At 74.0% G+C, this 57,344-nt stretch carries 51 protein-coding genes, 1 tRNA gene, 1 other RNA gene, 1 pseudogene and 1 riboswitch (1 of these 55 running past the window's edge); of the genes and pseudogenes, 33 read left to right on the top strand and 21 right to left on the bottom strand.

Going from position 1 to position 57,344, the window contains the following annotated elements; all coding sequences use genetic code 11:
• A protein-coding gene (aceE, locus tag ACFO3M_RS00270; protein WP_387984825.1) for a pyruvate dehydrogenase (acetyl-transferring), homodimeric type crosses the window boundary here: on the bottom strand, positions 1-1,905 show its 5' portion. It extends 894 nt beyond the left edge of the window; only the first 1,905 of its 2,799 coding nucleotides appear in the window; the start codon lies at positions 1,903-1,905; the stop codon falls past the left edge of the window.
• Between the two features lie 316 nt (positions 1,906-2,221).
• Here aceE and ACFO3M_RS00265 point away from each other — a divergent pair, with 316 nt between their 5' ends.
• From ACFO3M_RS00265 to ACFO3M_RS00255, 3 genes are all read left to right on the top strand, one after another.
• A complete protein-coding gene (locus tag ACFO3M_RS00265) occupies positions 2,222-2,647 on the top strand; it encodes a DUF3052 domain-containing protein (RefSeq protein ID WP_387984824.1) in 426 nt (141 codons plus the stop codon).
• A gap of 49 nt (positions 2,648-2,696) precedes the next feature.
• Complete coding sequence (locus ACFO3M_RS00260) at positions 2,697-3,158, top strand: peroxiredoxin (RefSeq protein WP_387984822.1); 462 nt, start codon at positions 2,697-2,699, stop codon at positions 3,156-3,158.
• 49 nt (positions 3,159-3,207) lie between these two features.
• Positions 3,208-3,279, top strand: a tRNA-Val gene (locus ACFO3M_RS00255).
• Positions 3,280-3,472: 193 nt separating this feature from the next.
• On the opposite strand, the gene ACFO3M_RS00250 is transcribed toward ACFO3M_RS00255, so the two are convergent.
• Positions 3,473-4,273, bottom strand: a complete 801-nt coding sequence (locus tag ACFO3M_RS00250; RefSeq protein ID WP_387984819.1) for an esterase/lipase family protein — start codon at positions 4,271-4,273, stop codon at positions 3,473-3,475.
• 224 nt (positions 4,274-4,497) lie between these two features.
• On the opposite strand from ACFO3M_RS00250, the gene ACFO3M_RS00245 reads away from it, so the two are divergent.
• Entirely contained in the window at positions 4,498-5,406 is a 909-nt protein-coding gene (locus ACFO3M_RS00245; protein WP_387984817.1) for an alpha/beta fold hydrolase, read from the top strand.
• Here the strand turns inward: ACFO3M_RS00245 and ACFO3M_RS00240 are convergent.
• The 7 genes from ACFO3M_RS00240 to ACFO3M_RS00210 form a co-directional block, all read right to left on the bottom strand.
• Complete coding sequence (locus ACFO3M_RS00240; protein WP_387984814.1) at positions 5,381-6,913, bottom strand: long-chain-fatty-acid--CoA ligase; 1,533 nt, start codon at positions 6,911-6,913, stop codon at positions 5,381-5,383. The two genes, ACFO3M_RS00245 and ACFO3M_RS00240, sit on opposite strands and share 26 nt — an antisense overlap.
• A 60-nt stretch (positions 6,914-6,973) precedes the next feature.
• Positions 6,974-9,928, bottom strand: a complete 2,955-nt coding sequence (locus tag ACFO3M_RS00235; protein ID WP_387984812.1) for a wax ester/triacylglycerol synthase family O-acyltransferase — start codon at positions 9,926-9,928, stop codon at positions 6,974-6,976.
• Entirely contained in the window at positions 9,925-12,165 is a 2,241-nt protein-coding gene (locus tag ACFO3M_RS00230) for a glycerol-3-phosphate 1-O-acyltransferase (protein WP_387984810.1), read from the bottom strand. Before ACFO3M_RS00230 ends, ACFO3M_RS00235 begins: the two co-directional genes overlap by 4 nt.
• A 131-nt stretch (positions 12,166-12,296) precedes the next feature.
• Positions 12,297-13,304: an NAD-dependent epimerase/dehydratase family protein gene (locus ACFO3M_RS00225; protein ID WP_387984808.1), complete on the bottom strand. Its 1,008-nt coding sequence runs from the start codon at positions 13,302-13,304 to the stop codon at positions 12,297-12,299.
• Between the two features lie 59 nt (positions 13,305-13,363).
• Entirely contained in the window at positions 13,364-14,770 is a 1,407-nt protein-coding gene (locus ACFO3M_RS00220) for a WS/DGAT/MGAT family O-acyltransferase (RefSeq protein ID WP_387984806.1), read from the bottom strand.
• Between the two features lie 105 nt (positions 14,771-14,875).
• Positions 14,876-15,769 (bottom strand): alpha/beta fold hydrolase, encoded by an 894-nt coding sequence (locus ACFO3M_RS00215; RefSeq protein ID WP_387984804.1) that lies wholly within the window; start codon positions 15,767-15,769, stop codon positions 14,876-14,878.
• Between the two features lie 209 nt (positions 15,770-15,978).
• The gene (locus tag ACFO3M_RS00210; RefSeq protein ID WP_387984802.1) at positions 15,979-17,910 is read right to left on the bottom strand and encodes an FUSC family protein; all 1,932 of its coding nucleotides are present in this window, start codon (positions 17,908-17,910) and stop codon (positions 15,979-15,981) included.
• Positions 17,911-17,973: 63 nt separating this feature from the next.
• Between ACFO3M_RS00210 and ACFO3M_RS00205 the strand changes: the two genes are divergently transcribed.
• The 7 genes from ACFO3M_RS00205 (at position 17,974) to nadA (ending at position 24,454) form a co-directional block, all read left to right on the top strand.
• A complete protein-coding gene (locus ACFO3M_RS00205; RefSeq protein WP_387984800.1) occupies positions 17,974-18,822 on the top strand; it encodes a Nif3-like dinuclear metal center hexameric protein in 849 nt (282 codons plus the stop codon).
• A 15-nt stretch (positions 18,823-18,837) separates the two neighbouring features.
• Positions 18,838-19,122 (top strand): DUF3311 domain-containing protein, encoded by a 285-nt coding sequence (locus ACFO3M_RS00200; RefSeq protein ID WP_387984799.1) that lies wholly within the window; start codon positions 18,838-18,840, stop codon positions 19,120-19,122.
• Between the two features lie 3 nt (positions 19,123-19,125).
• Positions 19,126-20,781, top strand: a complete 1,656-nt coding sequence (gene mctP, locus ACFO3M_RS00195) for a monocarboxylate uptake permease MctP (protein WP_387984797.1) — start codon at positions 19,126-19,128, stop codon at positions 20,779-20,781.
• Between the two features lie 9 nt (positions 20,782-20,790).
• On the top strand, positions 20,791-21,531 hold the full coding sequence (locus tag ACFO3M_RS00190) for a zinc ribbon domain-containing protein (RefSeq protein WP_387984795.1): 741 nt from the start codon (positions 20,791-20,793) through the stop codon (positions 21,529-21,531).
• Complete coding sequence (locus tag ACFO3M_RS00185; protein ID WP_387984793.1) at positions 21,528-22,634, top strand: bifunctional RNase H/acid phosphatase; 1,107 nt, start codon at positions 21,528-21,530, stop codon at positions 22,632-22,634. The genes ACFO3M_RS00190 and ACFO3M_RS00185 overlap by 4 nt, the downstream gene beginning before the upstream one ends.
• A gap of 86 nt (positions 22,635-22,720) precedes the next feature.
• Positions 22,721-23,311 carry a dihydrofolate reductase family protein gene (locus ACFO3M_RS00180; RefSeq protein ID WP_387984791.1) on the top strand — a complete coding sequence of 197 codons (591 nt, stop codon included), beginning with the start codon at positions 22,721-22,723 and terminating at the stop codon, positions 23,309-23,311.
• Between the two features lie 111 nt (positions 23,312-23,422).
• Positions 23,423-24,454: a quinolinate synthase NadA gene (gene nadA / locus ACFO3M_RS00175; RefSeq protein WP_387984788.1), complete on the top strand. Its 1,032-nt coding sequence runs from the start codon at positions 23,423-23,425 to the stop codon at positions 24,452-24,454.
• A 69-nt stretch (positions 24,455-24,523) separates the two neighbouring features.
• Here nadA and ACFO3M_RS00170 read toward each other — a convergent pair whose 3' ends face one another.
• Complete coding sequence (locus ACFO3M_RS00170; RefSeq protein ID WP_387984785.1) at positions 24,524-25,273, bottom strand: sulfite exporter TauE/SafE family protein; 750 nt, start codon at positions 25,271-25,273, stop codon at positions 24,524-24,526.
• A 24-nt stretch (positions 25,274-25,297) separates the two neighbouring features.
• On the opposite strand from ACFO3M_RS00170, the gene ACFO3M_RS00165 reads away from it, so the two are divergent.
• On the top strand, positions 25,298-25,657 hold the full coding sequence (locus tag ACFO3M_RS00165) for a DoxX family protein (RefSeq protein ID WP_387984783.1): 360 nt from the start codon (positions 25,298-25,300) through the stop codon (positions 25,655-25,657).
• Positions 25,658-25,686: 29 nt separating this feature from the next.
• Positions 25,687-26,406, top strand: a complete 720-nt coding sequence (locus ACFO3M_RS00160; protein WP_387984781.1) for a PIG-L deacetylase family protein — start codon at positions 25,687-25,689, stop codon at positions 26,404-26,406.
• 46 nt (positions 26,407-26,452) lie between these two features.
• Here ACFO3M_RS00160 and ACFO3M_RS00155 read toward each other — a convergent pair whose 3' ends face one another.
• Entirely contained in the window at positions 26,453-27,043 is a 591-nt protein-coding gene (locus ACFO3M_RS00155) for a VldE C-terminal domain-containing protein (RefSeq protein ID WP_387984778.1), read from the bottom strand.
• 258 nt (positions 27,044-27,301) lie between these two features.
• Positions 27,302-27,459: riboswitch (cyclic di-AMP (ydaO/yuaA leader) on the bottom strand.
• A 125-nt stretch (positions 27,460-27,584) separates the two neighbouring features.
• On the opposite strand from ACFO3M_RS00155, the gene rnpB reads away from it, so the two are divergent.
• An RNA gene (gene rnpB / locus ACFO3M_RS00150) (RNase P RNA component class A) lies at positions 27,585-27,996 on the top strand.
• A gap of 24 nt (positions 27,997-28,020) precedes the next feature.
• On the opposite strand, the gene ACFO3M_RS00145 is transcribed toward rnpB, so the two are convergent.
• Entirely contained in the window at positions 28,021-29,130 is a 1,110-nt protein-coding gene (locus tag ACFO3M_RS00145) for a tyrosine-type recombinase/integrase (RefSeq protein WP_387984775.1), read from the bottom strand.
• A 357-nt stretch (positions 29,131-29,487) separates the two neighbouring features.
• Here ACFO3M_RS00145 and ACFO3M_RS00140 point away from each other — a divergent pair, with 357 nt between their 5' ends.
• Positions 29,488-30,171 carry a nuclease-related domain-containing protein gene (locus ACFO3M_RS00140; protein WP_387984773.1) on the top strand — a complete coding sequence of 228 codons (684 nt, stop codon included), beginning with the start codon at positions 29,488-29,490 and terminating at the stop codon, positions 30,169-30,171.
• A gap of 1,034 nt (positions 30,172-31,205) precedes the next feature.
• Here ACFO3M_RS00140 and ACFO3M_RS00135 read toward each other — a convergent pair.
• Positions 31,206-32,105 carry a hypothetical protein gene (locus tag ACFO3M_RS00135; RefSeq protein ID WP_387984770.1) on the bottom strand — a complete coding sequence of 300 codons (900 nt, stop codon included), beginning with the start codon at positions 32,103-32,105 and terminating at the stop codon, positions 31,206-31,208.
• 1,000 nt (positions 32,106-33,105) lie between these two features.
• Between ACFO3M_RS00135 and ACFO3M_RS00130 the strand changes: the two genes are divergently transcribed.
• The 7 genes from ACFO3M_RS00130 (at position 33,106) to ACFO3M_RS00100 (ending at position 40,779) form a co-directional block, all read left to right on the top strand.
• Entirely contained in the window at positions 33,106-33,702 is a 597-nt protein-coding gene (locus ACFO3M_RS00130) for a TIR domain-containing protein (RefSeq protein ID WP_387984768.1), read from the top strand.
• A 31-nt stretch (positions 33,703-33,733) separates the two neighbouring features.
• Positions 33,734-35,671 (top strand): TRAFs-binding domain-containing protein, encoded by a 1,938-nt coding sequence (locus ACFO3M_RS00125; protein WP_387984765.1) that lies wholly within the window; start codon positions 33,734-33,736, stop codon positions 35,669-35,671.
• A 313-nt stretch (positions 35,672-35,984) separates the two neighbouring features.
• Entirely contained in the window at positions 35,985-36,962 is a 978-nt protein-coding gene (locus ACFO3M_RS00120) for a TIR domain-containing protein (protein WP_387984763.1), read from the top strand.
• A gap of 1,356 nt (positions 36,963-38,318) precedes the next feature.
• Positions 38,319-38,882 (top strand): dihydrofolate reductase family protein, encoded by a 564-nt coding sequence (locus tag ACFO3M_RS00115; RefSeq protein WP_387984762.1) that lies wholly within the window; start codon positions 38,319-38,321, stop codon positions 38,880-38,882.
• A 227-nt stretch (positions 38,883-39,109) separates the two neighbouring features.
• Complete coding sequence (locus tag ACFO3M_RS00110) at positions 39,110-39,490, top strand: YciI family protein (protein WP_387984761.1); 381 nt, start codon at positions 39,110-39,112, stop codon at positions 39,488-39,490.
• A 108-nt stretch (positions 39,491-39,598) separates the two neighbouring features.
• Positions 39,599-40,198: a dihydrofolate reductase family protein gene (locus ACFO3M_RS00105; RefSeq protein WP_387984758.1), complete on the top strand. Its 600-nt coding sequence runs from the start codon at positions 39,599-39,601 to the stop codon at positions 40,196-40,198.
• Positions 40,195-40,779 (top strand): dihydrofolate reductase family protein, encoded by a 585-nt coding sequence (locus ACFO3M_RS00100; protein WP_387984756.1) that lies wholly within the window; start codon positions 40,195-40,197, stop codon positions 40,777-40,779. The genes ACFO3M_RS00105 and ACFO3M_RS00100 overlap by 4 nt, the downstream gene beginning before the upstream one ends.
• Here the strand turns inward: ACFO3M_RS00100 and ACFO3M_RS00095 are convergent.
• Positions 40,776-41,303: a dihydrofolate reductase family protein gene (locus tag ACFO3M_RS00095; protein WP_387984753.1), complete on the bottom strand. Its 528-nt coding sequence runs from the start codon at positions 41,301-41,303 to the stop codon at positions 40,776-40,778. The two genes, ACFO3M_RS00100 and ACFO3M_RS00095, sit on opposite strands and share 4 nt — an antisense overlap.
• A 61-nt stretch (positions 41,304-41,364) precedes the next feature.
• Positions 41,365-41,751 (bottom strand): YybH family protein, encoded by a 387-nt coding sequence (locus ACFO3M_RS00090; RefSeq protein ID WP_387984751.1) that lies wholly within the window; start codon positions 41,749-41,751, stop codon positions 41,365-41,367.
• A gap of 97 nt (positions 41,752-41,848) precedes the next feature.
• Between ACFO3M_RS00090 and ACFO3M_RS00085 the strand changes: the two genes are divergently transcribed.
• Positions 41,849-42,691 carry an alpha/beta fold hydrolase gene (locus ACFO3M_RS00085; RefSeq protein ID WP_387984748.1) on the top strand — a complete coding sequence of 281 codons (843 nt, stop codon included), beginning with the start codon at positions 41,849-41,851 and terminating at the stop codon, positions 42,689-42,691.
• 14 nt (positions 42,692-42,705) lie between these two features.
• Here ACFO3M_RS00085 and ACFO3M_RS00080 read toward each other — a convergent pair whose 3' ends face one another.
• Together ACFO3M_RS00080 and ACFO3M_RS00075 are read right to left on the bottom strand one after the other, a co-directional pair.
• Positions 42,706-43,662: an SMP-30/gluconolactonase/LRE family protein gene (locus ACFO3M_RS00080; RefSeq protein WP_387984746.1), complete on the bottom strand. Its 957-nt coding sequence runs from the start codon at positions 43,660-43,662 to the stop codon at positions 42,706-42,708.
• Between the two features lie 576 nt (positions 43,663-44,238).
• Positions 44,239-44,565 (bottom strand): hypothetical protein, encoded by a 327-nt coding sequence (locus ACFO3M_RS00075; protein WP_387984743.1) that lies wholly within the window; start codon positions 44,563-44,565, stop codon positions 44,239-44,241.
• Between the two features lie 85 nt (positions 44,566-44,650).
• On the opposite strand from ACFO3M_RS00075, the gene ACFO3M_RS00070 reads away from it, so the two are divergent.
• On the top strand, positions 44,651-45,277 hold the full coding sequence (locus ACFO3M_RS00070; RefSeq protein WP_387984741.1) for a hypothetical protein: 627 nt from the start codon (positions 44,651-44,653) through the stop codon (positions 45,275-45,277).
• A gap of 15 nt (positions 45,278-45,292) precedes the next feature.
• Here the strand turns inward: ACFO3M_RS00070 and ACFO3M_RS00065 are convergent, their stop codons facing one another.
• Positions 45,293-46,741: an amino acid permease gene (locus ACFO3M_RS00065; protein WP_387984739.1), complete on the bottom strand. Its 1,449-nt coding sequence runs from the start codon at positions 46,739-46,741 to the stop codon at positions 45,293-45,295.
• A 198-nt stretch (positions 46,742-46,939) separates the two neighbouring features.
• Here ACFO3M_RS00065 and ACFO3M_RS00060 point away from each other — a divergent pair, with 198 nt between their 5' ends.
• Positions 46,940-48,169 carry a DUF2235 domain-containing protein gene (locus ACFO3M_RS00060; RefSeq protein WP_387984736.1) on the top strand — a complete coding sequence of 410 codons (1,230 nt, stop codon included), beginning with the start codon at positions 46,940-46,942 and terminating at the stop codon, positions 48,167-48,169.
• Here ACFO3M_RS00060 and ACFO3M_RS00055 read toward each other — a convergent pair.
• Positions 48,098-48,919: pseudogene (locus tag ACFO3M_RS00055) on the bottom strand (AraC-like ligand-binding domain-containing protein); the annotation flags it as partial. The gene ACFO3M_RS00060 and the pseudogene ACFO3M_RS00055 sit on opposite strands and share 72 nt — an antisense overlap.
• 247 nt (positions 48,920-49,166) lie before the next feature.
• On the opposite strand from ACFO3M_RS00055, the gene ACFO3M_RS00050 reads away from it, so the two are divergent.
• Genes ACFO3M_RS00050 through ACFO3M_RS00040 form a run of 3 tightly spaced genes read left to right on the top strand, consistent with a single transcriptional unit; the run spans position 49,167 to position 51,199 of the window.
• Positions 49,167-50,018, top strand: a complete 852-nt coding sequence (locus ACFO3M_RS00050; protein WP_387984734.1) for an alpha/beta hydrolase — start codon at positions 49,167-49,169, stop codon at positions 50,016-50,018.
• 1 nt (position 50,019) lies between these two features.
• On the top strand, positions 50,020-50,796 hold the full coding sequence (locus tag ACFO3M_RS00045) for an MBL fold metallo-hydrolase (RefSeq protein ID WP_387984731.1): 777 nt from the start codon (positions 50,020-50,022) through the stop codon (positions 50,794-50,796).
• A gap of 46 nt (positions 50,797-50,842) precedes the next feature.
• Positions 50,843-51,199, top strand: a complete 357-nt coding sequence (locus ACFO3M_RS00040; protein WP_387984728.1) for a hypothetical protein — start codon at positions 50,843-50,845, stop codon at positions 51,197-51,199.
• Positions 51,200-51,204: 5 nt separating this feature from the next.
• Here the strand turns inward: ACFO3M_RS00040 and ACFO3M_RS00035 are convergent, their stop codons facing one another.
• Positions 51,205-51,729 carry a putative immunity protein gene (locus tag ACFO3M_RS00035; protein WP_387984727.1) on the bottom strand — a complete coding sequence of 175 codons (525 nt, stop codon included), beginning with the start codon at positions 51,727-51,729 and terminating at the stop codon, positions 51,205-51,207.
• 56 nt (positions 51,730-51,785) lie between these two features.
• Between ACFO3M_RS00035 and ACFO3M_RS00030 the strand changes: the two genes are divergently transcribed.
• A complete protein-coding gene (locus ACFO3M_RS00030) occupies positions 51,786-53,243 on the top strand; it encodes a protein adenylyltransferase SelO (RefSeq protein ID WP_387984725.1) in 1,458 nt (485 codons plus the stop codon).
• Between the two features lie 71 nt (positions 53,244-53,314).
• Entirely contained in the window at positions 53,315-54,151 is an 837-nt protein-coding gene (gene ppk2, locus ACFO3M_RS00025) for a polyphosphate kinase 2 (protein ID WP_387984722.1), read from the top strand.
• Between the two features lie 320 nt (positions 54,152-54,471).
• Here the strand turns inward: ppk2 and ACFO3M_RS00020 are convergent, their stop codons facing one another.
• The gene (locus ACFO3M_RS00020) at positions 54,472-54,906 is read right to left on the bottom strand and encodes an SRPBCC family protein (RefSeq protein ID WP_387984721.1); all 435 of its coding nucleotides are present in this window, start codon (positions 54,904-54,906) and stop codon (positions 54,472-54,474) included.
• 198 nt (positions 54,907-55,104) lie between these two features.
• On the opposite strand from ACFO3M_RS00020, the gene ACFO3M_RS00015 reads away from it, so the two are divergent.
• From ACFO3M_RS00015 to ACFO3M_RS00005, 3 genes are all read left to right on the top strand, one after another.
• Positions 55,105-55,605, top strand: coding sequence for a hypothetical protein (locus ACFO3M_RS00015; protein ID WP_387984719.1), 501 nt, complete (start codon positions 55,105-55,107; stop codon positions 55,603-55,605).
• 8 nt (positions 55,606-55,613) lie between these two features.
• Positions 55,614-56,246 carry an SIMPL domain-containing protein gene (locus tag ACFO3M_RS00010; protein WP_387984716.1) on the top strand — a complete coding sequence of 211 codons (633 nt, stop codon included), beginning with the start codon at positions 55,614-55,616 and terminating at the stop codon, positions 56,244-56,246.
• Between the two features lie 153 nt (positions 56,247-56,399).
• The gene (locus ACFO3M_RS00005; protein ID WP_387984714.1) at positions 56,400-57,152 is read left to right on the top strand and encodes a hypothetical protein; all 753 of its coding nucleotides are present in this window, start codon (positions 56,400-56,402) and stop codon (positions 57,150-57,152) included.
• Positions 57,153-57,344: the final 192 nt, after the last annotated feature.

The raw sequence follows: 57,344 nt of genomic DNA, 5'->3' as shown, positions 1-57,344 counted from the left end.
GCCGGTCCGCTGGAACCCGAACATCGAGTAGAAGATGTAGATCGGGATCATCGGCTCGCCGTGGGTGGCGTACGAGGTGCCGACGGCGGTGAACGACGCCGTGGAGCCGGCCTCGTTGATGCCCTCGTGCAGGATCTGGCCCTGCTCGGACTCCTTGTAGGCCAGCATCAGCTCGCGGTCGACCGAGGTGTAGCGCTGCCCGCCCGGGTTGTAGATCTTCTGCGACGGGAAGAGGCTGTCCATCCCGAAGGTGCGGGCCTCGTCCGGGATGATCGGCACGAACCGCGGGCCGAGCTCCTTGTCCTTGAGCAGCTCCTTGAGCAGGCGGACGAACGCCATCGTCGTCGCCACCTCCTGCTTGCCCGAGCCGCGGCGCAGGACGTCGAGCGCCTTGTCGTCGGGCGCCTTGAGCGGCTTGAACTCCGAGCGCCGCCGCGGGACCGCCCCGCCCAGGGCCCGGCGCCGCTCGAGCATGTACTGCATCTCGTCGGAGTCCGGGTCGGGCTTGTAGTAGGGCGGCAGCGTCTTGTCGAGCGCCTCGTCGGGGATGGGCAGGTAGAGCCGGTCGCGGAAGGCGGCGAGGTCCTCGGCGGTCAGCTTCTTCATCTGGTGCGTGGAGTTGCGGCCCTCGAAGTGGCTGCCCAGCGTCCAGCCCTTGATGGTCTTGGCGAGGATGACCGTCGGCTGGCCCTTGTGCTCCACCGCCGCCTTGAACGCCGCGTAGACCTTGCGGTAGTCGTGCCCGCCCCGGGAGAGGTCCCAGACCTCCTTGTCGCTCATGTGCTCGACGAGCTTGCGGGTGCGCGGGTCGCGGCCGAAGAAGTGCTCGCGCACGAAGGCGCCGTCCTCGGCCTTGTAGGTCTGGTAGTCGCCGTCGGGCGTCTGGTTCATGAGGTTGACCAGCGCGCCGTCGCGGTCGGCGGCCAGCAGCGGGTCCCACTCGCGGCCCCAGATCACCTTGATGACGTTCCAGCCGGCGCCGCGGAAGAAGGACTCCAGCTCCTGGATGACCTTGCCGTTGCCGCGCACCGGGCCGTCGAGCCGCTGGAGGTTGCAGTTGACGACGAAGGTGAGGTTGTCCAGCTCCTCGCGGGCGGCCAGGCCGATCAGGCCCAGCGACTCCGGCTCGTCCATCTCGCCGTCGCCGAGGAACGCCCACACGTGCTGGTCGGAGGTGTCCTTGACGCCGCGGGCGTGCAGGTACCGGTTGAACCGGGCCTGGTAGATCGCGTTCATGGGGCCCAGGCCCATGGAGACGCTGGGGAACTCCCAGAAGTCCGGCATCAGCCGCGGGTGCGGGTAGCTGGACAGGCCGCCGCCGGGGTGGCTGACCTCCTGCCGGAACCCGTCGAGCTGCTGCTCGGTGAGCCGGCCCTCGAGGAACGCGCGAGCGTAGATGCCGGGGGAGGCGTGGCCCTGGAACCAGATCTGGTCGCCGCCGCCGGGGTGGTCCTTGCCGCGGAAGAAGTGGTTGAAGCCCACCTCGTACAGCGACGCGGAGGAGGCGTAGGAGGAGATGTGCCCGCCGACGCCGATGCCCGGCCGCTGCGCGCGGTGCACCATGATCGCGGCGTTCCACCGGATGTAGGCGCGGATGCGCCGCTCGACGTGCTCGTCGCCGGGGAAGTAGGGCTCCCGCTCGGGCGGGATCGTGTTGATGTAGTCGGTGCTGCGGAGGGACGGGACGCCCACCTGCTGCTCACGGCTGCGCTGCAACAACTTGAGCATGAGGTAGCGGGCTCGCCCGCGGCCTGCGTGCTCGACGACGCTGTCGAGCGACTCCACCCACTCCTGGGTCTCGTCGGGGTCGGTGTCGACCAGCTGGCTCGGGAGCCCGTCGGTGATGACCGCGCGGGGCTGTCCGGCGTCGCGGGTGGGGTCTCCACCCTGCTGCGGTGCGCTCATGCCCCCATCGTCGCGCGCCGGGATGGTCCGCGTCACGCAGGACCTCCCGCCCAGCGGTGTGCGCGGCGCCCCGGGCGCGTCGTCGACGACGGCTTGCGCGTGACCAGGCATGCCCTACGCTCCTGCCCACGCGGACCGACGCCGTCGGCACCCGCGCGTCCGGGCACGAGAGGGGTGACATGACCAGGCAGCGGGTGTCCTCCCCGCCGGTCGTGTCCGCCGTCGGCCCCCGTCCACCCCACGCGCCCGTCAGCCGGCGCTCCGTGCCCGCCGGTGCCCCACCGGCGGTTCGTGATCTCTCGGAGGAACAGCAGGGATGAGCGTCGACTCGGGCAGCGCCGGCATGGCGGCCCGGCTGGGCATCAAGCCGGGCATGGTCGTGCAGGAGCTCGGCTGGGACGAGGACGCCGACGAGGACCTGCGCGACTCCATCGTCGAGGTCTCCGGCAGCGAGATGGTCGACGAGGACACCGACGAGGTCGCCGACGTCGTCGTCCTGTGGTGGCGCGAGGACGACGGCGACCTGTTCGACGCCCTCACCGACGCGCTCACCTCGCTTGCCGACGAGGGCGTCGTGTGGCTGCTGGTGCCCAAGTCCGGGCGGCCGGGCCACGTCGAGCCGGGCGACGTCACCGAGGTGGCGCCCACCGCCGGGCTCGCGCAGACCAGCAGCATCTCGGCCGCCAAGGACTGGTCGGGCATCCGCCTGGTCACCCCGAAGGCCGCCCGCAGCAGACGGTGACGCCGTCCCGCCGCGGGGGCGCCCGCGCCCGTGCGGCACGATCGGGCGCATGAGCCTCTCCGTCGGTGACGTCGCGCCCGAGTTCAGCCTCCCCGACCAGGACCGCCAGGTCGTCTCGCTGCCCGAGCTGCGCGGGACGCCGGTCCTCGTCGTCTTCTACCCGTTCGCCTTCTCCGGCATCTGCACCGGCGAGCTGTGCCAGCTCCGTGACGAGCTGACCACCTACACCGACGCCGGCGTGAAGGTCCTGGCGATCAGCACCGACCCGGTGTTCAGCCTCAAGGCGTTCAAGGCGCAGGAGGGCCTGGACTTCCCGCTGCTGTCGGACTTCTGGCCGCACGGCGCCACCGCGAAGGCCTACGGCGTGTTCAACGAGAAGGCGGGCATGGCCCTGCGCGGCACCTTCCTCGTCGACGCCGAGGGGAAGATCGCCTTCGCCGAGGTCAACCAGCCCGGCGACGCGCGCGAGCAGTCCGGCTGGAAGGACGCCGTCGCGGACATCGCGGCCTGAGGCCCGGGTCCGGGACCCACCGCCCGGGGGCACCTACCCTGGGCGGGCGGGGCGCGTAGCTCAGCGGGAGAGCTCTCGCCTTACAAGCGAGCGGTCGCCGGTTCGATCCCGGCCGCGCCCACCTCCGCGCCGTCCGCCGTCCGGCGCATCCCGTCGCCGAGTGGTCGGCTGCCGGGGTCACGGGGGCCGGGAGACCCCGGCACCTGACCGGTCGCGATCGGCGAAGACGCCCGTCGTCGACCTGCGGCCGTCCCAGCCGTGTGGGGACAGCCGCAGGCCGACGAGCGGCGGTGTCGGGGTGCGGCGCAGCCGGGTCAGGCCGCGGCGGCCGGGCGCAGCGGGACCTCGGGGACGTCGGGGCGCGGGAAGGCCGGGCGCAGGGCCAGCGGCGGGCGGAACGGCCGCCAGGTGCCCTCCCGCTGCGCGAGCCGGTCGGCGACGGCGTAGAGGACCGCCGGGTTGTGGCCCATGCCGAGGTGGCTCGCGTACACGGCGACGTTCTCGGCGTGCGGCGAGAGCCGGTCCAGGCACGCCTTCCAGGCGACGATGCCGTCCTGGTGCGAGTAGATCGACGTCGACGGCACCGCCAGCGGCGTCGCCTCGCTCTCCAGCGGCAGCGTCCGCTTCTCCACGTGCAGGTGCGAGTAGCGCTCGAACACCTTGTGCGCGCGGGTCTGGCTGTCGCGCTGCAGACCGAACGGGCTGCCCAGGGTGATCACCTGGCGTACCGCGTCCGGGGTCTTGCGGGCGAGGTCGCGGGCGAAGATGCCGCCCAGGCTCTGGCCGATGAGGCTGACCGGCCGGCCGTAGCGGTCGCTGAGGTCCTCGATGCGGCGGCTCATGCCCTCCACGCACTCCTGCGTCGGGCCGATGTTGCGCCCGAGCCGCCAGCCGTGGACGCGGTAGCCCAGCCGCCGCAGGGTGCGGCGCAGCGTCGCCGTCGACATGTCGTCGGCCATGAGGCCGGGCAGCACCAGGACGGGGTGGCCGTCGCCGGTCGGTAGGCGCGGCATCAGCGGACGGGCCGCCAGGTAGAGGCCGTAGTCGGCCATCGCGCGGCTCACCTCGGTCAGGTACAGCGGCAGACCGGGCCCGTCGTTGGGCTGTCGCGACACGTCGTCCTCCTCGCCGGCGGTCCACACCGCCTCGCCCGGTCCGGTACCCACCATGGAGGACCGGTCACACCTGACTGCGACGACTCGCTGTGTCCAGTGTGGCCCTGATCACATGCGTCGCAGGGGTCCCAGGCGTCCGGCGAGGGCACTTTCCCGTGTCGGAATCACTGGCGGAGGGTGCCCCGGGGCGCCGTCGGCTCGCGCACCAGAGGGGGACCGTCGGGGTGGACGAGGCACCGGGGACGAGCAGGACCGTCGACCTGGGCGGCCCGGTGCACGTCGTGGACTACGGCGGTACCGACGACGGCCCGGCGGTCGTGCTGGTGCACGGGCTGGGCGGGTCGCACGGCAACTGGGACCTGCTCGCGCCGCTGCTGACGCCGTCGGCCCGGGTGTGGGCGCTGGACCTGCCCGGCTTCGGCCGCAGCGAGCCGGGGGAGCGCCGCGCCACCGTGCCGGCCAACGTCGCGGTCCTGCAGCGCTTCCTGCGCGAGGTCGTGGGCGAGCCGGCGGTGCTGGTCGGCAACTCGATGGGCGGGATGGTCTCGCTGTTCACCGCCGCGGCCGCTCCGGACGCGGTGCGGGGCCTGGTGCTGCTCGACCCCGCGCTGCCCGGCGGCCGGCGGCGGCTGGACCCGCTCGTGGCGGGCACCTTCGCCCTGTACGCCCTGCCCGGCCTGGGGGAGCGGTTCCTCGCGCTGCGGCGGGCCCGCTCGACGCCGCTGACCCGGGTGCGGTCGATGCTGCAGCTGGTCGGCGTCGACCCCGACGAGCTGCCCGCCCCCGTCATCGACCGCGCCGTCACGCTGCTCGAGCAGCGCGAGGACGCCGCCGGGATGGACCGCGCCTTCCTCACCGCGGCCCGCTCGCTGCTGGGGATCCTGGCCGACCCGCGCCGCTACCGGTCGGCCATGGCCCGGGTGGCCGCTCCGGTGCTGCTGGTGCACGGCGACCGCGACCGGCTGGTGCCCGTCGACGCCGCGCGCGAGGTGGCGCGGGCGCACCCCGGCTGGCGGTACGAGGAGCTGGCCGGGGTCGGGCACGTGCCGCAGCTGCAGGTGCCCGACCGCCTGGCCGGCCTGGTGCTCTCCTGGATCGGCGAGACCGTCAGCGGCCCCGCAGTTCGGTCTTGAGGACCTTGCCGCTCGGTCCCTTGGGCAGCTCGTCGATGACGACCACCTCCCGCGGGTACTTGTAGGCGGCCAGCCGCTCCTTGCAGAACGCGATCACCTCGTCCGGCTCGGCCGAGGCGCCTGGGCGCAGGCTCACGAAGGCCACGACCTCCTCGCCGAGCCGCTCGTCGGGCCGGCCGACGACGGCGGCCTCCATGACCGCCGGGTGGGCGTGCAGGACCTCCTCGATCTCGCGTGGGTAGACGTTGAACCCGCCGCGGATGACCAGGTCCTTCTTGCGGTCGACGATGAAGAAGAACCCGTCCTCGTCCGCGTAGCCGAGGTCGCCGGTGTGGAACCAGCCACCACGCATGGCCTCGGCGGTGGCCTCCGGGCGCCCGAGGTAGCCCTTCATGACGTTGTGCCCGCGCAGCACGATCTCGCCGACGTTGTCCGGCCCGGGCGGCAGCGGCCGGTCCTCGCCGTCGACGACGCGGACCTCGCAGCCCCACAGGCGCTTGCCGATCGAGGTGACCCGCCGCTCCTCGGCGCTGCGGTTGAACGTCGCCAGCGCGCAGGTCTCCGACAGCCCGTAGCCCTCGAGGATGGTCGCCCCGCCGTAGGCCGCCTCGAAGCCCTTGATGACCTCGCCGGGGATCGACGCGCCACCGGAGACGCACACCCGCAGCCGGGACACGTCGCGGCCGGTGAGGTCGGCGTGCATGAGCGCCACGAACATCGTGGGGACGCCGCAGAACACCGTGACCCGGTGCTCCTCCATCGCGTCGAGCACGGCGCCGACGTCGAAGCGGGGGACCAGGGACAGCGTCGCGCCGGCGCGGATCGCGCAGTTCATGACGCTGGACAGGCCGAAGACGTGGAACAGCGGCAGCACCGCCATGCCGACGTCGTCGTCCCGGTACTGGAAGGTCTCCGCGGCCACCGACGCCGCCATGTACATCTGGAAGTGGGTGAGCTCGGCGCCCTTGGGGCGGCCGGTGGTCCCGCTGGTGTAGATGATCGTGGCGGTGTCGTCCGGGGACATCTGCTCGACGTCGGCCGGGTCGGCGCCGGCACCGGCGGCGACCACCGCGTCGAACGGGGTGGTGTCCGGCGGCGCCTCCGGGCCGCCCGGCGCGGAGACCACGTACACCCGGACGCCGCCGGCCTCGGCCGCGCCCTTGACCGCCTCCTCGGCGAACGCGTCGAAGGTGACGAGCACCTTCGCGCCGCTGTCGGAGAGGTGGTAGCTCACCTCGGGTGCCTTGAGCAGCGGGTTGAGCGGCACGACCGTCATCCCGGCCCGCAGCGCGCCGAAGTAGGCGATCACGAACTGCGGCACGTTGGGCAGCTGCAGCGCGACGCTGTCGCCGCGCTGCAGCCCGGCCTCCCGGAGCCCTGCCGCCACCTGGGCCGACAGCTGGTCGACCTGGCCGTACGTGAGCGTGAGCGGGCCCAGCTGCAGCATCGGCTTGTCGGGGTGGGCGGAGGTGGACTCCCGCAGGATCGTCGCGAGGTTGAAGGTCATGGCCGCTCCCTGGGCTGTGACGCGGGTTACAACCCGGTGCAGTACCGCGGGAGCCCCCGCTCACACCTGCCCGAGCGCCACCACCTCGTCCAGCCCGGCCTGGAGGTCGGCCACCAGGCCCGCCGGGTCGGTGACCGCGGCGCTGTCCAGGTTGACGCCGATGCAGCAGGTGTCCTCGTGCGAGAGCAGCGTGACCATCGCCGCGGTCCCCGGCAGCGGCCCGAACGGGTACATCCGCAGGATCCGCGAGCCGGCGATGTACACCGGGTGCGCCACGCCGGGCATGTTGCTCACCTGGACGTCGTTGGCGCTGGTCAGCCGCCCGGAGACCGCGCCCACGACCGGCGCGGGGAGCCAGTGCAGCGCCGGGCCGAGCAGGTCGTCGGTGACGCCGCCGGCGCTGGTCTCCCGCGCCGAGAGGACGAACTGGCGGATGGTGGCGATCCGCGCGGCCGGGTCGGCCTCGGCCAGCGACGCGGTGAACCGGGCGCCGGTGAACCGGTTGCCGCCCTGGGCGTCGTCGCGGGCGCGCAGGCTGATCGGGATCCCGACGGTCATCGTGGCCAGCGGGGCGCCGGTGCGCTGGTGGTAGCGGCGGAAGCCGCCGACCACCGCGGCGAGGAAGCCGTCGTTGAGGCTCCCGCCGGCCGCCTTCGCGCCCCGCTTGAGGTCGGCGAGCGGCACCTCGAGCACCTCGAACCGCCAGTCGCCGCCGCGGGCGGCGAGCGCGGGGGAGCTGCCGCGCGGCGGCGCGAGGGTCTTCGTCGCCGCGCGGGCGGCGTCGAGCGCCTGCGCCGCCACCTCCCGCGGGTGGCGCAGGGTGCCCAGCGCCTCCACGCCGCGGCGCAGCGCGGCCAGCGGCACCGACCGCGCCGTCCCGACCAGCTGCTCGGTCAGCGCACCGACGCGGGAGACCTCGCCGGGCACCGGGGCCGGCGGCTCGGGGCGGGCGGGGTCGCGGTCGGGGCTGCGGCGGTGCAGCAGGCCCATGAGCTGGACGGCGCCCAGCCCGTCGGTGGTGCTGTGGTGGGTCTTCACGACGTAGGCGGCGCGGCCCTCGGCCAGGCCCTCGACCAGCAGCACCTCCCACAGCGGCCGGTCGCGGTCCAGCGGCGCGGAGGCGAACTCCCCGACGACGTCGAGCAGCTGCCGCGTCGAGCCCGGCTCCTCCAGCCGCACCCGGCGCACGTGCCGGCCGAGGTCGAGGTCGTCCACGGTCGCCCAGCGGGGCGCGCCGACGCCCAGCGCGGGCTCGACCACCTTCTGGCGCATCCGCGGCACCATGCGCGAGGCCCACTCGTGCGCGCCGAGGAAGCGGTCCCAGTCCGGCGCGGTCTCGAGCACCTCGAGCAGCGTGACGTTGGCGCGCAGCCGCGGGTCGGCCGCCTCGGCGCGCCACATCGCCGTCTCGATGGGGTTCATCTCCGGCGAGGTGCCCCAGTCCAGCGGCGCGGCCGGGACCGCGGGAGCGGGCGCGCCGTCCTCGGCGGTGGGCGACTCGGCCACCACCGGCCGCCGGGTGCGCCCGGACCAGTTGGCCAGCGTGGCCAGGAAGGAGTCGCGCACCTCGGTCACGTGCCGGTCGAGGTCCTCGACCGTCCAGTCGCTCGTGTCGACCGGGGGCAGCACCCGCACCTGCACGGTGCCGGGGGAGACCGTCGTCGCGCCGCGCCACATGAGCTCGCCGGCGTTGCGGATGACCACCGGGACGATCGGCACGCCGGCCTGCATCGCGACGTGGAAGGCGCCCTTCTTGAACGGGCCCAGCGTCGGGGTGGCCGAGCGGGTGCCCTCGGGGGCGACGACCAGCGAGATGCCCTCCTTGAGCCGCTGCACGGCCGGCTCCAGCGCGCGGCGTGCCTGGGCGGGGTCGCCGCGGTCGACGAAGGCGACGTCGGCCAGCCGGAACGCCAGCCCGAAGCCCGGCGTCCGCGCCAGCTCCTTCTTGGCCACGCCGGTGAACCCGCCGCGCAGCAGCTTGGCGAGGATGAGGACGTCGAGCTGGCTCTGGTGGTTGAACAGGAAGACCGCGGGCCGGGTGGCCAGGTGCTCGGCGCCCTGGACGTCGAGCCGGACGCCGGCCAGCGCGCTGCCGAGTTCACCCGCGAGGGTGAGGCCGAGGTCGACCGCCTCCCGCCGCGAGCCGCCCAGCGCGCCGACCGCCAGGCCCGTGGCGAAGCCGCCGAACATGCCGCCGACGCCGGCCAGCGTCCGGGCGACGTCGGCCGGGGAGGTGCTCCCGCGGCGCTTGAAGCGGGCGACCGGCCACGAGTAGTGCCGGGCCGCGGCGGTCAGCCCCTTGCCCGGGTTGAGCGCGCGGGCGCGGCCGACGGTGCGCAGGAAGGGGACGTCCTCGTCGCCGTTGGAGTAGGCGTAGCTCTGCAGCAGGTCGATGCCGTGCTCCTCGGCGAACGCGCGCACGGCCGCGGCCTTGCCCGCCCGCCACAGCAGCGGGCCGCCCGGGCGGCCGGTGCAGACGCCGTCGACGATCTCGACGGGGGAGACCAGCACGTGCTCCACGCCCATCGCGCGGGCGGCCGGCTCCACCTGGAACCGGGTCGCCGACGAGGCCAGGACCACCGTGTGCCCGGCCTGCAGGTGGGCGGTGACCAGGCGCCAGGCCTCGGGGTACAGCGAGCCCGCGATGCCCTGGACGAACAGCCGCTCGCCGAGCTCGGCCAGCTCGTCCTCGCTGCGGCCGGCCCAGGCGCGCATGCCGGCGACGGTGAACCGCTCGAAGTCCTCCTCGGTGGTGACCCCGCGCAGACCGGTGAGCAGCAGCTGGCCGAGGTCGGTCGGGGTGACGTGCAGCGAGCGCAGGTGGTGGCGGGCGAAGGCGGCCAGCGAGTAGCCGTCGATCACCGTCCCGTCGAAGTCGAAGAACGCCCCGACCCGCGGACCGGGCGGCGCCGCCTCGACGTCGGCGATCAGCTGGTCCTCGGTCCAGACGTTGCTCCGGGCCATGGCGGCCGCCTGCTCGCGCAGCCCGCCCCCCGTCGACGTCTCGGCCGTCACGGTTCCACCCCCACGCTCTCCCGCCGCGCCGCGGCGTCCAACTCGTCGATCACCACTACTCGGCCGACGACGTCCCGGACTTGAGCGGCCCACTCCTGCCGCCGGCGGGCCAGGTCGTCCCGGCCGGGGTCGACCAGGTCCAGGTTGGCGGCCAGCCGCAGCGCCCCGGCGAACAGCTCGCGGGACAGCGACTCGGGCCCGTGCAGCCGGCCCTGCAGCAGCATCTGCTGGCCCACGCCGGAGCACTCGGCGAGGAACTCCGGCTCGGTGACCGGCGTCCGCGGGTCGCGGGCGGCCAGCCGCTCGGCGACGACGAGCTGCGCGTCGACGAAGGACCGCAGCACCCGGTGGGCCACCAGCAGGTCGGCGCGGCAGAGGACGTCGCGGCCGTCGGCGGTCTCCCACCCCGGGTCCAGCCGCTCGAGTTCGCCGGCCAGCCGGTCGCGGTAGGCGTCGCGCTCGGGGAAGAAGAACTCGAACTTGAGCTGGTCGCGCAGCCGGTAGGCCTCGTCCCAGCGGTCGGCCGGGTCGCGCAGCATCACCAGCTCGGCGATCGCCCGGTCCACGAAGTGGTGGATCGCGTTGTTGCGGTAGAAGGCGGCGACCAGGTGCTGCCCGCGTCCGATCGCGTAGACCGGCTCCTCGCCGCCCTCGTAGGCGGTCACCACGCCCTGCCCGGCCAGCGCGCCGAGCACCCGCCGCACGCCGCGCGGCGTCTGCAGGGCGGCGCCGGAGTGCGGCAGGTCCCGCTCGGTGAGGTAGCGCAGCAGCGGCTCGAGCACCCGCTGCACCTGCGCCAGCGTCAGCGCCCGGTCCCGCACGCCGAGCAGGGCGAGGGTGACCAGCGCCGTCGCCGTCGCCGGGGTGACGTCGTTGATGCCGACGGCGACCTGGAAGGCCACCTTCTGCAGGCTCAGCCGGCGGGAGCCGGGGTCGGCCGGGTCGGCGCCGCGCAGCGCCGCGGCCAGCGACAGCGGCTCGGCGAAGCCGACGTGCACCGTGCCCAGCGGCGTGCGCACCTGCTCGCGGATGTAGGACGCCATCCACGACAGGCCCTCGCCGCGCTTGGCGGCGCCGCCCTGCTCGGCGGCCATCCCCGACACCTCGCGGAGCTGGTCGTAGGTGATGGACACCGGGACGAGGTAGACGTCCTCCACCCGCTTGCGCTCCACGGCGTCGGCGACGAAGCCGAGCAGCCCGTGCCGCGGGGGACGCAGCTTGCCGGTGCGGGAGCGGCCGCCCTCCATGTACCACTCGAGGTTGAACCGCTTGGCCAGCAGGAACGCCAGGTACTCGCGGACGGCGGTCTTGTAGACCTGGTCGTCGCCGAAGCTGCGCCGGATGAAGATCAGCCCGGCCCGCTTGGCGATCGACCCGACCGGCCAGAACCGCAGGTTCTCCCCGCCGAGCACGTGGTTGCGCGGGAAGTCGTGCTGCGCCAGCACGTCGGCGAGGACCAGCGGGTCGACGTAGGAGCGGTGGCTGGGCAGGAACACCAGCGGGTGCGTCCGGTTGAGCTCGCGCAGGTCGGTGAGCCGCGCGGTGTCGGCCTGCACGTCCCAGGCGCGGGCGTGCACCGGCCGCAGCAGCCCGGTGAACACCTCGACGGCGGCCGGGTCCATCGCCGCGACGAGCTCGTCGAGGTCGGCGGCGGCCTCGGCGGCCACCTCCTCCTCGGGCCGCTCCAGCCGCTCGGCCAGCGCGGCGACCTCCGCGCGCCACTCGGGGCTGTGCCGGATCGCCTCGGCGACGTGCCGGGGCACCTTGGCCCGGTCGCCGACCACCTGCCGCTCGGCCCGGTCCAGCGCCAGCGCCGCCTGGTGCGCGACGAACGCGGCGAGGCTGCCGGTGCCGTCCCACCGGCCGGTCAGCTCGCCCACGGTGGCGGGCTCGGCGACGACGACCCGCGCCCGGTCCGGGTCGCGGCGCACCGCGGCCGCCTGCAGCGGGGCCGGCGGGCGGCGCAGCAGCGAGGGGCGGGCCGCCGACCACCGCCCGCGCCGGCCGGGCCCGCGGCGGGTCACCTCGGCGCCGCGGAGCGGCGTCCACGCCACCCGGGTCGCGGTCACCACGGTGGCGGGGTCGGCGTCGGCCAGCGGTCCGGCCAGCGCCGCGCCGCTCAGCGGCAGGACCGTCCCGCCCGGGGGCAGCGCCTCGGTCACCATCCGCCGCTCGACCTCGCTCGCGGCGTCGACCAGCACGATGCGGGGGACGTCGTCGTCCGCTCCGGGGGTCATGCGCACTCCTTCCTCGGGGCTCGTCGCGGCGCGCCGGCGCCGGGTCCAACGGGCGGGCGCCCCGCCGGTGACGGGGCCGGCGCCGGCGGAGGCGCCGATCCTGCTCCCGCGCGGCGCGACGCGGGCCGGTCTCAGCCCCGGTCGAGGGTGGCGCGCAACGCCTCCAGGCCCGTGTACCGCGGCTGCCAGCCCAGCTCCCGCTTCGCCTTGGTGGTGTCCATGATCGCCGGGTGGCTGGCCGCCTCCACCCACTCGGCGGCCGGCGGCAGGAACGGCAGCCGGGACACCGCGCGGGCCGCGAACTGCGCCGGCGCGGCCGGCAGCGGCAGCGGCAGGGCGCCGTACTCGCGGGCGACGTCGGCGGCGGTCACGACACCGTCGCCGGCGATGTTGTAGGCCCCGGGCGGGCCGGCGGCGACGACGCACTGCAGCAGCGCGGAGCCGACGTCGTCCTCGTGGACGAACTGCAGCGGCAGCGCCGGCACCGCGACCGGGACCGGGACCGGCAGCCGCCGGGTGCTCTGCTCGGCCAGCCACCGTCCCAGCGGGGCGAGCGGGCCGGGCAGCAGGTCCTTGGCGCCGACGGTGTGCGGACCGAGCACCACCGGCGGGCGCAGCAGGTACAGGCCGAGCTCCGGGTGGTCCTGCGCCTCCTGCTGCAGCAGCTGCTCGAGCTCGGCCTTCTCCTGCGCGTAGAACAGCCGGGACGCCGGGCGCACCGGCCAGTCCTCGGTCATGCCCACCGGGTTGTCCCGGTGGAAGCCGTACGCGGCGAGCGAGGAGGCGTAGACGAACCGGCGCGCACCGGCGGCGGCCGCGGCCCGGAACGCGTTGAGCGTGCCGTCGACGTTGATCGCCCGCGTGGTCTGCCGCGAGGCGTTGCCGGTGATGAGGAACGCCAGGTGCACGACGACGTCGGCGCCGGCGAACGCCTCCTTCAGGGCGTCGGCGTCACGCACGTCGCCCCGGCGGTACTCCATCTTCGTCCAGCCGCGGGCCGCCGGGTCGAAGGGGCGGCGGGCGATGCCGACCACCCGGCGGACCCGGTCGTCGGCCTGCAGCAGCGGGACCAGGCCCTCCCCGAAGGTGCCGGTGGGGCCCGTGACGGCGACGGTCAGATCGGTCTCGGAAACGGTCACGACGGCGCGCTACCCGGCGTCGCCGGGCGTGAACCGGGTCACGCCCGGCGACCGCCGGGTCACGGCGTGGCCGCGGCCGGCTGCCGCTCCGCGGCGAGCCCGACCAGCTCGGCGATGCCGCGGCAGATGCCCTCGGAGAGCACGTCGACGTCGGGGAAGGCGTCGAAGTCGGCGTTGATGCCGAAGGTCATCGAGTTGAGGTAGCTGAAGATCCCGATGGAGATCCGGGTGCCGCCGGCGATCGGCACGTAGGGGTGCGCGGACACCATGCGCTTGCCGAGCACGTACAGCGGCACCCGCGGGCCGGGCACGTTCGTCGTCACCGCCTGGCACCACACCTGGCCGGTCTGCATGGCCGCCCGGACCCCGAGGGCCAGCAGCGTCGGCGCGACGTAGTCGCCCATCCCGATGATCGAGCGGGCGTCGACGGCCTGCATCGTCCGCTTGTACTCGTCCATCTGCTGCTTGATCGCGGCCAGCCGGGCCCGCGGGTCGGCCTCACCGACCGGCAGGTCGACGAAGACGGCGGTCACCCGGTTGTCCAGCGAGCCGCGCTCGCCCTCCTTGCGCACCGAGATCGGCACCATCGTGCGGACGACCGTGTCGCCGCCGAGCGCCCCGCGGCCCTTGAGCAGGTCGCGGAAGCCGCGGGTGATGGCGGTGAGGACGACGTCGTTGACCGTGCCGCCCAGCGCGCTGCGGGCGGTGCGCAGGTCCTCGAACTCGGCGTCGGCCCACGCCCAGCGCCGGTGCGGGCCGATCGGGCCGGTGAGCGTGCGGGCCATGGGGGTCAGCGCCTGGCGGGCCAGCTGCGGGACCGACGACACCGCCACCTTCGCGCTGTTGAACAGCCCCCTCGCGCCGTTGCTGACGGCCTCGGGGCCGTGGACGAGCTGGCGCAGGGGAGCGGTGACGGTCTCGGTCAGCGCGCCGGCGACCATCTCGACGCCCGAGGGGCTGCGCTGCGGCGACCAGTCGCGCGGCGCCTTGTGCTCCGCGTTCGGGTCGAGGTCGAACATCACCTGCATCAGGTCGGTGCCGGCGATGCCGTCGACCATGCAGTGGTGGACCTTGGAGATGATCGCCCAGCGGTCGTCCTCCAGCCCCTCGACCAGCCACACCTCCCACAGCGGCTTGGCCATGTCCAGGCGCTGGCCGAGCACCCGGCCGGCGAGGTTGCGCAGCTGCTCCTCACCGCCGGGCTTGGGCACCGCGGTGTGCCGCACGTGGTAGAGGATCTGGAAGTGCGGGTCGTCGACCCACAGCGGGCGGCCCAGGTTGAAGGGCACCTCCCGCACCCGCTGCCGGTAGCGCGGCACCAGCGGCAGCTTGCTCAGCAGCAGGCGCACCAGGTCGCCGTAGGACGGCGCCGGTCCCTCGAAGACCGCCACCGAGCCCACGTGCAGCGGTGCGTTCTCGGTCTCCGCGTAGTAGAAGCCGGCATCGGTCGCGCTCAGGCGGTCCACGGTCGCTCCCCAACTCGTCGAGACGGTGTCGGCCGGTCCCGTATCCAGCGACCCGGCCGTCGGAACACGGTCGTGTGGTGCCGGACACGGTAGGCAGGTCCGCGGTCAGCCTGCCTGCCGGACGGCGCCGGGACCAGCCGCCCCCACCCGGTCGAGCAGGTCGGTGAGCGCCCGGTCGACGACGGCGGTGCGGGTGAGGTTGACGCTGTGCCCGGCGCCCGGGACGACGACCAGCTCGGCCCGCTCGCCGATCCCCGCGGCCAGCTGCCGGCCGTGGTCGGCGGGGGTCAGCCGGTCGTACTCGGCCGCGACGACGGTGCACGGGACCCGCCCGAGCACCGGCAGCGACGCCGTCTCGTCGTGGTCGAGGAAGGTGCCGTAGAAGGCCATGGTCACCGTCAGCGGCGTCTCCTCGAGCATCGCCTGCACGACGCGGACCGCCTCGCGGGTGGCGTCGTCGCGGCCGAACAGGTAGCGGCGGGTGAACCGGTGGCCCAGCCACGTGCCGCGCCGCCGCAGCCGCTCCAGCCCGGGGGCCAGCAGCCGCAGCCACCACAGGTAGAGGCCCAGCAGGTGCAGCGTGCGCATCGCCTTCACCGCGAACCCCAGGGGCCCACGGGCGACCAGGCCGCCGGCCGAGGTGGCCAGCAGGAACGCGCCGACGACGCGGGTGCCGAACAGCTCGGGCCGCTGCCGGGCGAACGCCATGATCGTCATGCCGCCCATCGAGTGCCCGGCGAGCACCACCGGCCGGCCCGCGGGGACGACGGCGTCGAGCACCTGGCCGAGGTCGCGGGCGGTGCGGTCGATGGTCGCCGTCCGCGGGTCGACCCAGCGGGACCGGCCGTGGCCGCGCTGGTCCCACAGCACGACGCGGGCGCGGTCGCGGATCGCCTCGACCTGCAGCTGGAACTCGCCGAGGCGGGCGGTGAAGCCGTGGCAGAAGACCACGGTGACCGGGGCGTCCTCGGGTCCGTCGAACTCCACGTGCAGGTCCACGCCGTCGTCGGTGCGGACGGTGCGCGAGCCCGGCGGGGGCGGTCCGTCGATCCCCGGGACGACCGGGATGCGGGGCGGGACGGGCGCGGGGCGATGACGGCGGAGCGGCACCCGTCCATGACAGCGCAGCTCCCGGGCAGCGGCGACTCAGCCGCCGGGCGCCGCGGTCCCGTGGGGGCGACCGGGGCTCAGCTCCCGGGCGCCGCGGTCTAGGGGCGACGGCCGGGGGCGGCGTCGCGGACCAGTCGGCGGGCGGCGTCGACCTCGCGGGCGACCGGGGCCAGGACGCCGTCGGCGTGGATCTCGGCGTCGTCGGGCACCCGGTGCGCGCGGACGTCGTCCTCCAGCTCGCGCAGCGCCCGCCGCAGCACCGCCACCTGGGACGGGTCGGGCCCGGGCTCCCCGCCGTTGACGGCGATGACCGCCTCGGTGACGGCGTCGGCGGTCCGCTCCAGCTGCACGATGACCGGCCACCAGGCACCGGCGCGGGTGCTGATCGGCGGCGGCTCGGCCAGCCGGCGCTGCAGCTGGGTGTGCAGCTCGGTGAGCGCCCGGTAGGTCGCGCGGCGGGCGCGCCGGCGCGCGACCGGGTCCGCGCCGAACGCGGCGCCGACGAAGGCGTCCAGCGCCAGCGCGGCCGCGCGCAGGGCGTCCTCCAGCGGCGCCCGCCAGGTCTGCGGCCACAACAGGTAGCCCGCGACCAGCACGATCGCGCAGCCGATGAGGGTGTCCACCAGCCGGGCGCCGACCAGCTCCGGCCCGCCGGGGACGGCGAGGTCGAGCAGCAGGATGATCACCGGCGTCTGGAAGACCGAGAACAGGCCGAAGTTGGCGCCGCGCGCCCACGGCAGCAGCCCGGCCGCGACGGCCATGGCGACCACCACCCACCCGTCGCGGGGCAGCACCGACAGCAGCAGCGAGCCGATGAGGACGCCGAGCAGGGTGCCCGCGCCGCGCTGCACCGCCCGGGTGAACACCGATCCGTAGTCGGGCTTGAGCACGATCGCGACGGTGAGCAGCACCCAGTAGGGCCGCTCGATGGGCAGCAGCTGGCGGGCGACCTCCGCGATGGTCATGCACAGCGTCAGCCGGAGGGCGAACTCGCGGGTGTCGGTGCTGCCGAGCGTGCGGTCGGCGAGGTCGCGCAGCCGGTCCCGCCAGGGCGGCCGGGGCGGGGTGACGGCGGCTCCCGCGCGCTCCTCGGGGTCGCCGACGACGGCCCAGGCCAGCCGCACCCCGTGGCGCACCGCGCGGCGGACGGCCGGCCCGTCGTCGAGGGCGGGCGGGCGCTCGTCGGGCAGCTCGCGGCTGCCGGAGACGGCGGCGGCGAGGGCGTGCACCGCCGTCACGTCGTGCGGGTCGGCGTGCACCCCGGTGCGGGCGGCGGCGACAGCGGCCTCCACCAGCGGGGCGGCGGCGTTGAGGACGCCGGCCAGCTCCGACAGCTGCCGGTTGCGCCCGGCGGCGAGGCTGCGGGTGCGGATGACCCGGTCGTAGGCGGCGTTGAGCGCGGTGGTGAGCTCGCGGCGGGCGTCGTCGGTGCCCTCGGTGCCCACGGCGGTGAGCAGCCCGGCGATCCGGGTGAACACCGCGGCGACGGCGCTGCGGTCGGGGTCGCTGGGCTCGGTCGCGGCCTGCACCAGGGTGGCCAGCGTCGCCCAGGCCGCCCCGGCGGCGAAGAACGCCACCTCGGCCGCCGCGGGCAGCGGCGTCACCAGCCCCGACGCCAGCGCGGTGTAGACCAGCAGCTGCAGCGCGCCCAGCGACATCGCCGAGTTGACCGCGCTGATCACCGCCGCGGCCGCCGACAGCACCGCCACGACCACCACCGGCAGCACGCCGCCGCCGCTCGCGAACTGCCCGGCGACCAGGCCGACCGCGCCGAGGCCGACCGCGGCGGCGGTGCGGCGCAGCCGGTCGCGCAGCGGGCCGCCCTGCGGGGCGAGGGTGGCCGCGAGCGCCCCGGTGGTGGCGAAGACGCCGGCGCCGAGCGCCGTCCGCCCGCCGACGGCCAGCGCCACGGCCAGCGGCGCGGGCACGACGACGGCGAACCGGACGACGTCGCGCCACGGCACGGGTGGGGGAGTGGTGCGGAGCAGCTCCTCGAGCCACGCGGGTGCGCGCAGCGACCTGTCCGCCACGGTCTGGAGCCTGCCACCCGCGGCCGCCGGAGGCGGGACGGCGCTCGGCTAGCGTCGGCGCCCGTGACCGCCACCCTGGGCGAGGTCGTCGCCACGCTGGAGGCCCGCTACGACCCGGCGCTCGCGGAGGGCTGGGACGCCGTCGGCCTGGTCTGCGGGGACCCCGCCGAGCCGGTGGAGCGCGTGCTGGTCGCCGTCGACCCGGTGGCCGCCGTCGTCGACGAGGCGCTCGAGCTCGGCGCCGGGCTGCTGGTCACCCACCACCCGCTGTTCCTGACCCCGGTGCACGGCGTCCCCGCCGACGACCCCAAGGGGCGGCTGGTGCACCGGCTGGTCCGCGCCGGCTGCGGGCTGTTCGTCGCGCACACCAACGCCGACCGCGCCCCCGACGCCGGCGTCAACGACGCGCTGGCCGCCGTCCTCGGGCTGACCGGCACCCGCCCGCTGCAGCCGGTGGCGCCCGGCTCCCGCGCCGGGCTCGGCCGGGTGGGGGAGCTGCCGCGGCCGACCACGCTGGCCGGCTTCGCCGCGCTCGCCGCGGAGGTCCTGCCGGAGACCGCCGGCGGGGTCCGCGCGGCCGGGGACCCGGACCGGCCGGTGCGCACCGTCGCCGTCTGCGGGGGCAGCGGCGGCTCGCTGCTGCCCGAGGCGACGGCGGCCGGCGCCGACGTCCTCCTCACCAGCGACCTGCGACACCACCCCGTGTCCGAGGCGCGGGAGGACGGGGGTCCCGCCTTGTGTGACGTGGCACACTTCGCCTCCGAGTGGCCCTGGGTCCCCGTGGTCGCCGACGTGCTGGCCACGGACCTGTCCGGCAGGGTCGAGGCGGTCGCCTCCCGGCGCCGCACCGACCCGTGGACGGTGCACCGGGGCCGGTCGGCAGGAGGGGACCCGGCCCGCACGGCCGGCTGAGACGGGGAGGGCGCCGTGGCCACCGCCGAACGACCGCCGACGGGAGGCGCGGTCCCCCGGAGGAGCGACCGCAGCCCCTGGAACTGGCTGCTGCTGGTGCCGATCGTGGTGCCGCTGGTCGTGCCGTTCTACAACCGCGTCGAGCCGACCCTCTTCGGCTGGCCGTTCTTCTACTGGGTGCAGCTGCTGTTCGTCGGGCTGGGCGTGCTGACCACCGTGGTCGTCTACCGGGCCACCCGGCGCAGCCCGGAGGAGCGGGCCGCCGCCCGCGCCGCCATCGAGCGGGACAGGGAGCGCTGAGCCGTGGACGGGGTCAACGTCGTCGAGCTCACGATCGTCATCGTCCTGTTCCTGGTCGTCACGGTCATGGGGTTCGTCGCCTCGCGCTGGCGGCGGGCCGAGACCCTCATGCACCTGGACGAGTGGGGGCTGGGCGGGCGCAGCTTCGGCACCTGGATCACCTGGTTCCTGCTGGGCGGCGACCTCTACACCGCCTACACGTTCGTCGCCGTCCCCGCGCTGATGTTCGGCGCCGGCGCGGCCGGGTTCTTCGCCGTCCCGTACACGGTCGTCATCTACCCGCTGGTGTTCCTGGTCGTCATCCGGCTGTGGTCGGTCAGCCACGTGCGCGGGTTCGTGACGCCGGCGGACTTCGTGCGCGCCCGGTTCGACTCCCCGACGATGGCGCTGCTCGTGGCCCTCACCGGGATCGTCGCGACGATGCCCTACATCGCCCTCCAGCTCGTCGGCATCGAGGCGATCCTCAAGGCGATGGGCGTGGAGGGCGAGCTCCCGCTGATCGTCGCGTTCGTGATCCTGGCGCTCTACACCTACAACTCGGGGCTGCGGGCGCCGGCGCTCATCGCGTTCGTCAAGGACACCCTCATCTACCTGACGATCATCGTCGCGGTGATCGTCATCCCGGTGAAGCTCGGCGGCTGGGACGTGATCTTCGGCGCGGCCGAGGAGAAGTTCTCCGCCGGCACCGGCGCGGGCGTGCTGCTGCCGGGCACCGGGCAGTGGCAGTACGCGACGCTGGCCCTGGGGTCGGCGCTCGCCCTGTTCCTCTACCCGCACTCGATCACCGGCGTCCTCGCGGCCAGCAACCGCGACGTGCTCAAGCGCAACATGAGCGCGCTGCCGGTCTACAGCCTGGCGCTGGGCTTCATCGCGCTGCTGGGCTTCATGGCGATCGCGGCCGGGGTGACGCCGATCGGCGAGGACGGCAACACCGTCGTCCCGGTGCTGTTCCAGGAGATGTTCCCGAGCTGGTTCGCCGGCATCGCCTTCGCCGCCATCGGCATCGGTGCGCTGGTGCCGGCGGCGATCATGTCGATCGCCGCGGCGAACCTGTTCACCCGCAACATCTACAAGGAGTTCCTCAGGAAGGACGCCACGCCGAGGCAGGAGGCGCAGGTCGCCAAGGTGACCTCGCTGGTGGTGAAGGTCGGCGCGGTCGCGGCGATCCTGTTCATCGACCCGCAGTTCTCCATCGACCTGCAGCTCATCGGCGGCGTGATCATCCTGCAGACGCTGCCCGCGGTCGCCCTCGGCCTCTACACCCGCTGGCTGCACCGCGGCGCGCTCATCGCCGGGTGGGTCGCGGGCATGGCCGCGGGCCTGCTGATGCTCTACAACATCCCGCGGCTGGCGCCGGACGGCACGGTCCTCCGCGAGCACTTCGGCGGGTCGGCGTTCGCCCTGTCCAAGCTGGGCCTGGACGCGCAGTCCAGCGTCTACGCGGGCTTCCTCGCGCTGCTGGTCAACCTCGTCGTCACGGTGCTGGCGACGATGGCGCTGCGCGCGGCCAAGGTGGACGACGGCGTCGACGCGACGGCGGAGAGCGACTACACCGCCGAGCGGGAGGACCCGACCTTCCGCGACCTGCCCGACCCGCTGGAGTCCGCGCCGCCCGGCACGGCCCGCGGCACGACGGGGGAGGCGACCGGCCGCAGGTAGGTTGAGCGGGTGAAGGCCGACCACTTCGAGCAGCAGAAGCTGCTGGCCCTGGCCGACGAGGACGTCGCGCTCACCCAGCTCGCCCACCGGAAGCGCACGCTGCCGGAGGTCGCCGCGGTCGAGGCCGCCGCGGAGTCCGAACGCACCTTCGCCGAGGCCGAGGTCCGCGCGGAGACCGAGGTGCGCGACCTCGACCGCGAGCAGCGGCGGCTCGAGGCCGACGTCGACACCGTCCGGCAGCGGGCCGACCGCGACCGGTCGCGGATCGACTCCGGGGCGGCGACGCCGAAGGAGATCACCTCGCTGCAGTCGGAGCTGCAGTCGCTCGCCCGGCGGCAGTCCGACCTCGAGGACCAGGTGCTCGAGCTCATGGAGCGCCGGGAGACCGCCGACGCCGCGCTGGCCGACGCCCAGACCGGGCGTGCCGCCGCCGTCGCCGACCGGGAGCGGGCCGAGCAGCTGCGCGACGACGCCCTCGCCGACATCGCCGACTCCACCGCCCGGCACGAGGCGAAGCGCGCGGAGGTCGCCGGCGGCATCTCAGCCCCGCTGCTGGCGCTCTACGACCGCATCCGCACCCAGACCGGCACCACCGGCGCGGCGGTGCTCAAGGCCCGGCAGTGCCAGGGCTGCCGGATCGAGCTGAACGGCCGGGAACTCGCCGCCGTCCGCAACGCCGACCCGCACGAGGTGGTCCGCTGCGAGAACTGCGGCCGGATCCTCGTGCGCACCGCCGAGTCGGGCCTGTGACCCGCCGTCTCGTCGTCGAGGCCGACGGCGGCTCGCGGGGCAACCCGGGCCCGGCCGGCTACGGCGCGCTGGTGCGCGACGCCGCCACCGGGCGGGTGCTCGCCGAGCGCGCGGCGTCGGTCGGCCGGGCGACGAACAACGTCGCCGAGTACGGCGGGCTGGTGGCCGGGCTGCAGGCGGCGCTGGACCTCTGTGGCGGCGGAGGCGCGAGCGCCGACGTCGAGGTGCGGATGGACTCCAAGCTCGTCGTCGAGCAGATGTCGGGGCGCTGGAAGATCAAGCACCCGGACATGCAGAAGCTCGCCGTCCAGGCCCGCGATCTCGCCCGGCAGCTGGGCAGCGTCCGCTACACCTGGGTGCCGCGCGCGCAGAACGGCGCCGCCGACGCGCTCGCCAACAGCGCGATGGACGGCCGGCCGGTGCACCGCGACCTCGCCGCCGAGCCGACCGTGGTGGAGGACGACGTCCAGCCGGCCGCCGAACCCGCGCCGCCGGTGACCACGGTGACGCACCTGCTGCGCCACGGGCGCACCGAGCACACCCCCGAGCGGCGGTACAGCGGCCGCAACGACCTGCCGCTGTCGGTCACCGGGCGCGCGGAGGCCGAGGCGGCCGCGGTGCGGGCGAAGGAGCTGGGCATCGAGGTCGTCGTCGCCTCGCCGCTGCGCCGCACGCGGGAGACCGCGGAGGTCGTGGCCGGCGCGCTGGGCCTGCCGGTGGAGCTCGACGACGACCTGGTCGAGCTCGACTTCGGCGACCTCGAGGGGCTCACCGCCACCGAGGCGCAGCAGCGGCACCCGCTGGCCGCCCGCCGCTTCGCGAGCGACGTGACGGTGGCCGCGCCGGGCGGCGAGTCGGTGGCCGACGTGTCGCGCCGCGTCGCCCGCGCCCGGGAGCGGCTGCTCGAGCGGCACGCCGGGAGGACGGTGCTCGTGGTCAGCCACGTGACCCCGATCAAGCTGCTGCTCGCCGCGGGCCTCGGCGCCGGCGACGAGGTGGTGCACCGGGTGTTCCTCGAGGCGGCGTCGCTGTCGACGGTGGCGTGGAGCTCCGACGGCCGCACCTCGGTCCGGCTGGTGAACGACACCGCCCACCTGCGCTGAGGACACTCAACCGATGAGTTGAGGAACGCCCGCCGGTCTCCCCTGCAGGCGGCTCCGCCCCGGAGCCGGGAGCGAGGAGGTGCGCCATGGGCCGGGTGGTGCTGTTCGCGGCGGGGTCGCTGGACGGGTACGTCGGGCGGGACGACGACATGCCCGGGCCGCTGTTCGACTGGTACGCCAACGGCGACGTCGAGATGACCTTCAGCGACCCGGACCGGCCCTTCCGCGTGACTGCGGAGACGGCGGAGTTCCTCACCGACATGGCGACGCGGGTGGGCGTCATGGTCTGCGGGCGCCGGCTGTTCGACATCACCGACGGCTGGGGCGGCGTGCCCCCCAACGGCGAGCACGTCGTCGTGGTCACCCACCGGCCGGCCGACGACTGGCCGCACCGCGCCACCGCGCCGTTCACCTTCGCGCCCGACGTGCCGGCCGCGATCGGGCGGGCGAGGGAGCTCGCCGGCGACCGGGACGTCACGGTGAGCGCCGGGGACGTCGGCGGGCAGGCGCTGCGCGCGGGCCTGGTCGACCGGGTGGTGCTGGCGCTGGTCCCGGTGGTCCTGGGCTCGGGGCGGCCGTACTTCGGCGCCGGCGGCCCGCCGGAGATCCAGTTCGAGGACCCGGTGGTGGTGCAGGGCAGGCGGGTGACCCACCTGGTCTACGACGTGCGTCGCTGACGCCCCGGAGCGGGAAGCGGGCCGGGCGGCCCGGTGTTGCACCGGACACCCCCGCCGCCGCCCGCCGCGGCGCTCCGGGGACGATGAGCCCCCCGCACTCCGAGGAGCCCCGTGACCGCGACCATCGCGCCCGCCACCCCCACCGTCGCCGGCGACGAGCGCACCCTGTCGGCCGCCGAGTACGAGAACTGGGCGGCGGAGGTCCGCCGGCTCGCCGACGAGCGCGGTGCGGTGGTGCTCGCGCACAACTACCAGGTGCCCGAGATCCAGGACGTCGCCCACTTCACCGGCGACTCCCTCCACCTGTCGCGGGTCGCGGCGCAGACCGACGCCCGCGAGATCGTGTTCTGCGGCGTCCACTTCATGGCCGAGACGGCGAAGATCCTCTCGCCGGACAAGACGGTGCTGCTGCCCGACCACGCCGCCGGCTGCTCCCTGGCCGACTCGATCACCGCCGAGCAGCTGCGCGAGTGGAAGGCCCAGCACCCGGGCGCCGTCGTCGTCAGCTACGTCAACACCACCGCGGCGGTGAAGGCGGAGACCGACGTCTGCTGCACCTCGTCGAACGCCGCCGACGTCATCCGGTCCATCCCCGAGGACCGCGAGGTCCTGTTCTGCCCCGACCAGTTCCTCGGCGCGCACGTCAAGCGCGTGACCGGGCGGTCGAACATCCACGTGTGGGCGGGCGAGTGCCACGTGCACGCGGGCATCAGCCCGGCCGACGTCCGCGCGCAGGTGGCCGCGCACCCGGACGCCGAGATCCTCGTGCACCCCGAGTGCGGCTGCACCACCTCGGTGCTCGACCTGGTCAGCCACGGCGACCTGCCCGCCGACCGCACCCGCGTGCTGTCCACCGGCGGCATGGTCGAGGCCGCGGCGCGGACCTCGTCGGGCCAGGTGCTCGTCGCCACCGAGGTCGGCATCCTGCACCAGCTGCGGGCGCTCAACAGCGGGACGTCGTTCATCCCGATGAACAGCCGCGCGGCCTGCCGCTACATGAAGATGATCACCCCGGCCAAGCTGCTGCACACGCTGCGCACCGGCGAGGGCGCCGTCGACGTCGACCCGGAGACCGCCGCCCGCGCCCGCCGCGCCGTCGAGGCGATGATCGCCATCGGAGAGCCCGGCCGCGGCGGTGAGTAGAAGGACCCCGCTGCCCCCCGCCGCTCGCGAGCTCGCGGCGGGACCCTGCAGCGGGGCCGTTCCAGCACGTCACCGCGTGAAGAGGTAGACGGACACCGCGACGCCGAAGACCACGATCAGCACCCGCAGCGGCGTCGCGGGGATGCGGCCGGCCACCCGCGCGCCGAGGAACCCGCCGACCAGGCTGGCCGGCGCCGCGACGGCGACCACCTGCCAGGCCACCGGCCCGAAGACGCCGAACACGACCAGCGTGACCGTCGCCGTCACCGCGGAGAACGCCGACTTCAGCGCGTTGGCCAGCGGCAGCCGGTGCAGTGCCGTCCCGAGCACCCCGACGAGGATGACGCCGAGCGCGCCGCCGAAGTAGCCGCCGTAGACGGTGGCGAGGAACAGCGCGAGGAACAGCCACCACGGGTCGCGGACGGCGCCGTCGTCGCGGTCGCGCAGCCGGCGGGTGAGCAGCGGCTGCACCGCGAGCAGCAGGCTGGCCAGCAGCACGAGCACGGGCACGACGACGTCGAAGGCCTGGCTCGGCGTGGTCAGCAGCAGCACGCTGCCGGCGACGCCGCCCAGCGCCGAGACCGCACCGAGCCGCACCAGCCGGTCGCGCTGACCGGCGTACTCGCGGCGGAACCCGGCCATCCCGCCGAGGTAGCCCGGCCACTGCGCCACCGAGTTGGTGACGTTGGCCGCCACGGTGCCCAGGCCCAGCCCGACCAGGGTGGGGAAGAGGATCAGCGACCCGCCGCCGGCGATCGAGTTGACCGCCCCCGCGCCCAGGGCCACCGCGGCCGCGATCAGGAGGTCGGCGGCCGTCACGGGGCGCCAGCCTACGGTCGGTGCGTGCGACTCCCCGCCCCGGCGACCTGGCTGGCCGCCGCCCTCGGCGGCTCCGGCGTGCTGCACCTGGTGCGGCCGCGGACGTTCGAGTGGCTGGTGCCGCCCGAGCTCGGCGACGCCCGCGCCTGGGTGCTCGTCAGCGGGGTCGCCGAGGTCGGCACCGCCGCGCTGCTGGCCGCGCCGGCGAGCCGCCGGGCCGGGGGACGGGCCGCGGCCGCGCTCCTGGCGTCGTTCGTGCCGGCCCACCTGCACCACCTCCGCGTGGCGCGCGGGCGGCCGGCGATGCTGGCCGCGGCGGTGGTCCGGCTGCCGCTGCAGGCGCCGATGATCGCCGCGGCGCTGCGGGTGGCCCGAGGGCGCTGAGCGTCAGCGGCCGCGGGCAGACTGCCCGCATGACGGAGGCGTTCCCCGAGGACTGGCAGCGCGCCCTGGTCGTCGTCGCCCACCCCGACGACGTGGAGTACGGCTGCGCGGCCGCCGTCGCGGCGTGGACGGCGGCCGGGCGCGACGTCCGGTACGTGATGGCCACCAGCGGCGAGGCCGGCATCGCCGGGCTGCCGCCGGAGGCCGCCGGGCCGCTGCGCGAGCGCGAGCAGCGGGCCGCGGCCGCGGTGGTCGGCGTGTCGGTGGTCGAGTTCCTCGGCCACCCCGACGGGCGGCTGACCGAGGGGCTGGACCTGCGGCGGGCGGTCGCGGCGGCGATCCGGCGGCACCGCCCCGACCTCGTGGTCACGCTGCACTTCGGCGACACGTGGACGCCGCCGGGCGCCCCGCTCGGCTACTGGAACAGCGCCGACCACCGGGTGCTGGGCCGGGCGGTGGTCGACGCCGTCGGCGACGCGGCCAACGAGTGGATCTTCGCCGAGCTCGCCGACCCGGAGCCCTGGCGCGGGGTGCGCTGGACCGCCGTCTCCACGCCGGTGGGGGTCACGCACACCGTCGACGTGACCGACGTCGTCGACCGGGCGGTGGCCTCGCTGGCCGAGCACCGCCGCTACCTGCAGGCGCTGTCGGCCGACCCGGTCGAGGAGCAGGCCCGGCGACAGGTCGACACGGCGACCCCGGTCGTCGACGGCCGGCGGGTGGCCGGCTTCGCGCTGTACGCCGGCTGAGGCCGGACGCGGCCCCGGGGTGCGCCCGGGGCCGCGTCCGGGCCGGTCAGGGGTTGAAGCTCACGTGGACGTGGTCCATGTGGTTGGCGGTGGGGGACCCGCGGTCCTCCATCGCCCGCCAGCCGGAGCTCCCGATCACGAAGATCCGCTGCTTCCAGATGACGTAGTCGACGCCCATGCGCGCGGCGTTGTCGATGACGTACTGGGCCACGGCGTTCCCCTTGGCGGAGTCGGCGTAGACCATGAAGTCCGCGGCGAGCTGCTGGGTGGGGGAGTGCCCGGGGCGGGTGAGCACGGTGGACACCCCGCACTGCTGCGCGACCTCGGCGACGACGGGGCGGACGTGCGCCGCCCAGGCGCTGTAGGAGGTCGAGGAGGCGGTCGGCGCGCCGGTGAGGTTCGTGGACACCGCCGCGGGGGCGGCGGGGGCGGCTGCCGGTGCGGCCGCGGGGGCGGCGGGGGCCGCGGGCGCGGGCGCCGCGGCTCCTCCCCGGTCCTGGGACCAGCCGTTCGACCCGTCCCGGCGGGGGCCGTCCCAGTCGGCCTGGGCCACCGACTGACCGCTGAGGCCGAAGGCGACGGCGAGGGCGCCGGCCGTGAGGGTCCGGCGGATCGTGCGCTTGCTGTTCGAGGGCATGACGAGGAGAGCTCCTGACGTCGGTTCCGCGTGGCGCCGTCCGTGGCTCGGCGGTCACCCGTCGCGTGGGGGGACCTGCGGGACGGGCCGGGACGCGGCCGGGCGGCGGGCGGCTGCTGGAGGGCAGGCCGACGCGAGGCCGGTCGTTTCCGGTCCGTGGAGGCGCGGCGACCGGCGGAGGTGGGCGGGTCGCGGCGCTCGTCGCAGAGTGCGGGGCACGCCGGGGCAGGCGCCGTCGGCGCACCCCGTGGTGGTTCTCCGTTCTCCCGTGGCCGCCTACCGGGTCAGCTGACGGGTTCGGGCGGGGAACTGCGCCCTACCCCCTCCCGGGTCCGGGAGGTGGGACTCACCCCGGTGGTGCGGTGGGTCCCCGGCTCACGGCCACCGCGGTGGCCGCGACTCGGCGGCACCCGGCTCGGTTCCCCCGGTGGAGGACGTGACGACCGGCCGGACGGAGCCACCGTAGGAGCGTCCGCGGGAGCCCGCAGCGCGGACTGAGCAGTTCCGCTGAGGGGGTCCGTAGACTGGTCGGCACGACGGACGAGTCGGCCGGGCGGTCGCGTCGGCGGGGGAGACCCCGTCGCCGAGGAACGTCCGGGCTCCACAGGGCAGGGTGGTCGCTAACGGCGACCCGGGGTGACCCGCGGGACAGTGCCACAGAGAACAGACCGCCAGCAGTCCGCTGCTGGTGAGGGTGAAACGGTGGTGTAAGAGACCACCAGCGCACCGGGTGACCGGTGCGGCTCGGTAAACCCCACCCGGAGCAAGGTCGAGAAGGGACGGTGGCCGGGCAACCGGACACCGTCCTGCGCAGGCGTTCGAGGGCTGCCCGCCCGAGCCTGCGGGTGGACCGCTCGAGCCCGCCGGCAACGGCGGGCCTAGATGGATGACCGCCCATCGGGAGGCCGCGAGGCGCCCGAGGACAGAACCCGGCGTACAGGCCGACTCGTCCGTCGTCCCCCGCTTGACCTGCGCGTTCAGGTCCGGCGGGGGTCCTCGTTCCTCAGATGTTCCTCAGCCGCGGGAGCCAGTACGGCGTCCACCGCGGCCCGGGTCCGGTCGTCGGAGTCCGGCCACAGGTGGCTGTAGGTGTCGAGGGTCTCGGAGGCGCTCGCGTGACCGAGCCGGGCCTGGACGGTCTTGATCGACTCGCCGTGCCGGATGAGCAGGCTGGCGTAGAAGTGCCGGAGACCGTGGAAGGTCACGCTGTCGTCCAGGCCGGCCGCCCGGACGGCGGGGCGCCACACGGTGGCGGAGAAGGCGGTCCGGCGGATCGGGTTGCCGAGGTCGGTCGTGAAGACGAAGCCGTCGCTCGGCCACTCCGCGAGGTGGGCGGCGAGGGCGTCGACGACGACCTGGGGGAGGGGCACCACTCGGACCGACGCCTGGGTCTTGGGCGGCGCGAGGTAGGGCGCGCGGTCGGGCATGGTGACCAGCTGCCGGTCGACCGTCAGCTGCCGGCGGAGGAAGTCGATCCGGTCGACGGTCAGCCCGAGCGCTTCGCCCTGCCGCAGGCCCGTGCCGGCGGCGAGGGTGACCAGCGCCCGGTACCGCTCGGGGACGGCGTCGGTGAGCGCCCGGACGGCCTCGATCGACAGCGGCTCGATGCGCTGCTTGTGGACCTTGGGCAGCCGCGTTCCCGTGCACGGCGACGCGATGATGCGGCGGTCCCGGACGGCGGCCTTGAAAACCGCGGACAGGATGCGGTGGACCACGCCGACCGTGCCCGGCGCGAGCGTCTTGGAGAGTCGCTGGACGAGGGCCTGGACGTCGCTCGGCAGGACGGCGGACAGCTGCCTGTCGCCGAGGCTCGGGTAGACGTGCCGGCGCAGCATCGTTTCGACGTGGGCGGCGGTGGTGGGCCGGTGCACCTGGGCGGCGCGCCACTGCTCGGCGTACTCGCGGACGGTCTGGCGGCCGGCCGCGGGGTCGACGTACTGGCCGGTGACGATGCTGGCGCGGACCTCGTCCAGCCAGCGCTGGGCGTCGACCTTCCGCGTGAAGACGCGGGACCGCTGAGGGCCGCCGGGGGCGGCGCGGTAGCGGGCCTGCCAGGTGCCGTTGGGCCGCCTCGAGATGCTCGCCATGCCGTCTCCTCGCGCGGGACCGAGCGGACGGGATCTCCGGCCGCTGCACTCGGGCTAGCGCGTGGCCACACGCCTCGGGTGGATGTCGAGGGATCTGTGGACCGTGCTGCACCTGTGGACAGGCAGCGGTTCGTTCGCCGCAGCTGGACCGGAGGTTTGGAACCGTCCGCCCACCCTGCCGACGGCCCTGGTGCAGATCTCCAGTTCCCCTGCAGTGGTGAGGTGCGGGGTCGGTCGGTTCCCGTCGGGCGTCGGGTGACCGATGGTGGTGTCGTGGGCTCGTGGAAGCGCTCGTCCCGAGCGGGTCGGTACGCCGAGCAGCACTACAGGCGACTGCGCCGGCGGTGGCGTCGGCGTGTGCTAGGGCCGCTGCTCCTGATCGTGTCGCCCTTCCTCGGCACGGGTCTCGCGCTGACCATCTGGACAGAGGGGCAGCCCTACTGGTTCGGCGGCGTGGTGCTGGGTATGGGCCTCGCGCTGTTCGTCATCGCCTTGAAGTCGCCGCCGCAGCACATCGAGCGATGGGGCGTCGGTGCGGACGGGGAGCGACGCACAGCCCGGGCGCTGCGACTCCTCCTGCGGTCGGGCTGGCACGTCGTGCACGACCTCGACTGGCCCGGCGCCGGCAACGTCGACCACCTGGTGGTCGGGCCCGGTGGGGTCTTCGTTCTCGACAGCAAGGCGTGGAGCGGCGTGGTGAGCGTCGACGACGCCGGAGCGACCATCACCCCGAGGGACAACCCGGACGCCGCCTGGACCGAGCATGGCCAACGGGGGAGGCAAGCGCGCGCCGGCACGGCAGTAGCCCGCGCCCTAGCAGCACGCAGCAGCCTTACAGTCCCTCAGCCCGAGCCTGTGGTCGTGGTCTGGGGAACCTTCCCGCAGCGCGTTGGGTGCGCCGGCGGGGTGACCTACGTCGAGGGGGAGCACCTGGCCGACTGGCTGCTCAGCCGGCCACAGAGGCTGCACCGCGACCAGGTCGCTCAGTTGGCGGCAGCAGCGGACGACGACCTGCTGCGGCGCTCCACTCGTAGCTCGTAAGCCGGCCGTAGGGCTGCCTCGACCGCTCGTTCCCTCAGGCCTCGGCACTGGCTGTTTCGCCTGACCGGAGCCGCCGATCTGGCTCTACTGGAGCATCGACGACCATGAGGCGACACACCTCATGCATTGTCGGGCCAGCAACTCGTTGGGACGAGTATGCCGAGGGAACGGCGAGGTCCGGGTGGAGTGTGGTGGCGGCCGCGGATGTAGGCGACCTTGCTCGGAGCCCCCGTGCGTGACGCCAAGATGCAAGAGGTGTGTCGCCTCGTGATCTTGGAATCCACAGCTGCGTGAGGAGTGCACCGGCCGGGAGGCGGCGTGAGCCTGCTCGGACTGGCTGAACTTGGTGCGGCGCGTGACGCTGAGCAGGGAAGTGGCCGGCAAGTTGGGCGGCCGTCCGCAGCGACACCGCTATCCGTGCAGTTCGGCGGCTGAACTGTCCCGGAAACCGCCTCGTCACCGGCGTGTCCGCGCCGAGGTGCCACTCAGGACGTCGGCCGTCGGTCGGCTTACATCCCCCAGGGCCAAGGCTCGTCGCGCTCCATCCGGCGGACCATCTGGTCGACCCGTTGCGCGTTGTCGCTCATCGTCTGGTCCACCTCCGCCTGGTCCTGGGCTCTCTGCGCGAAGCACTGCCGGCACAGGGCGGTGCCATGCAGAGAGGCGACAGCCGGGCGCGCCTCAAGGCCGTGGAGAAAGCACTCAGCGCACTCGCGCGAGGCTGGGGACTGGGTCGTGTTCATGGGCGTGAACCGTAAGGAGACGGCTGGCCTAACGTCGCGCTCTGGGAGTGAGTGATCTCTATCGACGGTCGGCGGCCCGGGCAGCGCTGACCCGGGCCTGGGGGACGGGTCAAGTTGGCCGCGCGAGCGTCGGCCGCCGGGCGGCTGGGACGGTCCAGGTTGTGACCAGGTCAGCGGCATGGTCCGTAACCTGACTCGGCGCAGCGTCGCCCTGCGCAACGTCGGGTGCCTGGGCCATGAGGTCCGTGTCCGACGACAAGCAGCCCGCGACCCGCCTTCGCGGTCGGGTTGCTACGCCGGCGGGAGCAGATCGGTCTGAGCGCGCAAGCGGTCCAGAATCCGATACCACAATTCCTTCAAGCCGAGGTTTGTGTTGTCGTAGAGGATGGTCGCCTCGTCCCGCGTATCGAAGGGAAGAACCGTTCCTCTCTCCGCGATGAAGATCGTCCTTTTCGACCACGCGTGCGCTAATCCCGCTTCATAAAACACGTTCGGGTTGGTACCCGTAAAATCGCAGACGACAGCGTCGGCGTTGTAGATGAGGGTGGCGACCTTGTCGATGATTCGCCGAGCACTGAGATCTGTGTCGGCCCGTTCGCAGTCGATACCGATTCGAGCCAACTCTCGGTCGATTTTTGCGTATACAGGCTCGAGCCGGACCAGCGTGTACGGCATCATGACGCACACGAGTTTCTCGTGACGTTTTGGCTCAATCTTGAAGAGTTCGGGAAAGTCATGGCCTGGCACTGCGACCACTCGAGACGCGATGACATCGGGGCCAAGGGCATCGAAGACGTCGTCCTCCATGACGACAATCTTCGTCCTGTGCCACCCCCACTCGCCAAAGTGAAAAAAGTCGTCCATCTCATGTAACCGTTGCACAGGAATGGCTGCGAGGCCCTCGTAGGGCTTAAACGTGTAACGCACCTCGCGCTCAGCCACACGCAACCGATCAAACCGGCCGACGTACGCGAATGCCTCGTTCGTATCGTCGCGCATGTGCTCTGGACTCCACAGCACCGGACAGGCCACAAGGTACCGCTCGAGATCCTCCTCATCGAGGGCGTTGAGCCGCGCACGCAGCCGGCTGTCCGTCCCCTCGAGGAGCCGGTCACGTCCGATCGTGCCGTGGAAGCCGTTCGCGGGAATCTGTTCCCCCACGCCCGCTGCATCGACCACGATGGTGAACACGCAGGCCTCCGCTCACTTCGCGAGTCACCGTAACCCGCACTTCTGGAACGCTAGCCCAGCAAGCAGCGTGTCGGGCCTGCGGATGGTCATCGACGCGGCGAATGGCGGTCGGTGGCTGGCGACCGTCGAGTTTCCGTCCGTCGAGACTCTGCGTGCTCAGGTGGTGAGGGCTCGCGCGAAGGTGTCGAGATGCTTGTAGTCGACAGCACGGCCTCAATGCTCGGCTTGCCCCCCACGTGCAGCCGGGCCCACGGCTCGCGACCGGTGCGGGCGCCATCCACGAGCAGGTCGTACATGCCCCGGGTGTCTCCCTCGATCAGCGCAGGTAGTCGCAGCCGCTGGACTTCGTCGGCGCCGTACCCGTTGTGGCGGAGGAGGCCATTACTGGGACATCTGGGCGGGGTCGGTTTCCCCGCAGTCGCTGCGGTGACCGGCGTCCGTTCGGTGCATCCGTTGGGCGCGGTGTTGGCTGTCTTGCTGGTCACCCTTGGGACCGTGAGCGCCGACCTCCAGGACCTGTCACAACGCATTCCGCCGCCGAAATGCAAGACGTGTGTGGCACTTGATCTTGGTCTATCTCCAGTAGCGATGGGGGCAGGATGGCCGCGTGGAGCAGAGCACCAGGATTGACGTCGAGGCCTTGGTCGAACGGGACTGTGAGGTGCTGCGCGAGGTCGAGCGGTGGCCGGAGTGGGCGCCGACCGTGACCTCGGTGCGGCGTTCGGACGACGGGCCGCTCACGGTCGGTGCGCCAGGGGTAGTGCCTCGACCGGCTCGTCCCGCTGGCCGGCTTGCTGGGCATGTGCCCGCTACACGCCAACACTCCCCGCGAGGCCGTGGTCGAGCTGTGCTCCCGGCCGCTCCTCGTCGGCGAGAACATGGGCATCGCGTTCGTCGTGCCGTCTGCGCCAGAGGTCAGAGCATCGTCGTACACGTCGATCCAGCCGAAAGTGTCGGTGTCGCCCGGTAGCGTGTGACTCACGTTACGAGATGGGGGAACATGCCGACTGCTGGAGAACTTCGACTCTCACGGGTCGTAGAGGCTTACGCGGCCAAGGCCAACGACACACGCCACAAGTGTTTCCTGAGCTACCACTCGGTGGACGCGGACGCCGTCGCCGACTTCGTGACGTCCTTCGGTGACGTGTTCATCCCGAAGGTGATCGGCCTCAGCGAGAGTGATCCCTTGATCACCAGCAACAACACGGACTACATCATGGACAGGATCCGGGAGAAGTACCTCACCGACTCGACGGTGACCATCGTGCTGCTCGGCAAGTGCACCTGGTCGCGTCGGTTCGTGGACTGGGAGGTCTACTCGTCGCTCCGGCGGGGGAAGGTCAACCGGCTCAACGGGCTCATGGCGGTGAACCTGCCGTCGATCGCGGTCTCCGACACCTCCAAGCTGCCTCCGCGGGTGGACGACAACCTGCCCCGTACGAACGGGCCGGACACGTACGCCCGCTGGTACCGCTACCCCACGTCCTCGAACCAGCTGAGTGGCTGGGTGCAGGATGCGTTCTCCGCCCGGACTACCAGGAACAACCTGATCAACAACACGCGGGCGCGCAAGATCAACAGCTCGCCCTGCTCGTGAGCAAGCCGCACGCCGGAAGCGGGGGCCCGGCGTGATCATCGTGTACGCCGGGCGGCGGCCCAGCGGAGAGGACGGCGACTTCCCGGCCTCTCGGGAGCCGTATCTCGCTGAACGGGTGGAGCGACTCCTAGCGGGCTTGCAGCCCACTCGCCTCGTCGGGTCAGCCGCAGCTGGCAGCGACGTGATCATTCTGGAAGCGGCGGCCCGCCTCGGCATTCCCGCGACCGTCGTCGTGGCAGGAGACGTGGAGTCCTTCGCTGCGGAGAGTGTGGACGATAAGCCCGGCTGGCGGTCGAGGTTCGACGCAGTCCTGACTTCGCCAGGCGTGTCCGTTGAGCCGCTCGCGCTCTCCGAGTCGGGCGGAGACGCATACAGGGCCGTTACTCGGCGCTTCATCGAGCGGGCCGAGGAGCTTCGACAGGAGGCCGCAGCGGTAGGAGAGGACCCGGCGCTGCTGGGTCTTCTCCTGAGTGGCGGCAGTCGCGGAGACGACGACTATACCGAGGATCTGGGCCTCCAGCTGGAAGCGGCCGGGCACCTGGTCTTGCGCCTCGACCCGAAGCTGGGGCGAGATTCGTCGCCTATCGCTTTCGTCGCCATGCCGTTCGGGGAACGCAAGGATCCGACGCGAGGCCTAAGGCGGTACAACTCCGATGCCACGTGGAACCGGCTGCTCCTGCCGGCGCTGCTGGACGGCGGATACCGCGCGGTGCGAACGGATGCCGAGGCGAGCCGCCAGCTGATCGACAGCCGCATGGTGCTTGACCTTATTGGTGCTGACCTGGTGGTGGCTGACATGGCCACCCTGAATCCGAACGTCTTCTGGGAGCTGGGCGTTCGGCACACGGCTCGACGACAGGGAACTCTCGTCATCGCGCCCGCCCGCCTGTCACCCCCGTTCGATGTTCGCGCTGTGCCCGTGCATCCCTACGGCCGGGATCCAGGGGGCGTTACGGACCGCCAGGCGGTTGAAGGGCTGCGAGGACTACGGGACGCCATCCGGTCCGCTAGTGCGCCGCAGCGGCATCCGCACGTGCCTGACAGCCCCGTGCATGCCGCCGTCCCGGAACTCCAGCTTTCCGGCGTGCCCGTGGGGGCGAGCCACGGAACGGACTGGATGGAACGGATCACCGTGGCCGCTGAGCTGCGGGACGGTGAGAAGCTGCTGACCTTGGTGGCTCAGCTGGGTTACGAGGACCTGACTCCTTCATCGCGGCGGGCACTGCGTGTCCAAGCCGGACTCGCGCTGGTTCGACTTCGCCGTCATGCGGACGCTATCGACGTGCTCCGTCCCGCTGTGGACGAGGATCCGAGCTACGACGAGGAGCAGCTGCAGCAGCAGTTTGCGCACGCTCTTGTACGTGCCCGAGGCAGGGAGGACGACCGCGAGGCGCGACTGCTTCTGGCAGAGCACCGGCTGCGCGTCCTCGATGAGCGGCACCCCGACTCAGGCGAGACGCTCGGGCTGCTTGGAAGCGCAGCAAAGGAGCGAGCGCGCCTGCGGCACCTGGACGGGCACGACGCAGCGGGGGAGTTGAGGCTGGCCGCCGAGTCGTACCGGCGTGGATTCATCGCTGACCCGCTCGACCACTATCCGGGGGTCAACGCTGTTACTCTCCTTCGCCTTCTTGGGTCGCGGGGAGAAGGCACGCAGCGAGAGGAAGATTTCGCTGAGGCACGTGGGCTGCTGCCGGTCGTGCGCTTCGCGGTGTCGAGGCTCGGAGCGCCTGCCGAAGACGTGTGGGCACAGGCAACCTTGGGTGAACTGGCCCTGCAGGCGTACTTCCTTATGGGGGATGGGTGCGAGGAAGAACTCGAAGCGGCTCAGCGCCACTATCTGTTGGCGGCAGCTCGGGCGACACCGCAGCAGCTGGGCAGCATGGCCGCTCAGTTGGAGATGATGCTGATCTGGGGTGACCCTACGGAGGTTGTGGAACCTCTGCTGGATCTTCTCCGCGCCCGGATGTAGCTGGTCCGGGAGGACTTCCATACCCAATCAAGGGTCGCGACGCTTGCTTAGCGGATCTCGGTCTGCCGGACGAATATTCCCCTCAATGTCACGGGCCTGGTGAGGAATCCACGGACATCATCGAGGTGATTCGCCCTGAGCGGCCCACTCAGGGCGACGCCATCAAACGGCGCTCGTCTGGCACACTCCGCGTCTAGCGTCTGAAGTAGTGAGCGTTGCCCGACATTGCTGTCCGCCGGAAACTGCGCCCACCCTTACGCGGGCGATGTCTTTGGAGGTGGTCAGCCGAGGGCTCCACGACGAGAACGCTACCGTGACCACCGACGCCGCGGCGACACTGCCGTCCAAGACTGAAGTGCCTGGGGGGACCATGACAGCAGGCGGTCTCGAGATCGACCTCTTTCTGTCGCATGCGAGCGAAGATAAGTCGACGCTGGTGCGCCCCCTAGCTCAGTACCTTGCAGATCAGGGTGTGAATGTCTGGTACGACGAGTTTAGTCTTACTGTCGGCGATAGCCTTTCGCGGTCCATAGATGCCGGCCTAGCTAAGGCAAAGTATGGGCTTGTAGTGCTCAGCAAGAAATTCTTCGAGAAGGCGTGGCCGGAGTACGAACTCCGCGGCCTTGTCAGTCGGGAGATCGCCGCACGCGGCAAGGTCATCCTTCCGGTTTGGTTCGGCGTGTCGCATGATGAGGTGCTAAACTTTTCTCCGCCATTAGCGGACAAGAAGGCCGTCGTAGCTGACGGAAAGTCTCTCGAGGAAGTGGCATTCGAGATTCTCCAGGCAATTCGGCCGGATATTGCTGGCCGGCTGGACCTGTTCAACAAGCTGCGTGCTCCAGGGGGACAGTCGGAGTTGATGCCTCTCGATTCCTTGAAGATGGCACCCATGCGACCGCTGAGCATAGACGGTCACTCCATAGTGCGGGTCCACATCGTGACACAGGTACTCGAGGGTGCAGGTGGCGACCTTGTTGGCTCTGCCCGGGAATTCCTCGAGAACCTCAGCCGAGACCTGTATCCCGAAGTGGAGCTGCGCACTTGGGAGGTGCTCACGGCTGCCTACCTCGGAACGACCAGACGTTTTGATCTGGACGGCGATAAGCGGAAGAAGTTGCTCGAGTTTCTATTGGCATTGTCACTGAAGGCTAGTAAGGTCGCTGGTTCATTGGCTGAGGAGATTGGCGTCGAAGTGGCAAGTCATGCCTTGGGTGTTTATAAGCATGTGGCTGGCCTGAGCGAAAAGGGGATGGTCGTCCTCCCCTTTGAAGAGTCCGTTCCTAACGCCTAACGTCGGCGCATGTGCGGCCAGCCTGCCCCGCGCCCGGGTCGGCGGTGGCTGTGCCCGTCGTGGGCGTCTCTGAAGCCGCCGTTCTCAAAGTTCGACGGCACCCCGGTCGAGCTTCGGGAACGCATCTCCGCTCAGGCCCAGCCGCTGCGCGACAGCACCGCAGGAGTCGCACGCGGGCCTCCCGTACCCGTCGGCGCATCCGCGAGCTGCTGGCGTAGCGCGTCACATTCGGGCGGACGATCAACAGGGCCGCGCCTCCTCAGGCGCTAGGACGCCGCCGAGCACTCGGCCGCTCTGCACGCGCCGCGATCGTTGTCGGCCATGCGTAGATCACTGCGTGACCAATCGGGCGTCATGCGGCCCGCCCGTCGGAAGGATCGAATGAGCCTCTCACCAGGGCATGTCGTGCCGCTCCGGCATGACGAGTTCCTGACCCACGCAGCGGCTAACAGGGGTCATGAAGGGGTTTAAACGGGCTCTCCGGAGGGTCCTCCAAGACTCCCCTGAAGGCCTGACAGGCCGGTTAACCTGCAGAAACGCGTGGAGCAGATGGCCGGGATCGCACCGGCATAGCCAGCCTGGAAGGTTGAGGCGCGGGCGTCGTGCGGCCGCTCACTGGTGACGGGCCTCGATCTCGTCGGTGTCTCGAGCAGCCGTCGGCGTCTCCCTCGGTGGGCGATCTGGCGTCCTGGACCTGCTGGTCCTCCTAGAGGTTGCGCGACTACCGACCAAGGATCGCCAAGGTCACTGGACCGGTCGGGTCGTTCCTCAATCGTTCCTCAGCAGGCTTAATCGCGGGCCATCCTGACCAGCAGCTGCCAACGGCGAACTCGCAGCTCAACGGGCACATCCGGCGTCAGCCAACCGTGATCAATATCCCCGGATCCGTCCCCGGCGTACAGGCCGACTCGTCCGTCGCCCGCCGTGACCTCCGGTTCTGCGGTCAGGGCGCGGCGCCGGTCCGCGCGGGGTCCGCCGCTCGGCCGGGAACGGGGTCGGCGGCGGCCCTCGGCCGGTCGCCGGAGCCGGGCCAGAGGTGGCTGACGTCGGTCGGTCACGGCGATCGTCGGCCGAGGTCGGCTCGCCCTCTTCCCGGCTGCGGGTGCTGACCACGATCGGCTCCGGGATGATCCGGCTCGCGTCACGCGGCCCCTGCGACCCGGCGGCGTGGACGTCGAGCGGCCGGACGACGAGGCGGCGACCCGTCCCACGGGGCGCTGTGCCGGTCGTCGTCCCTCCTCGTACGCGGCATCCGCTCGGCGCGGTGGTCGACCGGCCCTCGGTGTGGTCCGACCGGTCAGTTCTCCGTGCCGTGTCGGTCCGTACGCCGAACACCGACCCACGGGAGGCCACGCGATGCGGAGACTGACCTTCGCCATGAACCTGAGCCTGGACGGCTACGTCGCCGCGCCCGGCGACGACCTCGGCTGGAGCGTGCCGAGCGACGAGCTGTTCCAGTGGTGGTCCGACCGGGTGGAGGCCACGGGCCTGGCGCTGTACGGGCGCAGACTGTGGGAGACGATGAGCTCCCACTGGCCGACCGCCGACCGGCAGCCCGGCGCCACACCGGCGCAGATCGAGTACGCCCGCCGTTGGCGGGACATGCCGAAGGTGGTGTTCTCCTCGACGGCCAGCGCGGTCGACGGGAACGCCCGCCTGGTCACCGGCGACGCCGTCACCGAGATCACCCGGCTCAAGGCCGGGGACGGCGGTCCCATGGACGTCGGTGGCGCCACCCTCGCCGCGGCGGCCATGCGGGCCGGGCTGATCGACGAGTACGCGCTCGTCACCCACCCGGTCCTGGTGGGCGGCGGCACGCCGTTCTTCACGGCCCTGGACGACCGGGTGGACCTGGACCTGGTGGAGACCCGGACGTTCCGCGGCGGCGTGCTCCTGACCAGGTACGAGACCAGGCGCTGAACAGCCGGCCCCGGATCGGCAGGCCGACTCGTCCGTCGTCCCCCTCCGCCGATCCGCGCACGACCGGGCCGACGGCGTCCGGTCGTCCGGGCCCGGTCGCGGGTGGCTGCCGGTGTGTCGCCGCCAGGCGACCCCACCGACGGGACCCGACCGATGAGTCGATGCGGCGACCGGGGTCCCTCTCGTGGAGCGGCCGGACGGGCCGCGGCGACCACCCGGGAGGACCCGTGACGCAGTACCTGCTGTCCATGCCGCACGACTCGGCCGAGGAACCGACGATGGCCACGATGGACCCCGCCGAGCTGGAGGCCGCCCTGGCGGCGGCCGGCGCCTTCCTGGAGGAGCTGGCGGCGTCCGGCGCGCTGGTCTTCGCCGGTGGGCTGCACCCGCCGTCGACCGCGGTCACCGTCGACCACACCGGGGACGACCTCGCCCTCACCGACGGGCCGTACACGCAGGCGCCGGAGTACCTCGGCGGCTTCTGGGTCGTCGAGGCGCCGGACCGGGCGGCGGCCGTCTCCTGGGCGGCGAAGGCGTCCCGGGCGCTCGGCGCGCGGATCGAGGTCCGCGCCTTCCAGGAGGTACCGGCACAGCGCCCGGCGGTGTGAGGTCGCGCCGCCGTGTCCCCCGGGGCGGCTCCCGGGAGGCGGGACCGATGACTTCGTCCCCGTCCGCCGGTCCGAGCTCCCGGACCGGGCCGGAGACCAGGAGGACGGATGCGGAAGATCGTCGTGCACATGATGCTGTCGCTGGACGGCTACTTCGAGGGTCCGGACCACGACCTGGGCTGGCACCGCGTCGACGAGGAGCTGCACGGGCACTTCAACGAGGAGCTCGCGACCAAGAGCGCCTTCCTCGAGGGCCGGGTCACCTACGAGCTCATGGAGGCGTACTGGCCGACCGCCGACCAGGACCCGGACGCCCCGCCGACGATGCGCGAGTTCGCCGGTATCTGGCGGGCGGTGCCGAAGATCGTGTTCTCCCGCACGCTGCGGGAGGTCGGCCCCAACGCCTCGCTGCGGGCAGAGGTGGACCCCGACGAGATCCGCGCACTGAAGCAGCAGCCCGGCGGCGACATGACGCTCGGCGGGGTCGACCTGGCCGAGACCTTCCGCCGGCTGGACCTGGTCGACGAGTACCGGCTCTACGTCAACCCCGTCGTCGTCGGCCGCGGTCGACGGCTGTTCGAGACCGCCGACGAGCCGACCGACCTGGAGCTGGTGGAGAACCGGCGGTTCGGCAACGGTGTCGTCCTGCTGCGCTACGCCGTCCGGCGCCCGGCAGCCGGCCGGCCGCACCCGGGGAGGGCATCGTGACCGCCACCTACACCTTCGACGTCTTCTCCACCCTCGACGGCTTCGGCTCCTACGGCGAGGACGGCGACTGGGGCGGCTACTGGGGCAAGGAGGGCCCGGAGTTCCTCGACCACCGCCTCGCGCAGTACCGCGCGGAGCAGCGGCTGGTCCTCGGGGCCACCACCTTCCGGGAGTTCGTGCGGTTCCTGGACCCGGCCCAGGTCACCGACCCGCTGAACACCCGGATGCGGACCATGCCGACGACGGTCGTGTCGACGACGCTGCAGGGTCCCCTCGACTGGCCCGACGCGACCCTCGAGCACGGGGACGCCGTCGACGTCGTCGCCCGGCTCAAGGAGGAGTCCGACGTGCCGCTGCGCTCGCACGGCAGCCTGTCGGTGAACCGGGCGCTGATGGCCGCCGGCCTGGTCGACCGCGTCCAGGTGACGGTCTTCCCGGTGATCACCGGCCGGACCGGGACGGCGCCGGTCTTCGCGGGCGCGGCCGACTTCGACCTCGAGCTGCTCGGGAGCCGGACGTTCGACGGCCGCATCCAGGAGCTCGTCTACCGGCCCACCCTGCACGGCGGGGACACCGGTTAGGGCCGCACCACCCGGTAGTTGAGCAGCACGATCCCCGAGGGGAAGGGGCGGCACTCGATCAGCCGGAGCCTGGTGCTCGCCGTCATCGTGCCGAAGAAGGGCACGCCGTCCCCGAGGACGACGGGGACGACGGAGACGCCCAGCTCGTCGACGAGCCCGAGCTGCAGGAGCTGGGTGACCAGCCGCCCGCCGCCGAAGACGCAGATGTCCCTGCCGGGGTCGATCCGGGACCGCACGGTGTCGATCAGCCGGGTCAGGTCGCCGGCGTACGCGTGCGTGTTCCGGCCGGTCGGCAGGTCGGCGTCGTGGGTGACCACCCAGGTCGGCACGCCACCGACACCGGCGGTGCCCATCTCCCGGTACGTGTTCGCGCCGACGACGTAGGCCCCGGTGCGGGCCTCGGTCTCCGCGAAGCCGTAGTCCTCACCCGGGGCCATGGCGTCGTTGAGCCACGCGAGGTCCCCGGACCTCGACTGGATGAAGCCGTCCAGGCTGGCCGCCATCCCGGCGAAGACCGTCGCCATGCCGGACGAGCGTAGGGCGCGACCGCCCGCGGTCCCAGGCGCGGATCCGCCGCGCGGCCCCTCAGCCGGCCGTGTCGGCCTCCGCGGTGTAGGACCTGCCGGGCCAGTACGCCCACTCCTCGAAGTCCTCGACCCGGCCGTCGTCGGCGAAGCGCAGCACCCACAGGTCCCGGTACTCCTGCGGCGCCGGGGCGCCGTACCGCACCTCCAGCCGCACCACCGCGTCGCGCCCCTCGACGGCGACCGGCTCCGCGGCCACCGTGAACGTCCGGCCCTCGTCCTCCCGCCAGAACGCCCGGATCGCCGCGTGGCCGACCTCCGACGGCTCGTAGGGGGAGCGCCGGTACCGCGCGTCGTCGGTGAACAGCCGGGCGACCGCGGCCACGTCCCCCTCCCGCCACGCGCGCTCGTACCCGGCCACCCACTGCATCACGCCGGCGCGGTCCACCCGGCCACGCTGTCACGTCCGCCGGGCCCGCGGGGGTTCCCGCCGCCGTGCCGGTCGCGCGACGATCGCCTGGCCCCGGACCGCCGAGGAGGGCCCCGTGACCGACACCGCCACCGCGACGAGGACCGGGTACGCGCCGGTCGGCAGGCTGCGCATGTACTACGAGGTCCACGGGCCCACGGGGGAGCCGGCGGGCGGCCCGGTCCTCCTCCTGCACGGCGCGTACATGTCGGCCGGTGACCTCGGACCGCTGGTGGGCGCCCTGGCCACCACCCGGGAGGTCGTCGTCCCGGACCTGCAGGCCCACGGCCGGACGGCGGACGTGGACCGGCCGATCACCTACGAGGGCCTGGCCGACGACGCCGCGGGCCTCCTCGCGCACCTCGGCATCGAGCGGGCCGACGTCCTGGGCTACAGCATGGGCGGCGCCGCGGCGCTGCAGGTGGCCGTCCGTCACCCGGAGGTGGTCCGCACGCTGGTGGTCGTCTCGGCGTCGCACTCGAGCAGGGGGACGCAGCCGGAACTGCTCGAGATGATCCCGACCATCACCCCGGAGGTGTTCGCCGGGTCGCCGCTGGAGGCGGCCTACCGGGCCACCGCCCCGGACCCCGGCCACTTCCCGGTCCTCGTCCAGAAGCTGAAGACGCTCGACGAGACCCCCTTCGACTGGCCGGCCGAGGACATCCGGGGGATCACCGCGCCGACCCTGGTCGTCGCCGGGGACGCCGATGCCGTCCTGGCCGAGTCCGCGGTCGAGCTCTTCCGCCTCCTCGGCGGCGGCGCGATGGGCGACCTGGCCGGTCTCTCGCGGGCGCGCCTGGCGATCCTGCCGGGGACCACCCACTTCATGCCGCCGGGCAGCGGCGTGCTCGACCGCCTGGACTGGCTGCTGCCGATGGTGCTCGCCCGGTTCGACGACCCTCCCGCTGGGACGCCCTGACCCTCCCGGAGGGGTCAGTCGTGGACGAGCACCACCTCGTACTGCGACGCGGTCGGCGGGATGCCGGTGTCGAACTTGGCGTTGACGACGGCGAGCCGTCCCTCGTGCCGGATGGCGGTCGCCGGGGTCTGGAAGAGGTCGCTGGTGACGACCTCCACGACGGACCCGGACGCCAGGTCCGGGCTCAGCCGGACCTCGCTCACCCGGTTCGTGTTCTGCACCGCCCACAGCGAGTCGCGGTGCAGCTCGATGCCGTCCACGGACGGCACGCTCACCCCGGCGACGACCGCGCTGTCGCCCGTGGCGGGGTCCACCGTGTACAGCTCGCCGTTGGTCGAGTGCGCGACGACCAGCGTGCCGCCGTGGCGCGCGGCGTCGATGCCGTTGAGGTTGATCTCGCCGGCGGTGTCGGCCGCCGGCCCGTGCAGCGGGAGCGTGCGGAACGGCCCCGGCCGCCCGGAGGCGTCGATCGGCACGTGGTACAGCACGGCACGCCGGCTGTCGGTGAACCACGCGCCCGCCGGGGTGACGACGACGTCGTTGACCAGCGTGGTGAAGGCCGCCGGGGGCGCCGGCGACGGCGGCGCGAACTGGTACTCCGCGACCGTCTCCCCGGAGTGCAGGTCGTACACGTACGCCTGGCCGGTGCCGCCGCCGGCGACGTAGAGCAGGCCGTGCCGCAGGTCGGCGTCCATGCCGACCGCCCACCGGCCCTCCGGTGCGTCGATGAACAGCTCGGCGGTGCCCGCCTCGAGGTCGCCGCGGAAGACGTCGCCGGCGAACAGGTCGCCCGCGTAGAACGTGTCCCCTGCACCCGCCGCGATGCCCTCGGCCGAGGTGGCGCCCGGCAGGACGATCACCTCCGGCCAGGACGCCGCCGCGGGCGGGACGGTGGTGACGGTCAGGGCGACCACGCCGGTCACCAGCACCGCCGCTCGCAGGGAGCCGGTCGTCCTCCGCGTCGTCGGCACGGCAGCCTCCGGTGGGCGTCGTCGGTCGCACGGTCGTCCCCCGCCCGGTCCACGGTGCCCCGCCCGCGGCGGGCGGGACAGGGCCCAACGCCTCCGTACGGAGGCCGCGGTCAGGCGACGGTGGGTACGGCAGACGAGGGACCCGTCCGTCCTGGTCCCGGCGTCTCACGGCTCGCCGTGTGACGGGCCCGGCGCCTGGCCCTGGGCAGTCCCTCCACGACCAGTTCGTACGAGTTGCGCACCAGCCCGTCGACGAGGTCCCGCGTCACCGCGTCACCGGCACGGATGGTCAGCCGGTGCCGCTCGTCCACGGGGTGGCCGGGGACGAGCTCCTCGTACCGCTGCTGCAGCGCCCGGCTGGGCTCGGGCTCGCACGTCAGCGTCACGAGTGGTTCGCCGGGAGCCGAGCGGCGGACTCCATCGCGACCTCGAGCAGCCGCACGCCGTCCATGCCGTCCGGCTCCTCCTCGACCGCCGGGTCGGACCCGGGCGGGCGTCGTCGTCCCGGGACGGCCGTCGAGGACAGCCCTGCCCGAGCGTCGCACGGACCCGTGTCCTCGGCCTCGTCCGCCGTGCTCAGGCGACGGTGAGCAGCACGGCGCCGGCGGCGAACAGCGGCAGGGACACGAACAGGAAGACGCCCACGCCGGTCAGGACCCCACCGGGGGAGCCGTGGTCGTCGAGGTCGGGCCGCCGGCCGTGCTCGTACTCGTGGGCCCGCGTGAACACCGCGCCGCTGGTCAGCCCGATGAGGCCGGCCAGCACGAGCAGGACCAGCGCGAACCGCGACAGGAAGCTGCCGTCCCCGAGCAGGCTCCACAGCCCCGCGACGGCCAGAGCCACGACCGCCGCGAGCAGCACCGCGGCCAGCGCCTGGCGCAGGCCCCGGAGGACGACGCCCACGGGGTGACGGTAGCCCCGCCGGGCGTGACCGGGGTCCTCCCGCGACGCGGGCGTCCACCCGGGGCACGCGGGGTAGCCGGGCGGCGTGGACCTGCTCGCCCTGCCCCGCACCGTCACCGCGTCCGCGCTCGCCCTCGGGACGGCGGTGCGCGGCGCGCGCGTGTTCCACCCCCGGGGACGGGCGTCCGCCGGGACCGTGGTGACCGACGGCGGCGGCACCTGGGGTGCCCGGGTCCTCGACGAGGCGGGCACGTACGACGTCGTCGTCCGCGTCTCCCGCGGGGTCGGGCTGCCGGAGCCGCTGCCCGACGTCGTCGGCCTGGCGGTCCGCCTCCCGCTGCTCGGCCGGGGCGGGGCACCGCTGGACGTCCTGGTCAACACCTCCGGGGGCCTGCCCGGCCTGCGCCACCTGTTCCTGCCGGAGCCCCTCGGCCGGACGTGCTCCTCGGTCCTGCCGTACCGGACCGGCAGCGGCCGGCTGGTGGTGCTCGGGGCGCGCGACACGGGCGCCGGCTGGGACCTGCTGGCGGCACCGCTCGCCGGCGGCTGGAGGCGGTGGGGACGGCTGACCCTCGGCGCCGCCCTGCCGGACGCGGAGTCCGAGGCGCTGCGCTTCCGGCCGACGCTCGGGGCCGACGACCTCCAGCCGGTCGCGCTGTTCCGCGCCGTCCGCGACCTCTCCTACCGCGGGAGCCAGGCCCTCCGCCCCTGACGGCCGCGGCGCCGCTCAGCCGTCGACCGGCCGGCGGTGGCTCGGGCTGTCCGGGTTCAGGAGCGAGTGCTTGCGCCCGTAGGCGAAGTAGATGACCAGCCCGATGAGCAGCCAGACCCCGAAGCGGGCCCACGTCTCCCACGGCAGCTGCCAGATGAGGAACAGCGACGCGAGCACCCCGAAGGCCGGGACGACGGGCATGAGCGGCAACCGGAACGGCCGCGGGGTGTCCGGCCGGGTGTAGCGGAACAGGATGACCGCGACGCAGACCACGATGAACGCCGACAGGATGCCGATGTTCGTCAGGTCGGCGACGGCGCGGATCGGGAAGACGCCGGCGAGCACGGCCGACCCGACGCCGGCGATCCAGGTCACCCGCTGCGGCGTGCCGGTCCGGTCCACCTTCGCGAACCACGGGGGCAGCAGCCCGTCGCGGCTCATGGAGAACCAGACGCGGGTGACGCCGAGCAGGAAGGTCAGCATCACGGTCAGGATCGACAGCACGGCGAAGACGGAGATGACGCCGGCGACCACCGGCAGGCCCACGCTCTCGAAGGCCGAGGCGAAGCCGGCGGTCGGGTCGATGTCCCGGTAGTCCTGCATCCCGGTGAGCACCAGCGTCGCGGCGACGTAGAGCAGCATCGCGACGACCAGCGACAGGATGATCGCCTTCGGCATGTGCTCCTTGCCGTCGCGGGCCTCCTCGGCGGCGGTGCTCATGGCGTCGTAGCCGAAGACCGCGAAGAAGACGGTGGCCGCGCCGGTGAGCACCGGGCCGAAGCCGGACGGCAGGAAGGGGTCGTAGTTCCCCGCCTGGACGTAGAAGACGCCCAGCCCGATGATGCCGAGGATCAGCAGGATCTTGATCCCCACGGCGATCAACTCGAACCGGCCGAAGGTCTTCGTGCCGCGGCTGAGGATGAACGTGACGAGCAGGCAGATCACGACGGCGGGGACGTTGACGACGCCGCCCTCCTCGGCGGACGCGGTGAGCGACGTCGGCAGGGTGAGCCCGAGGTTGTCGAGCAGCTCGCCGAGGTAGCCGGAGATGCCGATGGCCACGACGGCGACGATGGCGATGTACTCCAGGAGCAGGTCCCAGCCGATGAACCAGCCGATGAGCTCGCCGAGGGCCACGTAGCCGTAGGTGTAGGCGGAGCCGGCCCGCGGGATCATGCCGGCGAACTCGGCGTAGGACAGCGCCGCCGCCGCCGACGCCAGGCCCGCGATCAGGAAGGCGATGAGCACGGCCGGCCCGACGGGCTCGTTGTCCGCGTCGCCGGCGGCCACGAGCCCCGCGAGGGAGAAGATCCCGACGCCGATGATGCCGCCGACCCCGATCGCGGTCAGCTGCCACAGCCCCAGGCTCTTGGCGAGCGCGCCGCCGGCGTTCCGTTCCTCGACGTCGTCCATCTGCTCGACCGGCAGGCGCCGCCAGACGGAGCGCTGGTCCCGAGTGCTCATGGGCGTCCCCTCGTCGCGGGCCCCGTGTGCGGCGAGCCTGCCCGCGTCCCGGCGGGTCGGCAAAGCGAGGGCGCGGCGCGGCGGCGCGGCGGGGCGTCGGCACGGCGGGGCGGCGGCGCGGCGGCACGGCGGCACGGCGGGGCCTTGTCGGCCGGGCGGCGGGGGAGCACCGTGGCGGGGAGCGACGCGGGAGGCACGATGCCGAAGCGACTGGTCGTGTGCTGCGACGGCACCTGGAACACCCCCGACCAGGTGGCCGAGGGCCGGCCGTGCCCGACGAACGTCACCAAGCTCGCCCTGGAGGTCGCCCCGGCCGGCGCCGACGGGCTGCGGCAGTGCGTCTTCTACCTGCGCGGGGTCGGCACCGCACGCGGTGAGCGGTACCGCGGCGGCGCGTTCGGCGTCGGCCTGTCCCGCGCCGTCAAGGACGCCTACCGGACGATCGTCGACAACTACGAGCCCGGTGACGAGCTGTGGTTCTTCGGGTTCAGCCGCGGCGCGTTCACCGCCCGCAGCACCGCCGGCTTCGTCCGCACCGCCGGCGTGCTGGAGCGCCGCCACGCCGGCCGGCTCGACGAGGCCTACGAGCTCTACCGGTGCCGGGAGGCCCATCCCCGCGGCACCGAGGCCGAGCTGTTCCGGCGGTCCTACTCCTACGAGCCCGACGTCCACTTCATCGGCGTCTGGGACACCGTGGGCGCGCTCGGGCTGCCGGTGCGCGGCCTGGGCTTCGTCAACCGGCGGTGGGCGTTCCACGACACGACGCTGAGCTCGAAGGTGCGCAACGCCTTCCAGGCGCTGGCCGTGGACGAGACCCGTCGCGCCTTCCGGCCCACGCTGTGGGAGCCGCACCGCGGCGACGCCCGCCCGGAGGGCCAGCGGCTGGAGCAGGTCTGGTTCTCCGGCGTGCACTGCGGCGTCGGCGGCGGCTACCGCGACACCTCGCTGTCCGACGTCGCGCTGCTGTGGATGGTCGACCGGGCCCGCGAGTGCGGCCTGGCGTTCCACCGCGACGCCTTCGCGCCGCCCCCGCCCGGCGGGGCCCCGGACGACAACCGCCCGCGCCCGGTGCCCGACCCGCTCGGCGAGCTGCGGGACTCCCGCACCGGCCTCTACCGGCTGCTGCCGCGGTACCACCGGCCGATCGGCGTCGGCCACCCGCGCACCGAGAGCCTGGCCTCGACCACCGTCCGCCGGTACCTGCAGGACGAGCGCTACCGCCCGCCCGGCGTCGCGTCGTTCCTCGCCCGTGGCGGCCCGCGCACCGAGGTCGACGCCGGCCGGCGGTCAGCCGGCGGCGGACGCCCGCTGCCACTCCCGCGGACTCGTCCCGAAGGCCTCGCGGAACCGGCGGGCGAAGTGGCTGGGGTCGGCGAAGCCGCAGGCGCGGGCGGTCGCGGCGATCGACCGCTGCCGACCGGCGGGTGAGGCCAGCCGGGCCCGCGCGGCCTCCAGCCGCCGCGCGATGACCTCCTGCTCGAGGCTGGCGCCCGCCGCGGCGAAGGCCTTGTAGAGCTGCCGGACCGAGACGCCGTGCGCCCGGGCCACGGCGGCCGGGGTGAGGCCGGGGTCGGTGAGGTGCCGGGCGACGTACGCCCGCACCCGGGTCACCAGCGTGTCCTCCCGCACCGGCGGCCCGAGCCGGTCGTCGCCGGCCGCGGACACGACCAGCGCGCGGACCAGCTCGACCGTGGCCGCCCCGAGCGCGGCCGCCCCCGGGTCGGCCGACAGCGCCGCGGCGTCGTCGGCGATCCGCTGCAGGTGCGCGCGCACCAGCCCGTGCAGCGCGCTGGCCCGCAGCCGCGGCGCCGCCCGGCGGACGACGTCGACCGGCAGGCCGAGCCGGTCGAGGGGGACCAGCAGCGCGCGGGACCCGCCGCCGGTCGCGCAGGCGAACCCGTAGGGCGCGCTCATGTCCACCAGCATCAGGTCCCCGTCCTCGACCAGCTGCTCGTGGCCCAGCTGGTCGAACTCGCCGCGGCCGCGGTGCTGGAAGGCCAGCGCGACCAGCGGGGCGTCGTCCCGGGCGACGTGCCGCCGGGTGCGGACCATGCGGAAGCGGGTCGCGTCGGTGGCCAGCAGCACCGCCGTCCCGTACGGGAACGCCTGCACCCGCGCCTGCACCGCCGCGGGGTCCTCGCGGTGCTCCACGCGGCAGGCCGCCGACGCCTCCTGCATCGCGGCGTGGAAGGCCTCGGCGCGGTCGGCGCGGGGGAGCGGGGTGGTGTCGAAGAGCAGCATCGCGCCGTCCCTGGGCCTCGGGCAGCAGACGTTCCCGTGGACGCCGAGCCTGGCAGAGCCGGGCTCCTCCCGGAACCCGCACGGATGCAGGCAGGGACCGCAGCCGTGCACGCAAAGACCGTTTGCCCGCCGGGTCCGCTGCCAGGCTCGCGCCGACCGGGCACCACCTCCGAGGGGAGCGACCGTGACCACGCCACCGGCACCCGGCACCACCGCACCGGACACCATCGTCCTGATCCACGGCTTCTGGGTGACCCCGCGCAGCTGGGAGGACTGGAAGGCGCACTACGAGCAGCGCGGCTTCCGCGTGCTCACCCCGACCTACCCCGGCTTCGAGGGCGAGGTCGAGGCGCTCAACGCCGACCCGACGCCGATCGCCGAGGTCACGCTGCCCGCGATCGTCGAGCACCTGTCCGCGCTCGTCCGCGGGCTGGACCGGCCGCCGGTCCTGATCGGCCACTCCGCCGGCGGCACGCTCGTGCAGCTGCTGCTCGACCGCGGTCTCGGCGCGGTCGGCGTGGTGCTCAACTCCGCGCCGACCGAGGGCGTGCGGGTGGTGCCGCTGTCGCAGCTGCGCTCCACCTGGACGGTGCTCAGGAACCCGGCCAACCGGCACCGCGCCGTCGGGCTGACCGAGGAGCAGTGGCACTACGCCTTCACCAACACGTTCCCCGAGGACGAGTCGCGGGCGCTGTACCGGCGGTACCACGTCCCGGCGTCGGGCCGGATCCTGTGGAACTCCGTGCTGGCCAACCTCATGCCCGGCCCGCAGGACGCGCACGTCGACTACGGCAACGAGGCCCGGCCGCCGCTGCTGTTCGTCTCCGGCGGCGAGGACCACATCATGCCGCCGGCCGTCCAGCGGTCGAACGCGGCGCACTACCGCGGCGACACCGTGACCGAGGTGCGCGAGTACCCCGGCTACCCCCACCTGCTGCCCGCCTCGCCGGGCTGGGAGGCGATCGCCGACGAGGTCCTCGACTGGGCGCTGGCGCACGCGACGGGACCGCGTCCGCAGGTCGCCGGCGCGCAGTGACGTGCGGCTGACGCACGTCGGCGGCCCGACGCTGCTGGTCGAGGTCGCCGGGCGCCGGCTGCTCACCGACCCCACCTTCGACCCGCCGGGACGCGCCTACGCCTTCGGCTGGGGCACCGGGTCGACCAAGACGGCGGGACCGGCGCTGGCACCGGCCGACGTGCTGCCGGTCGACGCCGTCCTGCTCAGCCACGACCACCACGCCGACAACCTCGACGACGCCGGCCGCGCCCTGCTCGCCGAGGTGCCGGTGGTGGTCACCACCGCGTCCGGCGCCCGCCGGCTGGGGGACGGCGCCCGCGGGCTGCGGGACTGGCAGACGACGGTCCTCGAGGCGCCGGGGCTCCCGCCGCTGGAGGTCACCGCCACGCCGGCGCGGCACGGGCCGCCGCTGAGCCGCCGGCTGGTCGGCGACGTCGTCGGGTTCGCCGTGCGGGAGGCCGGCGCGGACGGCGGGGTGCTGTGGATCTCCGGGGACACCGTGGCCTTCCCCGGGCTGCGGCGGGTCGCCGAGCGGCTGCGGGTCGACGTCGCGGTGCTGCACCTGGGCGGCGTGCGCTTCCCCGTCACCGGGCCGGTCCGGTACTCGATGACCGGCCGGGAGGCCGCCGCCGTGTGCCGGGCGACCGGGGCGCGGGTCGTCGTCCCCGTGCACCACGAGGGGTGGAGCCACTTCCGGCAGGGGCGGGAGGCGGCCGAGCGCGACCTGGCCGCCGCGCCGGAGGACGTCCGCCGGCGGTTCCGGTGGCTCGACCGGGGGGTGCCCACCGACGTCTGACCCGTTCCTGCTGGCCGGCGGGGGCTCCGGTGGCGATCATGGCGGGATGACGGTCACCGCGATGCCGGCACGGGCCCGCTGGGTGTGGGACGCACGCGACCGGACCCGCGCGGTCCGCGTCTCCGCCCACCCGGCGCAGGGCCTGGTCAACCTGAGCATCTGGCGCGACGACGCGTGCGTCGGCACCGTCAAGCTCCGGCCCGACGAGGTGGCCGGCCTGGTGTCCGGGCTGACCGAGGGCCTCGCCGAGCTCGCGGTGACGCCGCCGGCCGCCCCGGCCACGGTCACCGACCTGGAGACGCGGCTGGCCGCCGTCGAGTCGCGGCTCGAGGCCCCGCGCCCGCCCGCCGGCCGGCTGGCGCGGACCGTGCTGCGGCGCGTGCAGGACCGCCTGCTGCGCTGACCGGCTCACGCCCGCAGCGCGGCGTCCAGCGCGGCCACGAGCCGGCTCGTCCGGTTCCCGCCCGTAGGAGCGGCCGGGTAGCGCCGGAGCACCGCGACCAGGCCGGGCGTCGCCCGCTGCCGCGCCCGCTCGATCCACGCGGCTCCCACCGCCTCGTCGCCGCCGACGGCCAGCTCCGCCGCCCGTGCCGCGGACGCCGCCGCCCCCAGGACGTGCCGCACCTGCGTCGCCCGCGCCAGCGGGTGCAGGTACGCCGCGGCCGCCGCGGAGGCGGTCGCGCGCGCCGCCTCCCGCGCGGCCCCGGGCGGAGCCTCGGCCGCGGCCCGGTGCGCCGCCAGGGCGGTCGTCCGCTGCAGCACCGTCCGGGCGGCCCCATCGGCGAAGGCGTCCGCGGCCTCGACCGCCGCCCGCGGTCGCCCGTCGCCGGGGCGCTCGGCCTCGAACAGCGCCAGGACCTCCCGCGCGCACCCGGCCGCGTGGCGGGCCACCACGCGGAGGTCCTGCAGGCTCAGCTCGACCTCCCCGGACACCCGGGCAGGGTCGCAGACGACGACCCGGGTCCGGCGCCGTCCGTACATTCGAGGGGGTGACCGTCACCCCCGGCGTCTCCGTCGTCCTCGGCACCCGCTTCGCCACCGCGCTGCCGGAGATGGCCGTGCCCTGGCAGGCCGTCGAGACGCCCGCCCCTCGGCTGCTCGTGCTCAACGAGCCGCTGGCCGCGGAGCTCGGCCTGGACCCGGAAGAGCTGCGCGGGCCCGCCGGCGTCGGGCTGCTCACCGGCACCGTCGTGCCCGAGGGCGCGCGGCCGGTGGCGCAGGCCTACGCCGGCCACCAGTTCGGCTACTACAACCCGCGGCTGGGGGACGGGCGGGCGCTGCTGCTCGGCGAGCTCCCCGGCGCCGACGGCCGGCCGGTCGACCTGCACCTCAAGGGCTCGGGCGCCACGCCGTTCTCCCGCGGCGGCGACGGGCTGGCCGCCGTCGGGCCGATGCTGCGCGAGTACGTCGTCAGCGAGGCGATGCACGCCCTCGGCATCCCCACCACCCGCTCGCTCGCCGTCGTCGCCACCGGGCGTCCGGTGCGCCGGGAGACCCTGCTGCCCGGCGCCGTCCTCGCCCGGGTGGCCGCCAGCCACCTGCGGGTCGGCAGCGCGCAGTACGCCCGCGCCACCGGCGACGACGACCTGCTGCGCCGGCTCGCCGACGAGGCGATCGACCGGCACCACCCGGCCTCGGCGGACGCCGGCAACCGGTACCTCGCGCTCTACGAGGCGGTCGTCGCCGCGCAGGCGGACCTGGTGGCGCGCTGGATGCTCGTCGGCTTCGTGCACGGCGTGATGAACACCGACAACGTGACGCTGTCCGGCGAGACCATCGACTACGGGCCGTGCGCCTTCATGGAGGGCTACGACCCCGACACGTGGTTCAGCTCGGTCGACGAGGGCGGGCGCTATCGCTACGGCAACCAGCCGCTCGCCGCCGAGTGGGACCTCGCCCGGCTGGCCGAGGCGCTGCTGCCGCTGTTCGCCGACGAGCAGGAGCAGGCGGTCGCGCTCGCCGTCGAGGCGCTCGGCCGGTTCCGCCCGCGCTACGAGGCGGCGCTGCTGGCCGGTTGGCGGGCCAAGCTCGGCCTGCCCGCCGGGCTCGACGACGAGGTCGCCCGGGTCCTGGTCGACGACTGGCTCGCGCTGCTGCAGGCGAACCGGGTCGACCTGACCTCCTCGGCGCGGGCGCTGTCGGCGGCCGCGCGCGGTGACGCCGAGCCGGTCCGTGAGCTGGTCCTCGACCTCGCCGGGATCGACGCCTGGCTGGAGCGCTGGCGCGCGCTGGCTCCGGACGCGGACGCCATGGACCGGGTCAACCCCGTCTACGTGCCGCGCAACCACCTCGTCGAGGAGGCGCTGGCCGCGGCCACCGCCGGCGACACGGGCCCGGTCGAGCGACTGGTCGAGGTGGTCCGCCGGCCGTTCGACGAGCGGCCCGGGCTGGAGCGCTACGCCGCCCCCGGCCCCGGGGGACCGTTCGTCACGTTCTGCGGCACCTGACCGCGCCGGTCGGGCACCCCGGCGTCCTCCCGTCCCTTGCCCCGCCCGGCGGGGCGGGTGGATGGTGCGGCATGGCGTCCAAGAAGCGGTCCGGCCCCTCCGTCGAGGAGGCACCCAGGTCCACCGGCAAGGTCCCCACCGCGTACTACGAGGAGGAGATGGCCCGCCTCCAGGTGGAGCTGGTCAAGCAGCAGGAGTTCGTCCGCGCGCGGGGGCTGCGCGTCGTCGTCCTGTTCGAGGGCCGCGACGCGGCCGGCAAGGGCGGCGCGATCCAGCGGATCACCGAGTCGGTCAACCCGCGGGCCACCCGGGTGGTGGCGCTGCCGGCACCGACCGAGCGCGAGCGCGGGCAGTGGTACTTCCAGCGCTACGTGGAGCACCTGCCCACCCGCGGCGAGATGGTCCTGTTCGACCGGTCCTGGTACAACCGCGCCGGCGTCGAGCGGGTCATGGGCTTCTGCACCGACGAGGAGTACGAGGAGTTCCTCCGCTCCTGCCCCGAGTTCGAGCGGATGCTCGTCCGCAGCGGGATCACCGTGCTCAAGTACTGGTTCTCCGTCAGCGACACCGAGCAGGAGAAGCGCTTCCAGGCGCGGCTCCACGACCCGACCAAGCGCTGGAAGCTCAGCCCGATGGACCTCGAGGCGCGCAACCGCTGGGTCGAGTTCTCCAAGGCCAAGGACGCGATGTTCGCCGCGACCGACATCCCCGAGGCGCCGTGGTGGGTGGTCGAGGCCGACGTCAAGAAGCGCGCCCGCCTCAACGTGATCTCGCACCTGCTCACCCAGGTGCCCTACGAGGACCTCACCCCCGAGCCGCCGGAGCTGCCGCCGCGGCCGCCGGTCGACGAGGACTACGTGCGCCCGCCGCTGGACAGCCAGCGGTTCGTGCCCGACGTCGTCCCCTGACGGTCAGGGCAGGACCGGTGACCTGCACCCGCACCCGGTGCCCGCCCCGGAACCGGTAGGCGGTGGGGAACAGCGTGACGTCGCCGGCGAGGGTGCCGTCGTCGGCGACGTCGTCGGCCGGGACGGTGCGCGGGTCGAGCCGGGGATCCCGTCGACGACGTCGCGCCCGTCGGGCATCGACACGGGCAGGTCCCGCTCGGCGGTGTACGTGCCGGCGGTGGGGTGCAGCCCGGGCGCGACGTCCGCGGCCCGGGCACCCAGCCTGCCCAGGACGGTCATCGCCGGACGCCACCGACCGCTCCCGTGCCCCGGAGGGCGGATCAGAGGGTCCGCTCCGCGCGCTCCTTGAGCGCCCGGTTCATGGCCTCGAAGGCGGGCAGCGTGCCCCGCCGCAGCGACCGCGCCAGCAGCGGGACGAGCACACCGCGGAAGGTCTCCTCCTGGACCAGCCGGGTGCCCGGCCCCACGGGCTCGAGGCGGAAGACGTGCTCGCCGTCGAACAGGCCCGGGACGCCGAGCCTGCCGAGCCACCGCAGCTCGCGGGCCGGGTCGACCTCGAGCAGGCGCGGGCGGAAGCCCATCGCCCGTCCGCCCACCGGCTGCATCCGCAGCGACAGCCGGGCGCCGGGGACGACGTCGCCCTCGGCCCGGACGATGAACGGGTTCCACTCGGGATAGGCGCCCAGGTCGGTGAGCTCGGCCCACACCCGCTCGGGCGGAGCGTCGATCTCGATCGCGGTGGACAGCTGGGTCATCGCGCTGGGCTCCTCGGGTCGGCGTCGGCCCACCGTGGCCGACGTCGGCCGGCGCCGTCGAGGGCTCCCGCCGCGGGCTCGTCGTGGCCGGGTGGTCGCGGCGTGGTCTCGCCGTGGCCGCGGGACTGCGCGGACCCGCCCCGCCGACCTACGCTCGTCGCGCCGAGGGCCGGAGGCGGCCCGGAGGGGGCGGTGACCATGACGCGGAGCCCTGACTTCCTGCCCGTGCTGAGCCGGGGACGGCACCGCACGCCCGCGCGCGGCGCGTGCTTCCTCGAGTACACGGCCCTGCTGGCCGGTGAGCCGTTCAGCGACGCCCCGGCGTGCGTCGACGCCGAGCTCGCCGCCGTCCTGCGGCACGCCAACGACGTGCTCTCCGACGCCGACCGGCCGCGCCTGGTCCCGCTGCTGGGCCGGGCGATCGGTCTGGCCGTCCCCGCGGCGGCCGCGCGGCTGCGGAGGGAGGCGGCCCGGCGGTTCGCCGCGGCCGTCGGGTCGACGTTGTCGGTGGACGAGCGGCGGTTCGTGCGCACCGCGCACGTGGACCGGCTGTTCTGGTCGCTGATGTTCGAGCCGGTGCCGGTGAGCACGTCCGCGGCCTGGGTCGACCGCCTCGTCGAGCGGCTGGACCTGCTCCACGGCTGCTACGAGTCGGTGGTCGCGGAGCTCACCGCGCGACCCGCGCCCGCGGTGGGCTGACGGCGCGCGTGACGCTGCCGCCGGCCGTCGTCCGGGTGCGCGGGGAGGCCTCCGCCGACCACGCGCCCGACTGCGCGACGCTCGCCGTGCACGTCCGCGAGGTCTCCCCGGACGGCCGGGCCGCGGCGCTGGCGCTGGCGTCGGAGGTCGCCGCCGGCCTGCGCGCGGCGCTCGCCGGGGTCGCCGGGGTGCGGGCCGTGGTCCTGTCGCGCGTGTCGGTGCACGAGCGGTTCGTCTGGGACACCGGCACCGCCGAGCCGGCCGGCTGGGAGGCGACCGTGGCCGGCACCGTGCAGGCCGACGCCGGGGCCGTCCCGGAGCTGGCCGAGGTCGTGGCCGCGGCGGGTGCCGGGATCGGCGGCGTCTCCTGGGACCTCGACGACCCGGCCACCGCGCGCCGCGCCGTCCGCAGGGCCGCCGTCGCCGCCGCCCGCGAGGCCGCCACCGACCTCGCCGACGCGGTCGGCCGCCCGCTCGGGCCGCTTCTGGAGCTGGCCGACCCCGGGCTGTCCTCCGCGGTGCCTGGCGCTCCCGAGACCATGGCGGTCACGGCCCGCGGCGGCGGTCCCGCGCTGGAGCTGGACCCGCAGGACGTCGTCGTCCGCGCCGTCGTCGAGGCGACCTTCGCCCTGGGGGAGTGACCGTGGTCGTGCCATGATCGGCCGGTCGGCGCCGGACCCCGCCCGGGGACACCCGCCGGCCCCGACCCGCGAGACGGTCCGTCCCCGTGGCGCCGGCCCGGCGGTCCCCGCCGGCTCCCCGCTGCGGGTCGTCCCGTCCGCGCGAGGACCGACATGACCACGCAGCTCTCCCGCCCGGCGTCGCCCTGGCCGGGCTCGCGCCACGAGACCGAGCACCGCTGGGACCTCGACGACGTCGTCTCCCTGGCCGACGCCGCCGCCCGGGTCCGCGCACTGGCCGCCGAGCTCCGCGCCGCGCACGTCGCCGGCTGGACGCTGACCGAGCCCATGCGCGACGGCCACCTGCTCGCGAGCCGCCCGTCCCGGCGGCAGCGCGCCCACTCGTCCCCGGCGCCGGCGCCGGCGCCGGTGCCGCCGCCGGCGCCCGGCGTCGCCCCCGCCCTGCGCTGGCGGGTCCGGGTGGTCGACGAGCCGCCCGTCCCCGGCGACGAGGTGCTGTCCCTCGCCGCCGTCCCCGGCAGCCCCGTCGTGGCCCACAGCGGGGCAGGAGCGGTGCAGGTGGGCGGGCCGGACCTGCCGTCCGAGGTGCTCGCCGAGCTCACCCGCCAGGTGCCGGCGGCGGAGTTCGGCTCCCGGAGGTGGGCGGTCGTCGCGGCCCGGGTCGGTCCCGGCCGTGACCTGGTCGCCGAGGGCAGCGCCCTGCGGGTGCACGCCGTGGCCGGCGGTGTCCTCGTCCGGACGGTCGAGTCGCTGACCTTCCGGCACGCGGCCGACCGCGCTGCGACGCTGCCCGATGCGGCGGCCGCCTACGAGCGGCTGGCGAAGGCGGCGGAGGCGATGGCCGCGGCGGGTGGGCGGCTGACCGAGACCGACGACGGCCTGCTGCACGTCCGGTACGGCCGCTGACGTGGGCACGCGACAGGGCAGCCGGGCACCTCGGCAGGCAGTCGGCGGCTGCGGCGCCGCGGTGCGGTGGGGACGGGCGTCGGCTCGGCGTAGGTGCACGAGCCGACGCCCGCCGGCTCGGTCAGAACGGTGGCGGCTCGTCGTCCGGGTCGGCCGGTGACGGTGGGCCGGTGTCGGGCGGTGATCCGGGTC

The sequence above is a fragment of the Geodermatophilus arenarius genome, from assembly GCF_042654585.1.
Lineage (GTDB): Bacteria > Actinomycetota > Actinomycetes > Mycobacteriales > Geodermatophilaceae > Geodermatophilus > Geodermatophilus arenarius.
The sequence above is the reverse complement of the archived record's forward strand: the minus strand, read 5'-3'. Positions and strand labels throughout refer to the sequence as shown.

Coding starts and splice junctions, on each gene's coding strand:
- ACFO3M_RS00015 (WP_387984719.1), top strand. CDS start 55,105: ATGACGCGGAGCCCTGACTTCCTGCCCGTGCTGAGCCGGGGACGGCAC.
- ACFO3M_RS00155 (WP_387984778.1), bottom strand. CDS start 27,043: ATGCCCTCGAACAGCAAGCGCACGATCCGCCGGACCCTCACGGCCGGC.
- ACFO3M_RS00130 (WP_387984768.1), top strand. CDS start 33,106: ATGCCGACTGCTGGAGAACTTCGACTCTCACGGGTCGTAGAGGCTTAC.
- ACFO3M_RS00020 (WP_387984721.1), bottom strand. CDS start 54,906: ATGACCCAGCTGTCCACCGCGATCGAGATCGACGCTCCGCCCGAGCGG.
- ACFO3M_RS00160 (WP_387984781.1), top strand. CDS start 25,687: ATGACGGAGGCGTTCCCCGAGGACTGGCAGCGCGCCCTGGTCGTCGTC.
- ACFO3M_RS00230 (WP_387984810.1), bottom strand. CDS start 12,165: ATGACCCCCGGAGCGGACGACGACGTCCCCCGCATCGTGCTGGTCGAC.
- ACFO3M_RS00065 (WP_387984739.1), bottom strand. CDS start 46,741: ATGAGCACTCGGGACCAGCGCTCCGTCTGGCGGCGCCTGCCGGTCGAG.
- ACFO3M_RS00240 (WP_387984814.1), bottom strand. CDS start 6,913: ATGACCTTCAACCTCGCGACGATCCTGCGGGAGTCCACCTCCGCCCAC.
- ACFO3M_RS00265 (WP_387984824.1), top strand. CDS start 2,222: ATGAGCGTCGACTCGGGCAGCGCCGGCATGGCGGCCCGGCTGGGCATC.
- ACFO3M_RS00145 (WP_387984775.1), bottom strand. CDS start 29,130: ATGGCGAGCATCTCGAGGCGGCCCAACGGCACCTGGCAGGCCCGCTAC.
- ACFO3M_RS00180 (WP_387984791.1), top strand. CDS start 22,721: ATGGGCCGGGTGGTGCTGTTCGCGGCGGGGTCGCTGGACGGGTACGTC.
- ACFO3M_RS00115 (WP_387984762.1), top strand. CDS start 38,319: ATGCGGAGACTGACCTTCGCCATGAACCTGAGCCTGGACGGCTACGTC.
- ACFO3M_RS00040 (WP_387984728.1), top strand. CDS start 50,843: ATGACGGTCACCGCGATGCCGGCACGGGCCCGCTGGGTGTGGGACGCA.
- ACFO3M_RS00005 (WP_387984714.1), top strand. CDS start 56,400: ATGACCACGCAGCTCTCCCGCCCGGCGTCGCCCTGGCCGGGCTCGCGC.
- ACFO3M_RS00060 (WP_387984736.1), top strand. CDS start 46,940: ATGCCGAAGCGACTGGTCGTGTGCTGCGACGGCACCTGGAACACCCCC.
- ppk2 (WP_387984722.1), top strand. CDS start 53,315: ATGGCGTCCAAGAAGCGGTCCGGCCCCTCCGTCGAGGAGGCACCCAGG.
- ACFO3M_RS00105 (WP_387984758.1), top strand. CDS start 39,599: ATGCGGAAGATCGTCGTGCACATGATGCTGTCGCTGGACGGCTACTTC.
- ACFO3M_RS00260 (WP_387984822.1), top strand. CDS start 2,697: ATGAGCCTCTCCGTCGGTGACGTCGCGCCCGAGTTCAGCCTCCCCGAC.
- ACFO3M_RS00095 (WP_387984753.1), bottom strand. CDS start 41,303: ATGGCGACGGTCTTCGCCGGGATGGCGGCCAGCCTGGACGGCTTCATC.